The organism is Mucilaginibacter lacusdianchii (genome assembly GCF_009770985.1).
Taxonomy (GTDB): Bacteria; Bacteroidota; Bacteroidia; order Sphingobacteriales; family Sphingobacteriaceae; genus Mucilaginibacter; species Mucilaginibacter lacusdianchii.
In genome coordinates, this window is sequence record NZ_WSRW01000003.1 from 1,152,915 (window position 1) to 1,196,933 (window position 44,019).

General features: G+C 40.3%; 24 protein-coding genes (1 of these 24 cut by a window edge). 2 read left to right on the forward strand and 22 right to left on the reverse strand.

The window, feature by feature from the left end; translation table 11 throughout:
- The 15 genes from GPM24_RS18505 to GPM24_RS18570 all read right to left on the reverse strand — a co-directional run.
- A protein-coding gene (locus GPM24_RS18505) for a SusC/RagA family TonB-linked outer membrane protein (protein ID WP_158828586.1) crosses the window boundary here: on the reverse strand, positions 1 to 177 show its 5' end (the start). 2,841 nt of this gene lie to the left of the window's left edge; the window shows 177 of its 3,018 coding nt (coding positions 1-177); its start codon is at positions 175 to 177; the stop codon falls past the left edge of the window.
- Positions 178 to 670: 493 nt separating this feature from the next.
- Entirely contained in the window at positions 671 to 1,906 is a 1,236-nt protein-coding gene (gene fucP / locus GPM24_RS18510; protein WP_158828587.1) for an L-fucose:H+ symporter permease, read from the reverse strand.
- Positions 1,907 to 1,954: 48 nt separating this feature from the next.
- Positions 1,955 to 3,037: a glycoside hydrolase family 76 protein gene (locus GPM24_RS18515; protein WP_158828588.1), complete on the reverse strand. Its 1,083-nt coding sequence runs from the start codon at positions 3,035 to 3,037 to the stop codon at positions 1,955 to 1,957.
- A 21-nt stretch (positions 3,038 to 3,058) separates the two neighbouring features.
- On the reverse strand, positions 3,059 to 5,005 hold the full coding sequence (locus GPM24_RS18520) for a glycoside hydrolase family 97 protein (RefSeq protein WP_158828589.1): 1,947 nt from the start codon (positions 5,003 to 5,005) through the stop codon (positions 3,059 to 3,061).
- A gap of 44 nt (positions 5,006 to 5,049) precedes the next feature.
- Complete coding sequence (locus GPM24_RS18525; RefSeq protein ID WP_158828590.1) at positions 5,050 to 6,468, reverse strand: glycoside hydrolase family 125 protein; 1,419 nt, start codon at positions 6,466 to 6,468, stop codon at positions 5,050 to 5,052.
- 70 nt (positions 6,469 to 6,538) lie between these two features.
- A complete protein-coding gene (locus tag GPM24_RS18530; protein ID WP_158828591.1) occupies positions 6,539 to 7,450 on the reverse strand; it encodes an ROK family protein in 912 nt (303 codons plus the stop codon).
- A gap of 108 nt (positions 7,451 to 7,558) precedes the next feature.
- The gene (locus tag GPM24_RS18535) at positions 7,559 to 8,581 is read right to left on the reverse strand and encodes a LacI family DNA-binding transcriptional regulator (protein ID WP_158828592.1); all 1,023 of its coding nucleotides are present in this window, start codon (positions 8,579 to 8,581) and stop codon (positions 7,559 to 7,561) included.
- A 254-nt stretch (positions 8,582 to 8,835) separates the two neighbouring features.
- On the reverse strand, positions 8,836 to 11,010 hold the full coding sequence (locus GPM24_RS18540; RefSeq protein ID WP_158828593.1) for a hypothetical protein: 2,175 nt from the start codon (positions 11,008 to 11,010) through the stop codon (positions 8,836 to 8,838).
- 11 nt (positions 11,011 to 11,021) lie between these two features.
- Positions 11,022 to 12,176, reverse strand: coding sequence for a glycoside hydrolase family 76 protein (locus GPM24_RS18545; protein ID WP_199269788.1), 1,155 nt, complete (start codon positions 12,174 to 12,176; stop codon positions 11,022 to 11,024).
- A 97-nt stretch (positions 12,177 to 12,273) separates the two neighbouring features.
- Positions 12,274 to 14,091 (reverse strand): RagB/SusD family nutrient uptake outer membrane protein, encoded by a 1,818-nt coding sequence (locus GPM24_RS18550; RefSeq protein WP_158828594.1) that lies wholly within the window; start codon positions 14,089 to 14,091, stop codon positions 12,274 to 12,276.
- Positions 14,092 to 14,102: 11 nt separating this feature from the next.
- Positions 14,103 to 17,312 carry a SusC/RagA family TonB-linked outer membrane protein gene (locus GPM24_RS18555; RefSeq protein WP_158828595.1) on the reverse strand — a complete coding sequence of 1,070 codons (3,210 nt, stop codon included), beginning with the start codon at positions 17,310 to 17,312 and terminating at the stop codon, positions 14,103 to 14,105.
- Between the two features lie 131 nt (positions 17,313 to 17,443).
- On the reverse strand, positions 17,444 to 17,566 hold the full coding sequence (locus GPM24_RS22320; RefSeq protein ID WP_255459132.1) for a hypothetical protein: 123 nt from the start codon (positions 17,564 to 17,566) through the stop codon (positions 17,444 to 17,446).
- 306 nt (positions 17,567 to 17,872) lie between these two features.
- Positions 17,873 to 20,404: an AfsR/SARP family transcriptional regulator gene (locus tag GPM24_RS18560; RefSeq protein WP_158828596.1), complete on the reverse strand. Its 2,532-nt coding sequence runs from the start codon at positions 20,402 to 20,404 to the stop codon at positions 17,873 to 17,875.
- A gap of 178 nt (positions 20,405 to 20,582) precedes the next feature.
- Positions 20,583 to 22,667 carry a glycoside hydrolase domain-containing protein gene (locus GPM24_RS18565; protein WP_158828597.1) on the reverse strand — a complete coding sequence of 695 codons (2,085 nt, stop codon included), beginning with the start codon at positions 22,665 to 22,667 and terminating at the stop codon, positions 20,583 to 20,585.
- A 164-nt stretch (positions 22,668 to 22,831) separates the two neighbouring features.
- Complete coding sequence (locus tag GPM24_RS18570; protein ID WP_158828598.1) at positions 22,832 to 25,519, reverse strand: alpha-L-rhamnosidase; 2,688 nt, start codon at positions 25,517 to 25,519, stop codon at positions 22,832 to 22,834.
- Between the two features lie 358 nt (positions 25,520 to 25,877).
- On the opposite strand from GPM24_RS18570, the gene GPM24_RS18575 reads away from it, so the two are divergent.
- Positions 25,878 to 26,990 (forward strand): metallophosphoesterase family protein, encoded by a 1,113-nt coding sequence (locus GPM24_RS18575; RefSeq protein ID WP_158828599.1) that lies wholly within the window; start codon positions 25,878 to 25,880, stop codon positions 26,988 to 26,990.
- 181 nt (positions 26,991 to 27,171) lie between these two features.
- Here the strand turns inward: GPM24_RS18575 and GPM24_RS18580 are convergent, their stop codons facing one another.
- The 5 genes from GPM24_RS18580 to GPM24_RS18600 all read right to left on the reverse strand — a co-directional run bounded on the left by GPM24_RS18580 (position 27,172) and on the right by GPM24_RS18600 (position 37,472).
- On the reverse strand, positions 27,172 to 29,598 hold the full coding sequence (locus GPM24_RS18580; RefSeq protein WP_199269789.1) for a glutaminase family protein: 2,427 nt from the start codon (positions 29,596 to 29,598) through the stop codon (positions 27,172 to 27,174).
- A 106-nt stretch (positions 29,599 to 29,704) separates the two neighbouring features.
- Positions 29,705 to 31,561, reverse strand: coding sequence for a glycoside hydrolase family 2 protein (locus GPM24_RS18585; RefSeq protein ID WP_158828600.1), 1,857 nt, complete (start codon positions 31,559 to 31,561; stop codon positions 29,705 to 29,707).
- Between the two features lie 69 nt (positions 31,562 to 31,630).
- Positions 31,631 to 32,341, reverse strand: coding sequence for a DUF3823 domain-containing protein (locus GPM24_RS18590; protein WP_158828601.1), 711 nt, complete (start codon positions 32,339 to 32,341; stop codon positions 31,631 to 31,633).
- Positions 32,342 to 32,352: 11 nt separating this feature from the next.
- Positions 32,353 to 34,242, reverse strand: coding sequence for a RagB/SusD family nutrient uptake outer membrane protein (locus tag GPM24_RS18595; RefSeq protein ID WP_158828602.1), 1,890 nt, complete (start codon positions 34,240 to 34,242; stop codon positions 32,353 to 32,355).
- A gap of 23 nt (positions 34,243 to 34,265) precedes the next feature.
- On the reverse strand, positions 34,266 to 37,472 hold the full coding sequence (locus GPM24_RS18600) for a SusC/RagA family TonB-linked outer membrane protein (protein WP_233268897.1): 3,207 nt from the start codon (positions 37,470 to 37,472) through the stop codon (positions 34,266 to 34,268).
- A 176-nt stretch (positions 37,473 to 37,648) separates the two neighbouring features.
- Between GPM24_RS18600 and GPM24_RS18605 the strand changes: the two genes are divergently transcribed.
- Entirely contained in the window at positions 37,649 to 41,641 is a 3,993-nt protein-coding gene (locus tag GPM24_RS18605; protein WP_158828603.1) for a hybrid sensor histidine kinase/response regulator transcription factor, read from the forward strand.
- 151 nt (positions 41,642 to 41,792) lie between these two features.
- Here the strand turns inward: GPM24_RS18605 and GPM24_RS18610 are convergent, their stop codons facing one another.
- A complete protein-coding gene (locus tag GPM24_RS18610) occupies positions 41,793 to 42,470 on the reverse strand; it encodes a 3-keto-disaccharide hydrolase (protein WP_158828604.1) in 678 nt (225 codons plus the stop codon).
- Between the two features lie 442 nt (positions 42,471 to 42,912).
- The gene (locus tag GPM24_RS18615; protein ID WP_158828605.1) at positions 42,913 to 43,251 is read right to left on the reverse strand and encodes a potassium transporter KefB; all 339 of its coding nucleotides are present in this window, start codon (positions 43,249 to 43,251) and stop codon (positions 42,913 to 42,915) included.
- Positions 43,252 to 44,019 lie beyond the last annotated feature (768 nt).

The window sequence follows — 44,019 nt, forward strand, 5'->3', positions numbered from 1 at the left end:
TGTAGTTACGTTGATGGAATAACGTCCGTTTAGGTCTGTTGCGGCGCCTTGCTGAGTGTTTTTAACTCTTACGTTAACGCCCGGCAGTGGTTCGCCTTTTTCGTCAACTACCGTACCTGTTACACGGTTAGTTTGTGCAAATCCGTTTAGCACAGAGAAAATTAAAAAAGCGGCCATTATACATGGCATCTTTATTAACCTAAGCAATGTGAATTCGAATAAATTAATCTTACAAGTAGAAATTCTCATAATTCCATTTTATTGGTTTAAGGGTGTGTTAAGTTTCTGATGGATTAAAATTGAGAGGCAATGGCTATCCCGGCGTATAAATGGACATATTTAGACCATAAAACGCATAGAATGCACAAGCCCGCAGCTTGTGCCAGCTGAAGAAAGAAGGTTTCATATATTGGTTTTTAATTGGTTTTTACTAGCGGTTAGCCGACTAGTAATTTTTGTCAAATATATACTAACTAAAATGATTTAGCAAAACATGTTAAAAAATTTAGTTAGTATAACTTAGCACATTTACGTGTAAGCTTATAGCAGCCGAAGTTGGCTTGCTATATATGATACAAAGCAGGGCTGAATTTATTAATACATGGAAAATATGGTCACAAACACATTAGTTTAAAACTAAGCAAATGTGTTTGTAACCATTTAATAGCTGCTATTTGACTGATACTTTGTAAAATTTAACAGCAAACACAAATATAACTGCATAGCAAATGATAGGAAGATAGTAAGCTGTTGCTACGTCGTGATCGGCAATTCGTCCCATTAGAATTGGAAAAAACGCGCCACCTACTACTCCCATAGAAATAAATGAAGAAGCTTGTTGGGTTTGCTCTCCTAAATTTTTTATACCCAAACTAAAAATAGTGGGGAACATAATACTGAAGAAAAAGTTAATCATCAGCAACGCTATAAATGATGGCCATCCCCAGCTTTGTGCAACAATAACGCACATCAAAATGTTACCTAGTGCAAATGTTGCTAGTAATTTGTTAGGAGCAATATAGCGCATCATCGCAGTGCCCACAAAACGGCCAACAAGCATTATGCCCATAAAAAAGATGCCCATGTACCGGCTGGATTCTTGATCTGTCATTCCCATTTTTTCATGGCAAAAGTTCATAAAAAAAGCCCAGGTACCTGCCTGTGCAGCTACGTTAAACAATTGCGAAATGGCTGCCCAAACAAAATGACGGTGATGAAACAGTTTTTTTGATGGTGTTGGAACTACTTCCACGTCGAAACCTTGCGTGATAGGCGCATGTGGGTCCGTTAAGGCAGGAACTTTGACAAAAGAAAAACAGATGGCAACAGTAGTAACTACAGCACCCAAAACGATATATAAGATCTTAACAGAAGCTAATCCGTCCGTAGTACTTTCTCCGACATTGCCAAACACGAAGAAAGAACCAATTAGCGGGCCTAACATCGTTCCCAATGCGTTAAAACTTTGCGCGAAATTGATGCGCTGGTCACTTGTGTCTTGATGACCCAGGGATGCCACAAAAGGATGCGCCACTGTTTCGAGAGTTGATAAACCGCAACCAACAATAAATAAAGCCAGACGGAAAAAGCCGAAAGACTCACTATTAGCAGCCGGTACAAAAAGAAACGAACCTATGGCAAATAAAGTTAAACCAAGTAAAACGCCACTTTTGTAACCGAAGCGCTTCATGAATAAACCTGCAGGTATTCCCATAATGAAATAAGCTCCAAAAATAGAAAATTGCACCAGGCCCGATTGTGCTTTAGATACATGCAAAACCGCTTGAAAATGGCGGTTTAATACATCTGCCAATGAAATAGCAACGCCCCAAAACATAAACAGGGACGTAACGAATATTAAAGTAATTAAAAACTTCTTCTCGGTAAAAGCGACTTTAGGCGTCATGTGTATGATTGTAAAGAGGTTGTATAATGGTTAATTCGTAGTTATGGCTTACTTAATATTTTTCACTTGCTCAAGCACTGCATAAATTTCAATCATAGCGCCTTGGTCAATTAAACGTTTTTCGCTTTTAGTGCCCACCAAGTTATTCGCATCACGCTCCTTTTCCCAAATTGCATTGGCATCTTGTTCGAAGAAATCTATCCAAGCTCTGTTTTTATCTATTTTATATAATTCAACATACCCACGCAGCATCACAGCGTTAAACCAATACTCATTTGGTAAACGGCCGTTTCTAAAAAAATGGGCTCTGCCAGCTTTAGCTACACGCTGTGCTTCTTCCAAATACTTTTTGTTCTTGGTAATTTTATACAATAAGGCGGCAGACTGCAACATGGTACCTGTGTTATATGTATACGTTGCCTTTGCTAATTGCATAGAAGGTAATTTGATATTATCATAATATACACCACTTGGCGCTTGTAAATGGCTTTTAGTCCAATTATAAATTTCTATCGCGGTGTTTAAGTACCGCTTATCTTTAGTCGCTTTGTATAACTGTAACGCTACCAATACACCTGGTCCGTTAGAACAAGTATTTTTGGTAGTATTATCTTTTTCTCGCCAGTATATACCACCGCCACCAACGGTATCCAAACCGCCTACCATAAAACGATAAATCATCTTAGTGGTGTCTAAATAATGTTTCTCGTGCTTGCGATTATAGGCGTCCATAAAGGCGATAGCTATCCACTGGTTGTCATCATAGTATAAAGTTGTCGTCTTTTCTTTTACTACATAATCCTGGTAAGCGGGATATGGCGGAGTAGCCCTGTAATACTTTGCAATCGCTTTTTCAACTGGCAACATATATTTTTTTCCGGGTTCTATCACTTCCATTTCGTTAGCGCCTTGTATATAAGCACAAAGCGGCCAAAGGTAAGAGTGTGGATGTTCGTTTTTAGCCGGATCTGTCGTTTCAAAATACAAGTCAGATTTCGAATCTTTTAGATGTGCATTTATTGCGTTATTTAAATCATTTACATGACTCTTGTATGCAGAAGTTTGCGCCTTTGCCTGGCCAAAAGTAAGCACACCAACGCATGCAATAATTACCTTTTTGTAATGCTTCATATTTAATTTATGCTGAACTGGTTAATTTTTATGAATAATAGCAACCCAACCACCGCCGGTAGCCAAATTAATTTTCATTTTTGAGGCTTTGGTGACAGCAATAGCTTCCATCTTAAAATCCTTTGCGTTTTTATCTGCGTTGATACCATCCTTCCATACCTTCATAGTATAGTTGCCATCGCCCAAAAAAGAGAAATCAAGTGTCAGCTCACGGTTATTCCAATTAGTCATGGCTCCTATGTACCAATCATTGTTCGGTGCCTGGCGGGCCAACGTAACATACTCTCCAACCGCTCCGTTCAATGGAACAGTTTGTTGCCAAACAGTAGGTACTGCACTTAAAAACTGCATACACTCAGGCTCACGATAATAATGTGTAGGCATATCACAAAGCATTTGTAATGGGCTTTCATAAACCACATACATGGCCATTTGATTACAGCGAGTACCCAATGTCATAGGCTCGGCAGGTACGGCAGCGAAAGCATCTTTTTGCACATTAAGCATACCTCCTGGCGTAAAATCCATCGGGCCGGCTGCCATACGCGTGAAGGGCAAAGTTGTGGTATGAGGCGGATCAATGGCAGCAGCAAACTTACTGATTTCATTTCCCATCACCCCTTCCGACGTCATAACGTTAGGATAGGTTCTGCTCCAGCCAGTAGGTTTGTAAGCACCATGAAAATCAACCAGCAACTTGCGCTGGGCCGCTGCTTTAGCCACTTTTTCATAATAGTTGACCATGTCCTGGTCATCACGCTGCATAAAATCTACTTTGATGCCTTTTACCCCCCATTTGGCAAAAGCGTTTAACGCCATGTCCATCTGTTTATCAAGTACCAGCCAACTGGTCCAAAGCAATAAATCAACATTTTTGCTTTTTGCATATCTGGCCAATTCTTCTACATTAATGTCTTTGACTTGCTTCATCAAATCCCGGGTATCGCACCATCCCTCATCCAACAAAACGTATTCAATTCCATATTTCGACGCAAAATCGATATAGTACTTATATGTATCGTTGTTGATGCCCGACTTAAAATCAACACCGTATATATTATTATAATGCCACCAATCCCATTGCACTTTGCCGGGTTTAATCCAACTGTAGTCGCCAGTGGCCGGTTTGCCTAAAAGATACGGTAATTGATTAGTGAGTATGTCCTGATCAGTCTGGGCAACCATAAGTATACGCCAAGGGAATTCCTGAGCGCCATTTACACTGGCAATATAGGGTTCGCGACTTAATACTTTTTCGTCGCGGTCACTGTCAACTTTCTTTTCTTTTGGATAGTGCGGAAACGTTGCGCGTATTCCACCCTTACCATTACCTCTTACCCACATGCCTGCATAGTTAAATAAGCTAGATTCGGTGAGTAACACTTTAGTTTTGCTCACATCAAACAACACAGGCAAGCTGGCCAGTTTTTGGTCGGTTATCTGTTTTACCTGGTAATCCTTGTATTTACGTTCGTTGTGTGAGTAAAAACCGTCCTCTTCGGAATACCAGGATTTAGCACCATCCACAAAATTAACTACAGCCTGCTCATCTAATACATGATAGGTTTTAGAATTGTTGTTGATCCAACGCCAGGCAATACCATTGTTGTACACCCGCCACACCAGCGATAGAGAACCTGCAAAATCCAGCCTCAATTGCGAGTAATTATCAACAACATCCTTACTTTTTTGCCATACAACCGGATGTAGCGTAGCCAGATGTGTAGTGGTAGAAGCTTTTGATACTTTCCAATCTGAGCCTTGTTTAGCATCTGTTTGAAAGCTGACAGCCGACGATGAAACCAATGGTTTGCCGTTTTGTGATAGTTGATAATAGATACTATCTGCAACAGACAACTCTACCTTTATAGACTTATCTGGCGATGAAATCAGGTATTTTTTTTGAGCAACACCTGCTATCGACAAAAAAATTAAACCGCCCGTTAAAACTGCTTTGGTAAATCGCATTGACCTTGGTTGGAGATTAATTGGATTTTAAAGTATGAGTGAATTTAACTTAGCAATTGCGGTTTACTTTTATACGTTTTCCATAAAAACTCACCAAAAATGGTGTTAGTCCAAGCAAACCAACTTCTGGTAAATTTGGCTGGGTTATCTTTATGGAATGACTCGTGCATAAACCCTGTATCGCCATGTGTTTTTTGCAGTGTTTGTATGCAGTATCTTATCTCGTTATCATCATTGCTGGTTAATCCTCTGGCGATTATGCTCAGTGGCCAAACCATATCTTTACCAATATGTGGTCCGCCTATACCTTCAGCAGCAGTTCCTTTAAAAAAGAATGGGTTATCTTCTGATAGCAGAAGCTTACGTGTATTTTGATAAACCTGATCGTTAGCATCAATAGCACCGAGATACGGCATAGCTAGTAGACTTGGGATGTTGGCATCGTCCATTAAGTTGTAGCTTCCAAAGCCATTCACTTCATACGCATAAACATTTCCGTGCTTTGGATGATTTACAATAGCATGCTCTTTCAGAGCTTGTTGCACCTCATTGGCTAAAGCAGTTAATTCGTTGCTGGTGTTAGGATCTTTGGCTACAGCGCTCATCATTTCGGCTGCCTGTTTTAAACTAACTACCGCAAAGAAATTAGACGGAATCAGGAACGAATATAAAGTGGCGTCGTCGCTTGGACGGAACGCAGAACAGATTAACCCAACAGGTTTAACAGGATAGCCAAAGCCATTCATTGGCACACCATCGGTAGCCCAGGCCGTTTTGCGCTGGAACGAATATGGCCCATCGCCGTTTTTGCGTTGCTGCTCTTTAAATGTTTTTAGTATAGTTTTTACAGCCTGCTGCCAGTTTTGATCAAAGGGCCGGGTATCACCAGTGTCTTTCCAATAATGATAAGCCAGGCGGATAGGATAACATAATGAATCTATCTCCCACTTACGCTCATGCAAACCCGGTTTCATGGCAGTTATATCATGCTTCCACTCGCCTTCTTTAGTATCGTCGCCATAAAATGCATTAGCATAAGGATCTTTTAAAATGCACTTAACCTGACGGTTGATAACGCCGGCTATCAAATCGCCTAAGTGTTTATCTTGTTTTACAAAAGTAAGATATGGCCAAACCTGCGCTGTACTGTCTCTAAGCCACATGGCATCTATATCGCCGGTGATAACATAGGTATCTGGTCTACCATTTTGTTGGGTATAAGTAACAGTGGTATCCAGCGTGTTAGGAAAACAATTGTTAAACAACCAGCACAGTTCCTTATTTTTTACATTCTTGCTAAATTCAGCAATAGCTTTTTCTACAGCAGCACTGGTAAACTTGCGTTGACCAGGAGCTGTACGAACCACCTTAAATTCAGCCGGTAACGCAAAAGCCATTTTACTACTTAATATACTTCCGGCACCTAAAATACCGGTGTTTCTTAAAAAAATACGTCTTTTCAAAAGTTTGTAATTTAGATTTGTAATTGGTAACTAATTGTAACCAGCAATTAGTTATACTAAAAATAACATTTTAAGCAGATGCTTTACTACTTACTTGCTGTGATAGCAATTCTGCTTCGGGCCAGCTACATGCAGCGCCAATTAGTGCTGCATCCTCCCATAAAGTGCTTTGTTTTATAATTATATTTTTATTGGTAATGCAAGCTAAAGTCTGATTGCCGAATGCGTGCATTCCTTTTGCAATATTACCGCCTAATATAACAACATCGGCTTGCTCTTCAGCAGCAAAGTTATTTAAAAATGTACCCAGGTTATTGCCAAATTCATCAAGTAAACGCTCTTTCAATACCAAATCCGAATCATTAAGTAATTCTTCGACGTTTGTGAGCGTCCGGCCGGTCAATTCATTACACCGTTTTAAAAACCAACGGGTAGAAATGTAGTCTTCCGCAATACCATCGTGCATGGGAGTGATAGCCCTAAAAACATCTGTTGTGATGCCGTTTGCACTTTTAGCCGATCCTAAGCCCGTACCGAGCGTAACACCAATTACCTTTGAGCTGCTATGCATTTTACCAAATACAACCTCTCCGTGCAAAAATGCCTCTGCATCGTTTCTAAACATAATATTATCAGGTTCAATCCCAATCAAATCTGATAATGCCTCACGAACATTCATGCCATACAACGATTCGTACTTGTTCATGCCTTTAATTAAAGACACGCCTTCCGAATAATTGAACGGGCCAGGCATTGCTATACCTATTTTAGTCGAATCTTTTTTAGCGGGATCAACGAGTTTGATGATAGCCTTTGCCCATTGATTTAGAATATAATCGGCTTCACCATGTGAATCAACATGTAGCCTTACTTTGGTATCACTGTTTATGGAACAATAATGCGGCATTACGTGAGCCGCTGTTATATGCGAACCACCTATGTCTACACCAATAAATATATAGTCGGATAGATTTACACTCATGAAGTAATTATAATTGGTTTAGAACTGATTTAACGCAAATATCTAAAACGTTTTAGCAAATGCAAATTCTAAATTACTTTTTGTTCAGATTGTAGCAAACGGACGTTGCTATCGGGATTTAACCGGAGAGGAATTACGGACGATAAAGGTGGTAGGCAATTCAATCTTTTGCAGCTTTTTATCAGTACTTGATTTTTTAAGTCTTGCCAGTAAAAGATTAATAGCATGCTCTGCAATCTTTTCAGTTGGTTGCGATACTGTTGTTATCGATGGTGAATACAGTTCAAAGAGTTCATAATCGTCGAAACTTAAAACGCCAATATCATTAGGAATGCTTAGCCCCTTGCCTGATATTGCTTTTAAGCCGCTAACACATAAATAGTTGGTAGAAAAGAAAATAGCATCTATTTCTTTTTTGCGATCCAAAAATGCAGATATCTGATGCATAGCCTGCTCGCTGCTTTTGTAAGCAATCTCTTTAATGTATTGAGGGAGTTGGTGTTCGGTCATTGCTTTTTCATACCCTACCAACCTGTCCTGCATTTGCGGCTGCAATGAATCGATGGTTATAAAGGCTATATGCTTGTAGCCATTATTAATTAAGTGCATGGTAGCATCATATGCACTTTTTTCGTTTTGAATTATTACGCAATCTGTATCTACACCAGGCGTATATCTATCTATTAATACAACTGGCTTTCCGGCATCTATCAGAATTTTTACATCTTGATCTAGCCCTTCCGGCGGAACGATGATATAGCCATCTACATGCCTTTCGCTGTACATGGCTATTAATTCACGTGTTTTGTCGGTGTCGTTTTCTGTACTGCAATAAATTATTTTATACCCATTTTGATAGGCATTTGCTTCAATAGCACGGGCAATAGCTGAAAAAAAGGGATCGGAAATATCCTCTACCATTAAACCGATGATATTGGTCTTTCCGGTTCGCAAGCTACGGGCCAATGAACTTGGTTTGTAATTAACTTCCTGAACAAACTCCTGCACCCTTTTGACCAACTTTTCACTGATGCGCTTTTCCTGGGCTCTTCCATTTAAAATGAATGATACCGTGGTAATTGAAATACCTAACTGAGTAGCGATATCATTAATGGAAAGTTTCTTCTTCACTTGTAATTAATATGCAGGTTATTGCGCTAATGTAAAAACTTTAGCAAGCTTATTAGCTATGTAGACAACAAGATAAGTATTTATTACATTACACTTATCAATGTGCGTGTTTTTACAACGTTTAGCCATCAAAATAAAAAAATATTTAACTACTAAAATAATTTACCATCTATTTAATTTAATAGCCAAACGCTAGTATAGATAAAATGCTTCTTTTATAATAATTAGCTGTGGTTGAACATTACCTTATACCTTTACCAGTTTACATCAACGTGCACGCCTTCACTATAATTTTCAAAGCCTAGCAATAAGGTACCAGATGCAGCGTCCCATTCATTTTTAGTAATGCTTAACGGCGTTGAATTTATTTGAACAATGACTTTGTTTGGCTTAGCCGGTAACAAAATGCGCATCATGTTATTTGTTTTAGCCGGGCTTTTAGCTACAAAGCTATAATGTGTCTTAGTCGCCACCTCGTCGCTAACTCGGGCAGCAGCAGCTATTACCTGCGGCTTTTGTTTATCTTCAATCTTATTTACATCAAACAAGTAAGCTTGTGTACCAGGCCTAATTGATTTTTGTTGAACAACGGGAAGATTGGGATTAAATAAATCAATAAAAGTTCCATTTAAAGTGAGCGGCTGGCTATTGCTGTTTTCGTCAAGCACAGCAGCAACCACAAACGGGCCGCGCTCTAATATAAAATTGTTTTTTAATAGCAGCTTGCCTGCTTTGGCATCTTCTTCGTATGCCTGCTTAACATTTTTTAGAAAACCGGCATCACCTTGCGTTTGTAATACCAATTCCTTTGGATCTTGCCTTACAATATAAACGTTCCCTTTACCGCATTTGTACTTGGAAAAACCTGCTTGTTCTTTCAATCCTAATAAGCTGAACAAATGTTGTGACGGTGCGCTGTAGCTATTCCCTCCGGTATTCCACCATTCCTTTACCGTTTGGAATGGGTCAGTATCACGTCCGTAGTATAACAATACGCCACCGTTTTTAACCCATGTGGCCAGTTCTTTATGATAAGCGGCAGACAATGGCTTCATGTTGGCATAACTGGCAATTAATACCTTAATATCTTTAAGCGTATTTTTATTAGCCAGATTTTCCATGTGCACAGTTTCAACCGGAATACCGTTTTTTAATAAAGGTAAAGCCATCCCGTAAAAGTTAGAAAGCTGAGGATCTTCATAACCGGCATGATTAGGAAAGCGTTGAAACATCATCGAGTTAGATACCAGAACACCGATACCACGACTGCCGTTCAGTTTATTGCTTGATAAAGGCATTTGATTCAACGAATTGACCATTATCTGCATTTGTGTAGCATACGCCGGCGAGATAGGCTGTTTTTCAGCTTCGCCTTCTACTTTAAACTTGCCTTTATAGATACGATTAGGCCACGGCATTACCTCGTAGTGGTTTACCATGGGATATAGCAGCTGTGCGGTAAAGGTAGCTTGATAGTTAACCTTATAATCATCCCACGAGCGTGGCCAGTCTTCAATCGGGTCAGTTAAAAAATAAATCCTTCTGCCTGTAGGCGCTGTCATAGAAACCATCGAGCCGTATTCCAAAAATGCGTTCTCAAACACACGTTCTTTTTTCAACCCATTGTAATACACTGGTTCGCGCGATGTGCCAGTCCATACCTGAGCTATATAGCCATCCATGCCGTCCAAGTTGGCCAGGCTGGCCTCCGGACTTACAATTTGCCATGACGAATAATTGAGCAGAGAATGTGTAGGCACATAACATTTAACCGTACGATTAAGGCTCTGGCTATAGCTTTTTACGTAAGTGAAAATTTCTTTTAACGCATTGAAATACAAATGATATTTCAGTTTGGAAGACAAATAGGTTGCCTCAGGCGATTCGTGCTGTGGCATCCAGGCAAAGCCATAATACTTTTGCCATTCTTTCTTGAAAGCATTACCGTAGCCGGCACGGGCCCAAAATTCAGGTTCTTCTAAGTATATAGCCGTTACCCCTGCATCAATCGCTCTTTTTACATGCGTTTTCATGTAATTTAAAAAATTGGAAGACGGCACGATGTATGGCACGTTTTGGCCATGCCAAATGGTTTCGCCATTGCGCATTACCTGACCTTCGTCCAGGTGGTTCTTACCGTCCCACTCGCCCAAAAAATAATCTTTGTATTGGCCCCAGGCTATTCCGGTCATAAATTGCACTTCATAGCCTTCGTCGCGATAACTTTTAATGCGATCTTCAAAATGGCCGCCGTCGTCATTTACGCCATATACCATGGCAATGTCGGCTCTTACATCATAATCGGAACTCCATGGAGCAGACGCCTGGAACGATGTTTTCTGTTTGGATTTTACCTGTGCATTGGTATTATGCACACACAATGCAGACATACCAGATAGCAACAGGCAGAAGTATATTTTTTTTCTCATGGTGATATAAATTACTTGCTTGGCGCAAACAGTTGCATAAAAGCCACGGCACTGCTCGATTCATATGATTGCACCACACCAGTGGGGCAAGAAATCTTATAGTTCCGGTGCATAATATTACGTGTTTGATCCCGATTGCCCCAAGCGGTATTTGCATTATATACTGCCCATTTATCATAACCACCTTGCGGATCTACCTTAGCTAGGTCCACAAGATACTGTGCAAATATTGCTTTTAACACGCCTTGTTCGTTAAAATCGCCTTCTGCCGGTAAAATGCCGTTCGTGTCGCTCATGGTGCTTTTGGTGTACTGCGCTGCCAGCTTTGCATCATTCAGATAGCTTTGTTTGCCGGTAACTTTGTAAAGCAGCAAAGCCGCGCCAATACACGTTCCTTGATTGTAGGTATAATCCTCATATCCTGGATTGTTGTCACCTATTTTATGATCGGCTACTCTACCCTTGCCTATATCAAATAGATTATCGTGTGCCCAGGCGTATACTTCCTTCGCCTTCGTTAGGTAGGCTTCATCTTTTGTAATCTCGTACAACCGCATAGCGGCAATAACGGTTGGGTAATTGATGCAGGCATTTTTGCCGCTGTGTTTAAAATCCCAATACATACCACCTTTTACCTGATCATATGAGCCATCCCAGATATGCTGGAACCCAGCTTTTGCTTTAGTTAGATATATTTGATTATTGGTGATGCCGTATGCGCGGGTTAGCGCCATTACCCACCACATCATGTCATCATAAATGAACCAGGTGGTGTGATTCTCCCAATTGTAACCATCATAGCGTTGGTAACCGCCGTCGTAGATGTCGGTAATCATTTTATAATATGCCGGATCTTTAGTCCGTTCGTAAGCGTCCATCACAATATCCCAATAAATAGCCTGTGTCCAGATTGCGCCGATGCCTTTCTTTTCGGTAGTGCTGTAGTAAAGCTTGTCGGTAGTACTATAATAAACGGTGTTGAACGCATTGAATGCAGTTGTAGCGTCTGTTGCAGAAAATGATTTGCTCTCTGTAACTAACGGAGGTTTAGAAGGTGCTGTGATATCTGTAGTTTCTTTTTTACCGCACGAACTGATGTAGATTGTTGTTGCAAGCCCCCCTAATAAAAGGATTTTAGCTGCAGCACGGATATTCCAATTCATCATAACAATTTCCATATAGTAATGTAGTGAATTTTTTAATTAAATAAGATCAGGATAGAACTACCAGAAGCAATTCTATCCTGATGTATAAGCCGACTGACTACCAGCCTGGGTTTTGCACCATTAAGTTATCTGCATTTACGTCTTTTGACGGTATTGGAAACAAATAGTGTCTTTTTGTAAACACGCGCGTTTCAAACGGAATAACAGTAAAGAACTCAGGCGCATTTTTGGTAATGTTTAAGCCATAAATAGGTCCATTATCTGTTGTTTCTGCAATTTTCCAACGGCGGGTATCAAAGAACCGCACATTTTCAAATGCCAGTTCTGATCGGCGTTCTTTCCTGATTGCATCGCGCATAGCTTCTTTGGTCGCCGGCACAGGTAAAGCATTAGTACCAGTTCCATATTGTGGTATACCCGCACGCTCACGTATCTGGTTCAAGTATTTTAAAATATCAGGATCGCCTGGGTTCGATTCATTCAATGCTTCGGCATAATCTAAAAATAAATTGCCTACACGATATAGTATAACCGGACGGTTGCTCTCGCGCCAGTTACCTAAGCCCATTGCTTTACGCACTGCATAACCTGTTACCGTATAATCATTACCACCGGTTGCTTTACCAGAGTTACCATTGGCAGTGAATTCGGTAATAATGTTACCGAAACTGGTGTTAAGCCATACGCTGTTATGATAAGTGATATTTACATAGAAACGCGGTTCGCGGTTAACCCACTGGTTGAACGTGTTGGTGGCAATAGGACTGCCCGGCGCTTGGTAATCTGTAAAGCCGGCGGTTTGATAACCTGATGCCGGATCATCTATGCTACGGCCATTCGCCGTAAAAAATGCATCTACCTGGTTTTGGGTTGCACCTAAACCTGCCGAACCTCTTACTTCTGACGGTTTGCCGCTGTGATAAGGTGTCATTTCGTATTGACGGCCTTCAATTGAGGCATCTAGCCTTGACATAATGATTTCATTATTGAATTTGTCCAGGAAAATATCCCGGCAAGACAGATAAGGATCAAATACGCCTGACGAATTATTTTTTCTGAACAAGCTGTAAGTATTTGGCACAAATTGGTCTATATAAGCCTTATAAGCGTCAGCGGCTCTTTTCCACTTGGTGGCATCAAAGCTTTGGTTCACCAGTTGCTTGCCATCTTTATTTTTGAGATTGGCCAAATCGGCGTTACCATTATATAATGGACTGGCTGCCAATAAATAAGTTTGTAAACGATAGCTTAAGGCCATGCCTTTGTTTATGCGTCCGTAATTATTGTCGCCATTATTAGTTACGGGTAGATTATTAGCTGCATTCTGTAATTCTGACGCCACATAATCTACACACTCATCAAAACTGTTGCGTGGTAAACGAACGCTTTCTGACGGTGCATCAGGTTCAATCACATCTTCGCCAAGTATTACCACCGGCCCATATAAGCGCATTAAATAGAAATAGTAGATAGCCCGCAATGCTCTTGCTTCATTTTTGAACTTCACTTTTTCTTCGGGACTAATATCCTGATTCACTTTATCAATGTTTGCCATAAAGAAACTGGCAGAGCGAATGCCTCTGTAAAAGTTGTTCCAGTAATCGTTTACGAACCCAGAATTTGCATCCCAGCTTCCGATATTTAAATTGTTGGTTTGCGCAAAGCCCCATACATACTCAGCTTCATCAGAACCAGCCGTCCATAAACCGGCGCTTTTGCTTACATCCGGATTTCGCTGACCAAACTCGTCGGGAATAAGGCTATACACGTTATTTAAAAATCGCAAAGCAGTTGCACGGTTCGAGAAAGTTTCGTCGAGGGTTAACCTGTCGTCGGGCACTTGCTCCAGAAATTTTTTACAAGAAGTAGCTGATGTCAACATAGCCACTATTAAAATAGAAATATATTTTTTCATGATTTAAAATCTTAAAACTTAACATTCAGGCCTAAGGCCAACGTTGAGGTAAGCGGATATTTAGAGCCATTTGCCCTGCCATCTATATTGGTATTTAATTCAGGATCCCAAAGTTTCCACTTACTGAAAGTTACCAGGTTGTTGCCTATTAGGTATACCGCCAAATTGTTCATGTGAAGCTTTTTAGTAAAGCTTTTGGGTAAATTATAGCTTAATTGAGCACTTTTCAAGCGTAAAAAGCTTACATCTTTTACCCACCATGAACTCTCGAGTGTGTTATTGGTATTGTCAGCCTCGCCGTATGCCAGTCGCGGATAGAAAACATCCTGGCTTGGGTTGCTAGGTGTCCAGCGGTCGGTAGCAATACTGTAAGCGTTACTTAAGCCGCCGCCACCGTTGAACGGAAAAATGCCTGATCCGCCAAGCATAATATCGGCATTGGATATTCCTTGAAACAATGTACTTAAAGCAATGCCTTTATACGATGCACTGAAACCAAAACCATATACGGTGTTCGGAACATCTCCCCTGCCAATTTTAGTTCTGTCGTAACTGTTGATTAAACCGTCGCCGTTTAGATCTTTGTATTTGATGTCTCCCGGTTTAATGCTTTGTTTCGATCCCGGCGTAGCACTGGCATCAATTTCTGCCTGGCTGTCAAATAATTTTTCGGCAACGTATCCAAATCGGGCAAGCACATTGCTACCCACTTGGTTCATCCAAGGATAAGGCTGAGGCGGCAAGTCGTTTTCAATAAGTTTATCTTTATTGTAAGTAAATGTGCCTCGTAAACCAATATCTACCTGCCCTGCTTTAAAATTATATTCCAGTGTTGCATCAACACCACGATTGTCAACGACACCTAAGTTGCCATACGGCTGATTGACTAAGCCGACATAACCTGGTATAGACTGCCGTTGCAGGAAGATACCAGTACGGCGCTCTTTAAAAAAGTCGACGATTAGATAAAGGTTGTCTTTTAACGTTCTAATTTCAACGCCTAAGTCTTGCTTACGTGACTCGGCCCAGCGTATATCCACGCCGTAATCAGACACATTAATACCACCGTTGTTATTGTTGGTGTAATTTCGGTCTAACTGATAACCAGCAGCACCGTCGGACAGTAGCGTCAAATAAGCAAATCTGCGGCCCACCAAACTGGCGTTTGATATTTTACCGATGCCGGTTTTACCGTCAGAATATCTGAATTTCAAAAATGATATAATATTTTTAAATGGCTCCCAAAACTTTTCGTTTGAAGGAATCCAGCCTAAACCAAAAGCCGGGAACGCACCATAGCGGTTTTGAGGACTAAAAAGCTCTGAACCGTTGTAACCGTAGTTCAGTTCGGCAAAGTAACGATCATCATACGAATAAGTTGCACGAGCTGCTAAACCCACAAAACGTTCCGGAATTGAAGCCGTAAAATCACCGGCAAAAGGATTTGAATAATCTTGACTATATCCTAATATCAAACCACCTACACGGTGTTTTCCAAAAGCCCTATCGTAGTTTAAAGAACCTTCATTGTAAAATCTGCGGTTCCCCCCGCGGCTTGGTTCGTAGCTTAGATAATTACCACCGCTGGTAAAGGTTTGAATTAAATTTAGCGTTCCGTCTGGTTTATAAGGAGAATTTGTTCCAGGTACGTTTTGTATAAAATAGGTACTTTCTCTCTTTGACCGTCTGATGAAGTTTTCGTTGTAAGAGTCGAACGAAATCATGGCCGACGCGGTCAAACCCGGTGTAATCATTTTCAGGTCTTGCGTCAGGCGCAAGTTGGTATATATCTGATTTAAAAATTCGGTACGGTAACCTCTTCTGGTTAAATCTGCATAAGGGTTCCTGAATCCTCCGTTTGATGAACGGCCGGGAATGAAACCACCTGGGTAAATTTTTGGATATTCTACTGGAGAAACATCCAACGCCGACCTAAAAATATCTTGGGTATTTTCGCCAGGGTAATTACCTGTTGATGCGTATCCTTGTATACCCAATGCCAATGAAGTGGTATTGGTGAGTTTCAGATTCAAATTACTGGTGAAATTATAACGCTTGTAATCTAAAGATGAATTGTACTTAGTCAGATCATCAGTTTTTAAAAAGCCGGTTTCATTGTAATAAGCTAGTGATACATAATATTGTGCGTTATCAACGCCGCCACTAGCGTTCAAATTAGCCCTGCGCATACGGCTGTATTTGTTAAACAGCTCGTCCATCCAGTTCACATTAGGATACAACAGCGGATCAACACCTGATGCTGTATTGTTGATATATTCCTGGCTGTACTTTGCTGCCTGCCCTCTACCTGTCAACGCTTCGTTTGCCAGGTTCATGTAGTTTACGCCTTCGAGCATTTCGGGCCTGCGGGTAAATGTGCTTACGCCTTCGTTATAATCAAAAAATATGCTGGGCTTACCAACTTTGCCGGTTTTGGTTTTTACTACAACTACACCATTTGCACCCCTTACACCATAAACCGCTGTACCAGAAGCGTCTTTTAAAACGGTGAACGACTCGATATCCTCCGGATCGATATTGTTAATAGAACGTTCAACACCATCAACCAAAATTAGGGGAGAGCTAGAATTACCACCAAATGTGGCAATACCCCGAATCCAAATATCTGCGGTACTGCGTCCCGGTTCGCCGCTACGTTGCACGCCCACTACACCTGCTATACGACCTGCTAACGATTGTGTAATGCTGGCCACCGGTTGCTTCAACTCTCGAGGACTTACAGTTGATTGCGCACCAATTAACGACACCTTACGTTGCGTACCAAAACCTACCACGGCAACTTCTTCCAGTGAATTGCTGCTTGGCGTTAGTTGGATTGCAAGTGTTTTCTGGCTGCCTATGGTCACCTCTTTAGGTTCGTAACCAATAAAGCTAACAACCAGTACCGATGACTCTGACGGTGCATTTATGCTAAAGCTACCATTTACATCTGTAACGGTAACCGTAAGTGCGCCTTTCACTTTCACACTGGCTCCGGGTATCGGTAAGCCTTTTTCGTCTTTCACTATACCTCTGATAACGATATCAGCTGCGTTATTTTTCAACCGCTCGGTTACAGTTTTCTCCGTTAAAGGATTATGCATGCCGCTAGCCGAAGCTTGCAATGCTAAACTTACTGTTAGAGAAACGGTTCCCAACGTCAGGGCGTGTTTTCGCACATTAAGCTTAGGCTTAATTAGCTTAGTAAACTTTTTGTTCATAATAAATTGGTTTAGTTTTAATTGGTTTTACAAGCTTATACTGTAAACTTTGTAGAATTTGAGATGAGGTTTTGGTTATGTTTTAGACAAATTATTTTTAGTTGTTGGACGAGTAGGAACGTCTGTCGCCGTTACTCCAGTGCGTCGACAATAACAAACGAGGTGTCGCATTTAGGGAATGAAAACCTAAATTGCACCGTACGCTCGATTGGCGTTAATTCGGCGGTAACATCATTGGTAAACGTTTTTCTCACTTGTAATCAGGCAATATGGTTTAATGATAGTTGCAAAATCACCAACGAGCGATCAACGCACATTCAATATAGCATCGGAAACGATGAACGAATTTCACTTTCCAGCAAAGCATTTTATGCAGACCAGGCATTAAGAACTCATCGAAAATGAAGTACGGCTAATTGGTTTGTTGCAATATCAATACTTGTGAAATCGCAGAGCAATTGTAGCAGACTGCGCTTAAAAGAAGGGTTAAAAGAAGGGTTAATTGCACTTAAAAATGGTTAACCCGCTATAATTGGTAAGATAATAAGGAAAGATTTTACTTACTGCGATATCTCTTCAAAGCTTATTGGATACGGTTCTCCGAAAGATTTATTGTAGTCGGCACCAAACTGTTCATAAACCCGTTTGGCCTGTTCCTTTCCCTTAAGCTTTTTAATGGCCTTTAGCTCATACCTAAGTGCCTCATCATTAAAAGGAGCAACACGTAAAATGAGTTTGGCTATCTCCAGCAATTCTTTGGTTTGTTTTTGCACATACAGTTTCTCAAGCTGAGGAACCAGCACTTCAAGGAACTTTTCCTCATATGCCTCTTTATAGGCATCAAGCCATGAGTCGTTCGCTTGCGGCAACAGAGATCCTCTTGTAAGTAAATTGTAATGAGCGTTTTCCTCAATTCGTGCTTTAGAACCATCGGCCAGGTGCTCACCAATTACAAAAAAGTCACAAAAAAAGCGTTCATCTTTCACAAATAAATAAACGTCATTTACAAACTGTAATTGAACTCCTTCAAGCTCGCTTAAGATGTTTCTTAGGTTATTAAATGTTACTCCCCTCAAATTTTTAGTTTGAGCAAATTCCTTTTCGGGCCAGATAGTTGAAGAGATTTTTTTAGACGATATGCCCTTGCTATCACTCATCAAAATTAATAGAAACAACTGCTTAATTTTGGGGCTGAATAAGTATGTGATATCCCGTCCCTGCCGGTTATACACCATAAATTCGCCTAGTAAATAGACAGCATTAGTTGTTACTTCGGTGGTTGAGAACCCTGCTGTTAAACCTGGTTCCGATTCATTGTCGGCATCTTCTAATGCTTCTGCCTGCATGCGTCTTCCTATAATGAAGGTAATTACCAGGCCTGCGATAATTATAACCAGAACGCCACTTACATACCACCACGTCAAGCTTTGCTTTTTGACCGGATGAAGAGACTGATAATAAAGCTTGGAACTGACCGGCGGATTAGCCAGCGAATACAATTTAATGTGTGAATGCGCCGGATCGCTGAATTCCTGCACGGCGCAAAAAAACGCCTTGGATTTTTTATCATAAAACAAATTAATATCTGTCTCGATTTTCTCTGACGTAACAGATATTGGGGCACTTACAATTTCGTGCGAGCCATCCTTCACTGAAAACTTATACAAGCGCAACTGCGTTTTTGCTTGTTCATGAGGATAACATAAAGCATAAAAATATTTTCTATCGCCCGAGAGAATTAAATTGTTGGCAGGAACAAACGGTGCTTTACCACCCTTAAAACTCCATAGTTTTTTCACTATATGCGTTTTAAGATTGATGTTGTAAAGATCATAAAATTCTTTGCCTCCTATGATTTGATCGCCAGACTCGTTACCATATCCGCCAAATAACAGTATTTCGTCTGTCCGAATTCCGGGCCCACTTGCCGAGAAAAAACGCGGATTTATCTTATCTCCGTTAAAAGCCGTCGGTAGCCATTTGTCGGCCGTCTTATCATATTTATAAAATGAATTGTGATATTTGAACGCGCCGTACCCGCCAAATAAAAATATGGTATCGTGGGTGCTGTTGTAAAAAGTGTTATGATGGTGTCGTTGGGTAGGCAAAAGTGCATAACCAATGTTTGTCCACTTTTTAGTTTCTAAGTCTAAAGCTGCGATGCTCGGTTTGCCCAATGCTATTTCGTAGGCATCATACACATAGCACTTATTTTCTTTTTCATTGATAATGCTTTTGCCCAGCAGCATGGGTAAGTCAAGCATGTTTTTATATGCAAAAGTCGTCTGTCTGTTGTTGTGCGTTTGGTAAACCGTTAGGGAGTCTTTGCCATAAATAAATAGTTGCTGTCCGGCTTTATAAAAATTTAATCCGGCTACGTTGCTGAATGACTTTTGAAATGTTGGAGTCCAAAAATATGAGTCGTTAATTAGCCAAATTGGATTCTCCACTTTACCTACGGCATCTCCGTCTCCATCATGCACTACGTTTCCATTCCATTCATTCAGCGGAAAAATGTAGTCTGACTGGTTATTGTAAACATGCACGTTTTTAATAGCCATATCAGGAACCTCTGTATAATATTTATTTTTTCCAAAATATACATTTCCCGAAAGCTCTTTACCAAAATGAAAGCCGGTGGCCTTATAGCGCTTATGGTCTATACAAAGCGCTACCGTATTACCAACTAAATCGAAGTCTAATTGCACCCGTATCCATTTATGCCGGCTAACCTCACCGTTGCGTAGCGGAATGCTTAACTTGTTGCTAACTCTGTCTATATTGAGGTTTAGCGATGATGTATTTTTTGTGTTTAGATAGCTTAAGCTGTAAGAATTTTCTTGGTCTGTAACCAGCAATATATAACCCAGATGATTCTGATCCCACAACATCAAATCAAAATCAATGTGCAATTGCGATTGAAAAGTACGGGTTGTATCCGTAAAGACCCGGTAGGATGTCCGCTTAGAAATTAAGTTGTTGTTGGATGAAAATTTAAGCCCCTGTGCTTTAACTACTGAAACATCAGCACAAACAAACAGGAAAAACAGGATACGCAGTAAACAAACAAAAAATCTATTTCCCTTAGGCATTCACCATTAAAGTTTAAAGTCGGAGGTTGCAAATCAGTTATCCGCGAAAATAACTTTTTTCTAATTAACCCAAACTTAACTCTCGCGTGTATTTTTCTACGCATTCACTAAATGGCTTGTTGTAACGAAACCGGCCAAAGTTATTTGTGCAACTTTGGCCGATTTGAAGACTGTACTATTATTTATCTTGTTGAGAAGCCATATCGGTTACCCATTGATTATTAATGCCAAAACTGTTTTCCGGCTTGTCTGATGTTTCAAATACCAGTTTTCCGCCTCTCATTATTTCTTGGTGCGTTACCCAGTTTCTATTTAACGGCTTGCCGTTTAAGTATACCGCCTTTATATAACGCTTTCTATCCGAATAATTATTTGTGCTGATAATCAAAGGTTTTCCTCCCGGCCAGTTAAACTTTACTTCATCAAAAAAGGGAGCGTTTAAATAATATACCGGCCATCCTACACAAGCAGGCGATAAACCACATGCCGCAAAAACATACCAGGCAGACATAGCACCGGCATCATCATCCATGGTGCGTACATAGGTATCGGGCCTATTGCGATAGATCACATCAACAAATGGATCAATGCCTCGGCTGTTGTCATTAAAATAATATTGTACAACCGTATCTAATGCATACTTATGCATCAATGCCTGAGATTTCCAGGGTTGCGCAGTCATGTTGTACATCAACGGAACCTGGATGTCAGGCTCATTAGCATGGTTGTATAAATCGTTATCGAAGAAATAATCCAGTTGTTTTAAGTACGCTTCTTTTCCACCTATCAGTTCAACCAGTCCTTTAACATCAAATGGTACAAACCACCGGTACTGCCAGATGGTTCCCTGATATAAACCTCGTGCGGATACCTGATCAACATCACGTTTGGTGATGTCTTTAAAATCCTTTTCCCAGTACTCTTTATAACGCAACGCTTTATTACGGTACTTGCTGCTTAATTCAGCTTTTCCGGTGAGCGCTAGTATTTCAGACAAAGCCCAGGTATCGTAGCTTGATTCCAGTGCTTTATCAGGGTGCGAAAAATCAAGCCGGTCTACTTCAGCAATTAGTGAGTCGGTTATGCTTTTAAAATCTACCGGATATCCCTTTCTGTATGCGTCCAGCAACACCACAATGGCATGTTCGGTACGTACAGTATTTGAGGGTTCATGGCGGGTTGCATAATCTTTTTTGCCGTATGGATAAAGATTGGCTATCGAAGCAGTTATCTGCCTGTACCTTTCTGGATAAAGGATAGACAGTAACGGTAATTGCGTACGATAGTTGTCCCAAATAGCCCAGCCATTATACACTGTATCAGCCGTGTGCTTAAGCGAACCATCAATGGTCCGATAAGCGCCATCGCGCTCGGAAACAATGTAAGGCGACTGTACCGTGCGATAAAGCAAGGAGTAAAAAAGTTTTTGTCTTTCGGGATTGCCTTTTACAGTAACACGCCCGAGCAAATTATTCCATCCCTGAGCGCTTTGCGCCTTTCGCTCAGAAAACGAGGCGCCAGGTAATGCTGCTTTAGCATGCGCTATATCTACAGATGAAAATGCAATACGAACATCTGTGCTTTTCACATTTTCAAGTACACTAACATTTAATTTATGGTTAGGCAGTGATTTAATGGAAGCCGATTTATCAAATTCGATTACATAATAAACACGGTACACGCCAACATTGCAGGTAGTTTGCGATTCGACCCAACCACTTATGAAATTGTTTTGAACCTCATGCTCTTCGTTCACAAAACGGTTAGCCAGCGTATGGCTCAAATCAACCCAAAAACCTTTTTTAGCTGCGGGAAATATATAATGCTCAGATCCTGACTTATTCACTACAGCAAATTCAGCACTGATGCCATTGGTAAAAGAAACCTGATAGTATCCTGCCCTTGCTTTTTCAGTGCTTTTGGTTAATATCGAAGTTGCTGCACTGTCGCCGATAAAAGGTTTTATCAATATATTACCACCGCTGCCTTGGCAACCTACCCCTTCAAAACGGTTATGCGTAAAGCCCATATACGTTTTGGCCTTATGCTCATAACCCATATGCAGCTTTGGATACGTTTCGGGTCCGATACTCATCATGCTGAACGGATAAGAGGCTGCCGGAGACATTTGTCCATGATCGCCTGACGATCCTAAAAACACATTGACCATTTCGGCAGGCTGCTGTTGTGCCTTTGTGGTTTGGCGCTGCGCATAGGTGCAATTAAACATAAATAAAGCAAGCGCAGTAAAGTATAATTTCATAATAAAGCGATAAGCGGCGCAAGTTGTGAATTTTTAACAGATGTTGCCAGCCTTGCCATGTTAAATTTATGTTTTGTATTTAACCCATTTGTTAACCAGTGGAATACTAGGTTAATTTGTGGACTAAATACAAAATACCAACTTTTCACATCGCTTCCTAGGTCTTACTTTATTACAAAGCGGTAAGTTCCCGCAGCTACATTCGTCACACTCAACACTTTTTTACCATCTAAAAAGGCATTTTGACGTGGCAACAGCGGAAAAGTAATAGTGGCATTTGAATTCGCTGGAACGGTTGCCTCATAAATAACGGTTTTGCCGGAACGTTTCCATAACGACTTGATAGTTCCGTAAGGCCCTGCGTGGCTAGCCGAAAAATGATTTAAACCGCTTACAAAATTAGGTTGCAACAGAACATGCTTAAATCCGGGATATTGTTCATCTGGTTTAATACCCGCAAGCCCCCGGTAAAACCACCCTCCTACGTCGCCAAACATCATATGGTTGAGTGAGATGTCGCGCTCGGCTTTTATATTCCAATTTTCATATAGTGTTGTTGCCCCGTTTACAATCCACCATCCCCATGAAGGGTAAGTGGTTTGTGCAGCTAATTTATAAGCTGTTTCCGCCTGTCCATTGTCGCTTAGTGCATTTAAAATCGACCTGCATCCCAACACTCCTACGTCCAGGTGCATGCCATCGGCTGCTACGCGTTTGGCCAAGTTGGCCGCTACTTTGGGTTTCATCCCATCAGGAACAATACCCCATTGCAAAGCCACGCTAAGCTCAGTTTGTAATCCGCTGCCATATAAACCGGTTTGGGCATTAAAATATTTTTCGTTGATGGCTGTCTTGATTTTTTGAGCAAGTGCATTATAAAAATCAAAGTCATCCTGCTTGCCAAGCAACTTGGCAGCCTTGGCTAATATAGTGGCATCAACAAAGTAGTAAACGGATGAAGTGTATTCTAACGGCGAGGTGGACTTAACCGGCACCCAATCGCCACGACCAAACATAGTCAGGTTGGCTGGACTTATACTCTTCACATAATTTACATATGCTTTGATGTTATCATAATTATCAGCTAGCGGTTTGGTATCGCCATAAAACGTATACAATGTCCACGGGATAATGGCAATGGTACTGGTCCAGTCAGTTCCGTTAGCATCACCATACCCCCAGCCGCCTGTTGGAATAATATCCGGCAAAACACCGTTAGGCTGCTGCTCGTCACGATGATCGGCCATCCATTTTTCATAAATGGTAAAGCTGTCGTAATTATATAAACCCGTTTCTATGGCAAAATGACCGTCACCTGTCCAACCATTTTTTTCACGTTGCGGACAGTCGGTTGGATATCCGTATAAATTAGATAGATAAGAATTATTGGTAGCCCACCACAACCTGTCAATCAGCGGGTTAGATGAATTCATTTGCCCTACTTGCGACACATCGCTATGCATAAAATAACCGGTAAGGCTTTCTTTTGTTAATTTGATAGGCTTGTTACTAGTTACCTCTACATACTGAAAGCCTTTGTAATTGAACTTAGGCATAAATTCCAGCACGCCTTTGCCGTTCAGCGTAACGATATCCGTTCCGAAGGGTTCCGTATTATCTTTCGGACGATAGTAAACGTCGATATTTGACAGATCGACGTGACCATTTGAATATAATCTTTCACCATGTTTTAACCGAACTACGGTTCCGCTGTCGCCCGTAAGTTTGATGCTGCTTACCCCTGCTATGTTTCTACCTAAATCAAACAAGTAGGTGGTATCGTTAAGTTTGGTTACTGATTTAGCCGGTATCTTATCTATATTCCGGATAGGCTGCATAACCTGACTTACAATATTTTTTGACGGGGCAGCTCGTAACATCACACCATTCCACTTTTTGTCGTCAAAATCAATTGTATTCCATCCCGGTATTTCCAAACGGGAATCATAATGCTCACCGGTATAAATACTGTTTAAGGTTAAAGGTCCGGTGTGTGTTTTCCATTTATTATCTGACACGATGAGTTCTGTACTGCCGTCAGTATAGGTTATTCTCAAATCCATGCAAAACGCAGGCCGTGCCCGCCATGGTGCACGGTCAAAGTTCCATACCGCTATCGACTGATGGTTGTACCAGCCATTCCCTAGCAGCACGCCAATGGCATTGTTACCGGTTTGCAGCTGGCTGGTTACATCGTAACTTACGTACAAGTTGCGCCTGTCAAACCGGGTGTACATGGGGTCTAAGCGATGGTTACCTACCTTCTCTCCGTTTAAGTATAATTCGTATAAACCAGCGGCCGCAATGTATGCCCTAGCTGATTTAATTTTTTTAGTGGCGTTAAAAGTTTTTCTAAAGTATCCTGCTGCCTTAGTATTGATGCCATTGTAATCACTTATCCATGTACCATGCCAGTTATCCATCTTCATCATCCCCGTTTCAAAGCTATTTATTGAGCTTTGAGGTAATTTATTGCCGTCTTTGTCCCAAAGCGATACTGCCCAAAAGTATTTGGTAAAGGGCTGCAGTGGTTTGCCGTTGTAATTAATCAAGGATTGTGATGAATTTACTTTATTGGAGTTCCAGGCATTTCCATTGCTATTTTGTACCTCAACCGAATCTGTACCCACAATGACCTGATAAGCGGATTGAGCGGCACTTTGACGATTATCTTTCATTAGCCAAGATAAACGTGGACTTTCAGCATCAATACCTATGGGGCTTTCCATGTACTCACATTTTAGATTGACCGGGAGGCCTGCCTCGCGATTCGATTTTTTTTGTGAATAAGCTGAACTGTGACATACAGCAACTGCAGCCGATAAAATAACTGCGTAGCGAAAGGTTAACATTTTCGGGAATTGGTTTAAAAAAGATTGCACAGAATAACAGGTACTTGTTTGAGGGCTAAATGAATATTCAACAATAAGCTATAATATCATAAAACTTTGTCATCGCCTAAACTATTGATAAAGTGTTATTTCAGCAATTTATAATTATAATTTATTTTAATCAGCGTTTAATTACAAGAGGCTTTTGCTTGGTATAAACAAACAAACCAAGTACTGTGAAATACCTTTATACAAAAGAACCATTTCGTTAAATTGACTTTAGGTTACTCATAGTAATTATCGCTAAACTACGTCAAAGTGCATTTGCCTGTAACCTTAACATAGGTTTAACAGGCTATTGCTTAGATTTACATCACTTATGCAAAACAATCAAAGCCGTCCGGTCATGAAATTAAATCAGCCAGACGACAATTATAAATTTCGACCATTTCCAAAAGCATCTGGCAAATATCCATACAGGCTATCAGTTGAACCGTTTGCACCCGTTGATCAAGATGTTTTAAATTTTCATATGGTGGGCGATACAGGAAGTGTACGCAATCCAAATTTTCAGCACCAGGTAAGTTCGGCCATGGCTCGGCAATATTCGGAAGAACAGGCGATTGAAAACAAACCGGCTTTTCTTTACCATCTTGGAGATATTGTTTATAATTTTGGAGAAGCGGCGTCATATCCTACGCAATTTTTCGCCCCATATGAGCATTATCCCGGCGCTATATTTGCCATTGCGGGCAATCATGATAGCGATATAAATCCGGAAGCGGAAACACCTTATCAAAGCTTGGATGCTTTTAAAGCCGTTTTTTGTGATTCAGAAAGGCAGTTACTCAATTTTGGCAGCGGTACAAAGCGCCTGAGCATGGTGCAACCAAATATTTTTTGGACTTTGGAAACCAGCTTAGCCACTTTTATTGGCTTGCACAGTAATGTTCCAAAATACGGTGTAATACCTGATGAGCAACGAAACTGGTTTTTAGAAGAGTTGCGGTATGCAAATTCACTTCGGCCAGAAAAGGCAGTAATTGTTTGTATACACCATGCACCTTACTCTGCTGATACTAATCATGGTTCCAGCATCCCGATGATTTCGTTTTTGGAGAATGCGTTTGAAGAAACCAACGTCAGGCCTGATACCGTTTTTAGTGGACACGTACACAACTACCAGCGATTCCATAAGACTTATGCCGACGGAAAGGTTGTACCGTTTATCGTAGCCGGTGCCGGAGGCTTTGATGAACTGCATTCAATAGCCGAAATTGGCGACGAACGTTATTCAGACAATCACAGTGCGTTTGAAAATGTTGAACTTCAAAATTATTGCGATAATAAACATGGTTTTCTGAAAATCAGTTTAAATCGGCAACATCCTGGTGGCATAATTTTACGCGGCGAATATTACACTTTATCAAGTAATGAAGTTGGACAGTCGACTACAAGCCTAGCCGACAAATTTGAAATTATGATAAACTGATAGATAGATTTGCAATCGCTTCGTTCTTCATCAACTTAGTATATTAACCTTTAGCATTGCATGATATAACAATTTAAAAGCACAAAAAAATATCCTTCAAATACACCTTGTAACAAAGTGTATTTGAAGGATATTGATAATAAGTAACGAATTTTGCTTAAGTCTCGCTTATAAGCTTAGATTATTTATTTTGCATTTTATTTCTTAACACTTTCATAAAGTATCCACCAACTACGCTTCTTGCCTGGAAGCCAATCATTCTTCCATCAACAGTTTCGTGCCAGTCGGTAAGTGGAACGCGCGATGGAGTTTGAGTAGCAAACTGATAAACAGGGTTAACCAACGCATTGAAATCATTAGCGTTATCAGTCATGGCAGCCGTCCACAATATCCAATCAGATTTGGTATAGGTTTTACGGCTGTCCAGCGGCAAGCCAAATTCCTTTTGCTTGGTTAAATAGTATTTAATTTCAGTATCATACACTTTCTGGGGGAATAGATCTAAGTTCAAAACTTTATCCCACACCATATTGTACTTTTGGCTCCAGGTATCATTGCTTTTAAATACCAGTGCGTAATGATCGCCGGCATTGGCAATCTGCTCCCACTTTTGAGCCATGTCAGCAGCCATTGCACGGTACTTTTCAGCTGTCTCTTTTTCGCCCATCATGGCAGCCATCTGTGCGTAAGCGCCAATAGCTACAATAGCTTTTACCGATAAATTGGCATTATGAGCCAAGTGACCGGCAAAGTCATCAGTACACAACTGATTTTCAGGATCGAAGCCAGCTTGTCCTAAAAAGTTGGTCCATGTAGTTAAGGTTTTCCAATGTTTTTTGGCATAGGCAATGTCCTTATCGGCTTTTACAATGGCGGCGGTTAAAATAATCATGTTTCCGCATTCTTCAACCGGCATATCTTCTCCATAGGTTTGCCCGTTGGCAATTGGATAAGTACCCAAATCGTGCGCTGCAAAAGGTTTGGTCCATTTGCCGCTTTCGCTATAATAAAAGATGCCATTCAGCATGCCTTTCAAAAGCTCTGGGTTGTACAACAAGTACAACGGCGCCGACGGATATGTTACATCGACGGTATTAATTGAACCATTGCTGAAGTTTTCTTTAGATAAAAATAGCAGTTCACCGTCCGGGCTTTTCACCAGCTGATGAGCCGCCACACTTTGGCGATAAGCCAATACGCCCAACTGTGCATAGTTTTCGCCACCGGCAGCTTTAGCATCCTGGTAGATTTTATCATCGGTTGCCTTGCACTGTGCTAATACACTATTGTAATTTTTAACGGCCTGACTTAACAAACCATCCATATTTGCACCGGCAGAATTGCGCCACCATGGCTTAAGGTTGTTGGTAAAATATTGTACTGAATACAAATCGTCGTATCCAACAGCCACAAACCTGCTGACAGGTGCCTTACCTACCGTTCCTAATGAAACTACAGTGTTCAACATTAATTGCTTACCGGTTTTGTTTACAGCGGCGTTGGGCTTGTTATTATAAAAAGCCGCTTCGGCCTCAGAACTGGTTGTAATATATTGTTTAGCACCAGTTGCTGCAACATAAACATAGCCCCAGTCAATTCGCAAATTATCACCTTTCTTTTGTAACACTGGTTGCTCTGTAGTACCAGCTTTCAATATACTTAAGCCGTTTTTGTTATACTTATCAGCTTGCACTTCCTGATATGGCCGATTAACAGCCACATTGGTTGATACGCCCTGATAAACATTCACCGTATGTGGCTTACCATCGTTAGCGGTAGCCTGATAAGTAATGTATGAAACTGGCGTAGTTAAGGTAGCCAGATTATTTAAAATAAGCGGGGATGTAAACGTTACTTTTAAGTTTACAGTGCCACACTTAAAGTTGTAAGTGGTTTGTGTAGCAGATATGTTTACGTTGGTTTGCTCCGCCAATTTGATATCAATGTCAGATTTATTTGTAACTTGATACTCCAAACCGGCATCCAGCCAACTGCCGCCGCCTGTATTTTTACAATGTACGGCCAACACGTTTTCACCAGTTGTTAAATAAGATTTAGCTTGCTCTGTTAGCTGGAACGGTTCGTAATCACCATTTGCGCCTTGTATGGTAGAAACCAAATGTCCATTCAAATAAACTTCAGCACCATCGTCATGAAAAACCCTTAGCATTAAATGGCCTTCGGGTATTTTACTTAGCGTAAATTTACGACGTGTGTAAAGGTCTTTGCCGATCCATTGCGTTCCTGCCTTAAAACGCTCGTCGCCAAAAGGCGCCGCGCCGGTTTTCCAGTTCGCATCATTAAAAGCAGTGTTTTGCCAGCCTTCCGCAGGTTGCTCATCCGCTAAATATTTACAGCTATAAGCTTGTTCTTCACTAATAGGTAATATGGCTTTATATTGTATCTCGGCCTGCCCCATAAAGCGATAAAACTGGTTATCTACTTTTACTACGCCCAACAGGGATTGCTCCTGCCCGGTCCAATGGTGGGTAACCGATTTATTAAGTGTATCGGTATTAGACCATATACTGAAGTAAGGATTGTGCGTAATTAGCGGATATGCCGGTGCTTTGCTTACCTGCGCTTGTGCGGAGGTAGCAACTGCCATCAATAATATTAGTGATCGAATAAATCTGTTTTGAACAGCGAAATAGACTCGGTAATTTCTGAGTACTTTCATCATTTAAGAGTAGGTATGTTATTTTATTGAATAGTTATTTCGAAGCCGATTTTGTTAATGCGGTTTCGTAGAGTTTGATGTTTTCTTTTCTTAATAGGTCTACCGGCATTTTAATTACCTTACGGTCATAGGTCATAAACCCGTTTACCTCTCCTTCCACATCAGTGGTTTGGGTATATACAGCAGCTGATAAACCACGTTTAATAAGCTCTTGCAATCTGTCGGTAAATGTGGTGTACCGTTTTAAGAGTGCGTTCTGATCTTTGAAATTTTGATAGCCCCAGTTGCGGTTGCTTTGCCAGATGTGACCTTCAACCGGCCAGCCTAAGCCACCAAATTCACCTAAAACTAATGCTACTGTTTTACCAAACAATTCAGGTCTTGGCATAGCAGGATGCGGGTAGTTATGCAGATCTACCATATGGCCAACCATAAAATAGTTACCGCCGCTGGCGCTGTTCACTAAGCGAGATGGGTCCTTTTTCATCGTCCATTCGGTAATCTCTTCGGTTTTGAATTGCCCCCAAGCTTCATTAAAAGGTGTCCAAACGACAATGCACGGGTAGTTGTACAGCGTGTTAATAATAGCGTTCCACTCTTTACGATAATAACCCTCTGACTCGGGTGTACGTTCTTTATCCGTCGCCGAATCGTAAACGCCAGGGTTGTTACCCCAACCGTTGCCTAAATCGCCACTTGGCATATCCTGCCATAGCAGCATGCCTACCTTATCGCAATGGGTATAGTAACGAGCCGGCTCTACCTTAATGTGCTTCCTAATCATATTAAAGCCCATCTTTTTCAGCTCGTCAATGTCAAAATTCATGGCTTCTTCTGTAGGCGGAGTGTACAGGCCATCAGGCCACCATCCTTGGTCAAGCGGGCCATACTGAAACAAAAACTCGTTATTAAGCATTAATTTTTGAATGCCTTTAGCATCAGGTGCAATTGAAATTTTGCGCATGGCAAAATAGCTTTCAATATTATCCACCGGTTTATTGTTGCGTACTAAAGTGATATGTAAGCCATATAGAAACGGATTAGACGGCGACCACAATTTTTGGCCAGGCAGTTTAATAACGGCCGAATCGCTAGCGTTGACTTGTGTCTGCGCAATACGAGTCTGCCCATCCATCACCTCAATGGTTATTTTATCGCCCGGACGGGTATTTTTTACGTCAGCAGCAATTTTAATAGTCTCACGATCGATGTCGGGGGTGTGCTTTGTAGATACTATATAAGTTTTAGGAACCGCTTCCAGCCAAACTGTTTGCCAAATGCCGGTTACTGGTGTATACCAGATACCTTCAGGTTTTTTCACTTGCTTGCCACGTGGTTGCGGGCCGTCATCTGTCGGATCCCACACCCTAACCTTAATTTCTTGTTTAGCTCCTTTAGCCAAATATGGGGTAATATCTAAAGTAAATGGATCAAAACCGCCTTCGTGCTTTCCGGCACTTTTACCATTTACAAAAATTTCAGATTGCCAATCCACAGCGCCAAAGTGCAACAATACGGTTTTAGATTTCATTGACGAAGGCAGCGTGATCGTATTTTTATACCACAGCAAACTATCCTTTCCAACCGGTCTGCCTACACCCGACAAAGCTGACTCTACAGCGTATGGAACCAATATTTTGCCGTCATATTTAGTCGGCTCGTTTTGCGCCTTTGGTATAATTGCGTATTGCCATAAGCCGTTTAAACTTTTCCAGTTATTGTTTCTGACCAATATGGGACGTGGGTATTCGGGCAGTGGTGATTGAGGATTAACCTTTTCGGCCCAAGGCGTGAGTATACGTTCACGAACAGGTTTCCACTGATTTTGTTGAGCGTGCAACTGCCCGCCACCTAACAGTAGCGTTAAATAAATAAGTAGCTTTTTTTGCATTATAATCAATATGGGTAAGTAGATAAAGCGATTTAAGTAAGGCCACCTTTTTGGGGTGGCCTTATGATTTTACAGTTGTAATTTTTGTACGGAGCTGAAAATCATGTCTTCAATACCTTCAATTTTTAAACCAATACGTGCAAATACGTAATTTTGCGTAGGCGTAATTGTTGGTACCGTTGTGGTCAAGGTTATGCTGTTTAAATCTGTGATAGCGCTTCCTGCCAAATCAGTAGTTGCAATGTTGTAATTTGGCCCTCCGGATACAAATTGCGTTTTGTTAACATATAAGGTTACACGCTCAATGTTGCGGGCATTAGCATCAGTAATAATTTTATTTATACCAAATGCAGCAGTTACAGCTTTGTTATTTACAGTCAGTTGAGGGTTTTTAATTAAATAATAAGGCGTTACAGTTAAATCTAGCGTCTGGTCGCCGGTAACGTTTACGTTTAAAGTATCCCTTCTGTTTGTGGATGTACTTTCGTTCCACCGGAATGGACCCTGACCGTTAGGTATGATAAGCTTATAATTACCACTAAACAACAGCATTGAGTAAGAGCCATCTTGGGCAAACGTACCTGTGATAGCGCCTGTTTTTCCAAAGCCGGGCTGATAGAGCTCTAGCGGGACCCGATCATACTCCACATTAACAGATTCGCCGTTATACACTAAACGACCTTTCAGCGTTATCTTCGGCGCATCGTAGGTGTCTTTTTTACAGGATGTGGCTACCCACATTAAGGCCATCAGAATTATATAAGGATATTTGAGTTTCATAATTTCGATTTTTATTGATTGGGTTGCTTAACAATTTTCGGATTGTTTGATAAAATGTCGTTATTAATCTGCGAATAATAATTACCAAACTGGAATCGGTTTGCTCCAGTTACTAAATTGGGTTTTACCTCCTTAAACAGCCATTTGCCGTTGTTAGGATTACCTGGATTGTAGTATTTATAAGGCCATAAACCCCAGGGCTGTGTATTTCTTTTAGTTGCAGATCCAATATTAGTCTTCAAATCAGCTAACGTCATTTGGTTGCCATCCCAAACTACGTGAGCAAGGCGCCATCTTTTCATATCAAACAAGGTATGCCCCTCAAACACAAGCTCCACCCGTCTTTCATGTACAATACGGTCAAAATTGATGTCCGTTAATGGATTAGTTAAACCGGCGCGAGATCTAACTTGATTGATATAACCAAGCGCTACTCCTGGCTGATTCAATTCAAATGCAGCTTCAGCAGCGTTAAGCAATACTTCGGCATAGCGGTAACGGATGAACGCTACATCGCTACGTCGGCCACGTCGGCCTGAACCTGTTGCCGGGTCTAAGTATTTGCGAATATAAAAGCCGCTTTGTGTTCTGAATTCTTTGCCATTGGCTGGGCCATCCCGACCTAAAACCTGCACACTTTGGTTTGTACCTGGAAGGGCCCTTAAGTCTGCCGCATCTGAACTGCTAAAGATACTGCCATCGGCCAACTGGTAACCAGCCCAAATATCCACAGGCTGACTTTTGAACAATCCGCCCGGTATTATTACGGTACCTTCTAAACGGGCATCTCTGCCTGCGAAAATATCCTGCTGGTTAGTATAAAAAATAGGGTTGCCGCTAGCGTCTGTGGTAGCAAGCGGAGCATAGGTATTATCCAGCTTTTCAAACGCTTCAACGATATTTAATGACGGGTTTAACCTGCCGGCATCACCGCCTTCTTCAGATTGAGAATAGGGCTGGTCATTTACTGTAAAAGAATGTGTTTTGGTAGTACCTGCTTTGAAATCCTCAACCCAGATGGATTCTTTATTTTTGCCACTTTTGTCGTAAAAAATTGATGCAAAGTTTTCGGATAAATTAGGTATTTCTTTATAAAGTTGATACCCACCAGCGCTGCCATTAATAATTTGTTGCGCAGCTGCAAGTGCTTTGGTATAATAGCCGTTTGCCATACTGGCAGGTATACCCACTTCATTGCCAGGAAGTGAAACCTGCGGCGTGTTAGTTCCATATTTAGCTATTGAGCCAGCGTATAAAGCCGCTCTTGCTTCCATAGCCAACGCAGCGCCTTTGGTTACCCTTGCCTTTTCGTCTGGGTTAGACGGTAAAAGATCTTTTATTGCTTCGGCTTCGCTAATTATGAAATCATAAACCTCAGACTCTTTTGCTCTTGGGTATTGCAAGCTAACCACATCTCCGGTAAATTCAAGGGGGGCGGTAATAAGCGGCACACCTCCCATTCTTTTCACCATTTCAAAATAATAGTTAGCGCGTAAAAAGCGGGCTTCTGCAATAAATCTTTTTTTATCATCTTCACTCAATTTGGTTGCTGCGGTAGCCCGTTGAATGAAAAGATTTAACTCGCGTATGTAAGCATAATCCCAGGTACCCCATTCGCCGAAACCCCATCCATTTCTCTGAACAAGGTATGCACTACCATTTTCCGATGGGAAAGCCTCACTAAAATCGGCAAAAGAAGCCCATCCATTATCCAGCCCCGAAAAATCGAGTTGACGATCATATAAGTTAGCTAAGGCCGATAAAACGAGAGTAGGGTCAGAAAACAAAGTTTCTGTAGGTATTATATTCTTTGGTTGCACATCTAGATAATCACTGTCCTTATTACAGGCGCCTGTGCCAAGCATTGCTGCAAGAATAAATGCTTTATATGTTTTTTTCATGAAAATTTGCTTTAATATATTTATTAAAATGTTAGGTTGACACCAAAACTAAGTACCCTGTTTTGAGGGAATTGCAGTCCGTTGTCATCAATAGTTTCCGGGTCAAGGCCATATTGTTTCATGTTATCGAACGAAAACATATTATACCCATTTACATAAAATCTGGCCCGCTTAATTTTTACCTTAGTTAAAAGGCTTGCAGGCAATGAATAACCTATTTCGAGCGTTCTGGCTCTTAAGTAAGTAATGTTATGAAGCCAATAAGTTGAGTTCCAGCCATAATCGGAGTGACCATTACCAGGATTGCGGCGGTTTGCAGGATATTTTCCGGGAATCCATTGGCTATTCACATCATAAGGGTCTGCATGGTGCCATCTGTCTTCAAAAATGGAATTTAAGTTACCGTCGTTCTGGAACGCCCATCTTGTTTCATAGTTTTGGAACCAGGTATATCCTGACGCACCTGAAAAGTCAGCTCTGAAATCAATGTTTTTGTAAGAAACGCCTAAGGTAAATCCGAAATTGATGTTAGGCTGCTGACCGTAGCCAAACCCTATCGGGCGTTGGTCATAGTCATCAATCTTACCGTCGCCATTTTGATCTTTATATATCAAATCGCCCGGAAGCAAGCTCGTGTTCCCTTTACCATCAATGTTTACCGGATAGGTATTAATTTGCTCCTGCGAGGTAAACTGACCAATAACTTCCTGTCCCCAGTCAATATTCCGGAAGCGGTTTTCGGCAGAGTTCCGGTATTTATCCCAAGAGTTGGTGTATTGAGGGTTATACCTGTCAATTGTTTTTGCGCGTGTATAAGCAATGTTACCACCAATATTAAATCTCACTTTTCCAATAGTATTATTGTAGTTTAATGAAAGCTCTTCACCATACTGCGCATCGCTCTCTAAATTTTCTTTAGGTAAGTCATAGCCAAGCTCTGAAGGAACCAAACGGTCAATTCTTATTTGGGGTAATCCTGTTCTTTTACGATAAAAGTAGTCTATTGTACCAGTTAGCTTACTGTTTAGTAAAGCGAAGTCAGCTCCAACATCAAAAAGCCTGCTTTTGGTCCATGATAATTGCGTAACAAGTCCTCCTTGGTCACGTGCACCTACAATATTATTTCCATTTAAAATTGCCGAACCCGAATTGTAATTATATCCAGGCACAAACTTAAATGCGGGAACAACAGGTGAATTCTGATCATAAGGGTCTCTGTAGTCGCCTAATACGCCGTAAGATGCCCTGAATTTAAAATCGTTTAAAACGGGATTAGCGCCAAGCAGGTTTTTCATAAATTTCTCTTCAGTTATACGCCAGCCTACAGAACCTCCCGGAAAGTAGCCAGCCCGTTGATCTGGTGCAAATAAATAAGATGCATCCCGGCGGCCCGATAATTCTAAATAATATTTGTTGGCATAATTGTAGTTGAAACGGGCAATGTAACCAACGCGTCTGTCTAAATTATCACTATCATCATATGTATCAACAGTAGGGAAATAAATAAGTGGCAAATTATTAGACGTTGGTATGGCATGCAGCCAGTTTCGTAAATTATGCTGTTCAAGCCTTTCAGCAACCAGCAAGCCACCAAAGGTGTGCTTACCAAATGTGTTGTTATAAATTAATTGTAATTGAGCGGTAGTATTGATGTTTTTGATTTGCTCACGCTCGCGCCATGGGTTATTACTGCCACCAGTTCTTAAATAAGTATCAGTAGCTGGTTGGTAGGTATAAGTATCATAAGTATACTCGTGGTTATTGGTCAGATTATCGGCATAATAATATGAATATACACCTTTAGCTACCAAACCTTTAATGCCCGGAATTTCGTATTCAGCGTTAAAATTAGTTTGTACTACGCGCCAGTCGCTACGATAAACACCGGAGGTCTTTTTATTTAAAAAAGCGTAGTTAGACTCGTTGTTTGATATTGTATTTAGATAATTAGGATTATCGTTAGCATAGGGGCGTTCTGTTGGCTTATTTCTTAACACGGCAAACCGGGCTAAAAAGTAGTCATCTCCACCGGGTACACCTGGGTTTTCACGGCTTTCGATCCGTCCGTTCATGTTTAAACTTATCCTAAGGCCGTTGGCTACTTTGGCACTTACATTTGATTGTATATTATTACGGCTAAATTCATACTCTTTACCCATCTGTGAGTTTTGGTAAAAATGAGTACCCGACACGTAATAATTAAATTTATCGCTGCCACCCGTAAAGTTTATATTAATGGTTGAAAGCGGTGCATTGGCATTACTATTCAGTACATAGTCTCTCCAGTCAAAACTTTGATATCCTCGCTCTGTACCAATCCGGTATTTTTCTAATTCCGCTGGTGAGATACTAGTAGTACCGAAACTGTTAACTTCCGCTTCGGCACGGTAGCGCATATAATCATAAGCGTTATTCACCACATTCGGAAAGCGGGTCCAGTTTTGCATCCCATAATTTGCATCCACGTTGATGCGGGTTTCGCCTGCTCCTTTTTTAGTGGTTACCACAATAACGCCATTAGCACCTAATACACCATAAATGGCCGCACTGGCATCTTTTAATACCGATATATTTTCAATATCGTTAGGAGCTAAGTTATTAAACTGGCCTTCGTCTTGTTGTATACCGTCAATTACATATAACGGGCGCCCCATATTACGAATCTGTATACTGGCACTTGCTCCCGGCCGACCTTCAGCTTGCCGAAAGGTTACACCCGGTAATTTACCTGCCAGTGTGGTACTTACCGTGGTTCCGGCGTGTACACGCTCAATATCCTTGCTCGTAACAGAAGAAATAGACCCGGTTACGGATTCCTTTTTTTGTGAACCAAAACCAGTAACTACTACTTCCTGCAACGCCGAATTGCTAGAACGCAATCTAACCCGGATAGCGGTTTGACCGTTCAGCGGAACATCCTGTGCATCATACCCTACGTAAGAGAACGTAAGTATACTGTTAGCGCTTGGAACAGTAATGGTAAATTTGCCATTTACGTCGGTTGTCGACCCACCCGGGGCGGCTCGTACCTTAACAGCAACACCAATAAGTGCCTGCCCTGTAGTATCGATTACGCTCCCACTTACCTTAATTTGAGCCGACGCTTCTTTAGCAAAAAGTAGAAAGGCAAAAAAAGATAGGATTACTAATGAAACTTTTGGACACCTTACGTTAGGTGGCCATTGCATACGGGAAGAGATCCCATACTTACGTGGTAAAGTTTTTCTCATAAATTATTAATTAATTGGTTGGTTATGATTTAAGACAAATTGGTACGTCTTAATACAGCGGTAAAGTAAATCGATTCAGCAGATTTTTGGTTAGTCAAATAGTATCAAAAGTTGGTTGAAAAGTATCATTTGTTTCTTTTAGGGTAAAAAATTACATTTGTTTCAAGCAAACCAATTTGAAACCGAACTCATTCACTTACCTAATAATTCTGGTTCTCCAGATTTATATCTGTAATGCGCAACCTTATTATTTTAAGCATTATCAGGTAGAAAATGGATTATCCAATAATACCGTTCATTGTATTTTACAGGACCGGCGGGGCTTTTTATGGATGGGTACTAAAGATGGCCTCAATTGCTTTGATGGATATACATTCAGGGTTTTTAGGCATAACCCTAAGGACAAAAATAGTATTGAAGATAATATAGTGCATACCCTGAGCCTCGATCAAAAAGGCGGTTTGTGGGTGGGTACAGATAAAGGACTTGATAAATATGATTTTGATAAGGAGACTTTTGTTCATATCAAAACAGCTACCGGCAAACAGGTAGCCAGCATTGCACACGATGCCCAGAATAACACTTGGTTTACCTTGGGCACGTCGTTAATGATGTTTGACAAGCGGGGCAAGCTTACTGATTATAGCCCCTATCAACATTTTGAAGCCACAAGTATTGCTTATGCTAACAACAGCATTTGGGTTTCTACAGCCGCTGGCACAATCGAACGGTTAAAGAGTAGACAGCCTTATTTCACCAGCTACAATTTATTTAGTCATTCAAAGTGGGTAGCATCTAACCATATTGAAACAATCTATAGTGCTGGCAACAAAAAAATACTGGTAGGAACTACTAATCAAGGGGCAAAAGAATTTAACTGTGTTGACGGCACTTATAAAGATTTGCTGACTTACAAAGAAGACCATACAGAAATTTATGTCAGGAACTTTCTAAAGGTGAGTAACCAGAAGGTATGGATTGCAACAGAATCAGGCATATATATTTATAATACACAAACCGGTAGCTTTACGCATCTCAAAAAAAGTTATAACGACCCATATTCTTTATCAGACAATGCCATTTATGCCCTTTATAAAGACAAAGAAGGCGGCGTTTGGGCCGGCACCTATTTTGGTGGGTTGAATTATTATTCGCAGCAGTATTCCATATTCAACAAGTTTTATCCGGGTTCGGATGATGAAAACTCTTTGAAAGGCAATGTGGTTCGTGAAATATGTAAAGATAGCCATGGCAATATGTGGCTTGGCACCGAAGATCATGGCTTAAATAAATTGAGTGCTGATAAACGTACCTGGACACACTACTGCCCTAACGGATCTAACGGGTTATCCAATACTAACATACATGGCTTGATGCCTAATGGAGACGAACTTTTTATCGGCACTTTTGAAAGAGGGCTGGATGTGCTGGATATTAACTCGGGAAAAGTAAAAAGGGTTTATTTGGCCGGAAAAGATAGCAATGAACTAAAGAGCAACTTTATAATGGGTTTCTGCAGAACCCGTTCTGGAGTTATATTAACGGGGACAACCAAGGGTTTGTATCAGTATCGAAATAGTAGTAAAGATTTTCACCTAATAAGTAAAATTCCGCAAGACGCTTTCATATATGCTATTCAGGAAGATTTTAGAGGTAACATATGGTTGGGTACAGTAAATGAAGGTTTATATTATTATAATCCAAAACAAGATATCGGCCGCAAGGTTAAGTTTAAATCGCATGCCAAAGTTCTTGAACGTGCTACAATAAATGGCTTATTTGAGGATAGTAACCATAAAATGTGGTTGGCTACCGAAGGTTTAGGTTTGTGGAATTACAACCCGGAGAGCGGCAGCTACAAATGCTACAACATTGAAAACGGCTTTCCCAGCAATCATATCTATAAAATACTGGAAGATACTAACAAAAACCTTTGGATAAGCACCAGCCATGGCTTGGTATGTCTCAATCTTTCAAAAAATTCAATAACGGTTTATACCAAGGCCAACGGTTTATTAAGTGATCAGTTTAATTATAACTCGGCATTCAAAGACACTGATGGCACCTTGTATTTTGGATGTGTTAAGGGTATGATCAGCTTCAATCCCGCGGCATTTAAGCAGGATGTAATAACTTACCCAGTCTATATCACAGGCCTTCAAATAAATAATAAAGATGTAACTGTAAAAGGAAGAGACTCATTATTAAATCAGTCCATTAACCATATTAAGCAAATAAAATTAAATCATAATCAATCTTCCTTTAGTATAGATTTTGCTGCTTTGAACTTTTCTTCACCGGAAATGACTCGTTACCAATACAAAATGAAAGGTTTGGATAACGGCTGGACAGAATTAAAGCGTAATCGAAAGGTTTATTTCACTCAACTATCACCCGGGCATTATACCTTCATGGTCAAAGCTGTCAATAGTAGCAATGAATGGGATTCTAAAGTCACTAAACTAGAAATATATATTGCACCTCCAATTTGGGAAAGTTTTGGTGCATACGTTCTGTATATTTTGATAGGTTTATTGGTAATTTACTATTTGTTTAAGAGATACCACCTTAAAATACGGCAAAAGCATGAGCGCTTTATTGAACTTCTGAATCATGATAAAGAGAAACAGATTTACACCGCCAAAATTGAATTTTTTACCAACATTGCTCATGAAATAAGAACGCCCCTTACTTTGATAAAGGGACCTATGGAAAATATAATTAAAGAATTAGAAGTGGTTCCAAACGTTCAGGACAACCTGAAGATGATGGAAAAGAATACCAACCGGTTATTGGAACTTACCAATCAGCTTCTAGACTTTCGGAAAACAGAATTGGATGGTTATCGCCTGAACTTTGTCAGAACTGATATTGGCCAGCTATTAGCCGACATTTTTTCGCAATTCAAATCATTGGCTGACAGTAAAAATATTGTCTTCACATTAAAGCAACCAGACGAGAATGTGTATGCCTATGTTGATGTAGATGCATTCATGAAGATTATAACCAACTTAATTGGCAACGCGGTTAAATACGGTTATTCGGTTGTAGAAATTGAATTGATGAAATACAAGGCTGAAGACAAAACGTTTACCATTGAATTTAAAAACGACGGCTACCTAATACCTTTTGAAATGCGTGAAAAGATTTTTGAGCCATTTTTTAGAATGAAGGTTGCTGAAAAGCACACGGGAACAGGAATAGGCTTGCCGCTATCACGTTCACTTACTGAATTACATAAAGGTATTTTAACACTGGGTGAACCTGTTGACAATTTGAACATCGTGCTACTTTCCCTTCCTATACATCAAGATTACGAATTTGATTTTACGGTCCCAGGCGTTAATACTGTGCAACCGGATGCAGACAGCCGAGATATTTTAGATACTTCTACAAAGCCCGTTATTCTTTTAGTAGACGACAACCCTGAAATACTGGAATTTATTTCGAGAGAATTAAGAGATAAATATGCAGTTGTTAAAGCTCGTAACGGGCAGGAGGCCATTAACCATATTGGTAGTAAAAATGTGCAGTTAATTGTAAGCGATGTGATGATGCCTGTGATGGACGGCTTTGAGCTATGCAAAAAAATCAAAACAAACTTGGCTTACAGTCATATCCCTATTGTTTTGCTTACTGCTAAATCTACGTTACAAAATAAAATTGAAGGGCTGGATATTGGAGCCGACGCTTATCTTGAAAAACCGTTTTCTCCTGATTATTTACTTGTACAGATCGCTAATTTGCTTAGTAATCGTGAGAAGATTAAAGAGCATTTTGCAAGCTCACCGGTCACATCTATTAAATCAATAGCCCACTCTAAGGCCGATGAAAAGTTTCTGGAAAAACTAAATGCTATTATTTGTGAAAATATTCAAAACACAGACCTAGATGTAGAATTGATTGCAAGCTTGATGAATATGAGCAGGCCCACATTATTCCGCAAAATAAAAGCTGTATCAAACCTTACTTTGAACGAATTGGTTAACATTACTCGTTTAAAAGCCGCTGCCAATTTGTTGGAAGAGGGAACCTACAAAATATATGAAATAGCAAACATGGTTGGATACAACTCACAATCGCAGTTGGGCAGAAATTTTCTTAAACACTTTGGAACTACCCCTACTGATTACCAGCAAAATAAACAAAAAGTTCGTGTCAACTTATAGCTGACCTGCTAAGTTTAATTGTTGGACCTAAAAGCTGTGTTTTTAGAAAGAAGTTGCTATGTAAAATCTAATTATAAAAGAAACGCAGACAATTCGTCTGCGTTTCTTTTATTAAGGTTATGGTTGTCTATGATTTGATCAGTAAAACATACTATAATTGCTTAATTTTGATATTTTTATAATCAACTACAGCACCGTGCGATTGCAGAGCTATGTGACCTTTTGGATATTTAGCAAAGTCTTTCCATGTTTTGAACTTACTGTTGTTCATCAGTTCAGTCCATTCTGCACTGCCTATTTGCACGTTTATTACTTCCTTGTTGTTAAGCCAGAAAGTAAGCTGCCCGTTATTTTTGCGAATTTTGGCTATGTTCCATTGTCCAGCCGGCTTAGCTGCGTCTGCTGGAGCAGCCTTCAAATCGTACAGGGAACCAGCAAGGTGATTTGCTTTCTTGTTATCTTCTGCCTTTTCATTATCCAGAACCTGCATTTCAATACCAGATAAATAAGTAGCACCCAAAGACGAATCTTCATGAACACCGAAAATAATACCGCTGTTGCCTCCTTCTGCTATTTTCCAATCTACAGAAAGTTCAAAGTTTTCATACTCGCCATCGGTTATCAAATCAGCCTGACCAGGAGCTTTTGGATCCAACTCCAAGGAACCATCAACTACTTTCCATGCACCTGCATCACTTTTTAGGTAAGCATGCCAGCCGTTTGTGGTTTTACCATCAAACAAGGGTTGCCAACCTTTTTTTACCTGTGCAAAGGAAGCATATTGCATCGCTGCACCAACAACAAGAGTACTTAGAATTATCTTTTTCATATGGATAATAGAATATTGGCAGCACATAAAAATGCTGCCTTTTTATAGGTTTAAAAATATTTTTTGAGTTGCTAATACAAATAAAGCTAAACGCGCATGTAAGTTAATAAAATATCACTATTCTACAACATGCCTTTCTTTTCTAACCTGTATCATATCTTTCAACAGCAATCTCTGCAAAGCCAATAACAAAAATGATATTCGGTAAATTTTTATATTTAGGTAATTAATTCTCGTTTACATACAAGTTGTCAGATTGGTGAACTATTATTATTCGCTCACCTATTAACATCTGTACTTTACTTCGGCTATCACAATTCTACAAATGGACACAGCTTTTTTGTTACTGATAGCTTAGCAAAAGGTGTATTTCAGCCAAAAATAGAAGCCACCATGTTAATGGCAGCTTTACACATACAAATACTATTTGCGAAACCAAATATTAGTCCCACATGGTCCCCGCAAGGCCTAACACCAGCGCCACCCACATACCTATACAGTATCCAGTAAAACTTAACAACCAAAACACACGTCCCGCCCATCCAGTTAACCGGCGCAGTGGCTCTGTAATATCGTAGCATAAGCCTGTCATAGCACCAAGAAACGGTGTAAGCAATAAAGGTTTAATTCTCCAATACTCCCCCCACACTGGCTTACCTTTTCCTGCACCAATTACAAAAAAACATATCATAACAAGTCCGATTCCTGCCCCAAATAACATACGCTTACATAAAGAAGAGGTAAATAAAGGCTTTTTTGTCAAATTCTTTATCTGTGTCATTGTATCATTTTAAAAGTTCTTTGAATTACAAAGTTATTAACTTACAATACATTTACAAGTTAAAAAGAACGTTTTGGGATGTGTTATACTATAGGGAATAGACATCACTTATAATCCTAATCCTCGATTAACTAGCAAATCCTTGTTAAGAATGTTGGTTATCTATCTTTGAGAGGAACGCCATGTCGTCTATAAAAATAATTTATATCGCTAGCCCTGATATCCACAATTTTCTACCCTAACAGACCACCTTTATACTTATAGTTTTTATCAATCAGAATCTTTTTACTTTGTTTAACATTGTGCTTTTCTTTTTTTTTAGATTAAAATGTAAGTTATGGTCGTTTTAGAAAAAATATCGGCTTGACTTTTTTTAAATACGCAATGTATAGGCCGGTGAAGATGAACAGCTTTGTCTATTCTCTGTAGCGGTCTGATACCGCATTTTTAAACATTTAAGTTATAATCTATTAGCTTTATTGATTATCTTAAAACATTTGCTTTTTGTTGCCTGAGCGTTGTTTTTCAAACATGAATAGAATCCTAATTAATATTTAAATTGATATTGTTTATTCCTTTTTGATCAGAGATGATATTATTTATGATTTAACAAGAATGTTAAGAATTTACTCTTCTAGTCCTTAATATTTGTTCTATCTGCAGTGTAAGATCAAGGTTAGCTTATAGTTATTAAGGATAGCAATGGAACCGACAGGAGTCGGCTATTACGGCATCGGCCATCCATCCCCAACTTTATAGAAACGCAAA

Excerpts from the sequence above, each read along its gene's own strand:
- GPM24_RS18560 (WP_158828596.1), bottom strand. The coding sequence starts at position 20,404 with ATGCCTAAGGGAAATAGATTTTTTGTTTGTTTACTGCGTATCCTGTTT.
- GPM24_RS18520 (WP_158828589.1), bottom strand. The coding sequence starts at position 5,005 with ATGCGATTTACCAAAGCAGTTTTAACGGGCGGTTTAATTTTTTTGTCG.
- GPM24_RS18565 (WP_158828597.1), bottom strand. The coding sequence starts at position 22,667 with ATGAAATTATACTTTACTGCGCTTGCTTTATTTATGTTTAATTGCACC.
- GPM24_RS18585 (WP_158828600.1), bottom strand. The coding sequence starts at position 31,561 with ATGCAAAAAAAGCTACTTATTTATTTAACGCTACTGTTAGGTGGCGGG.
- GPM24_RS18590 (WP_158828601.1), bottom strand. The coding sequence starts at position 32,341 with ATGAAACTCAAATATCCTTATATAATTCTGATGGCCTTAATGTGGGTA.
- GPM24_RS18540 (WP_158828593.1), bottom strand. The coding sequence starts at position 11,010 with ATGAGAAAAAAAATATACTTCTGCCTGTTGCTATCTGGTATGTCTGCA.
- GPM24_RS18575 (WP_158828599.1), top strand. The coding sequence starts at position 25,878 with ATGCAAAACAATCAAAGCCGTCCGGTCATGAAATTAAATCAGCCAGAC.
- GPM24_RS18555 (WP_158828595.1), bottom strand. The coding sequence starts at position 17,312 with ATGAACAAAAAGTTTACTAAGCTAATTAAGCCTAAGCTTAATGTGCGA.
- GPM24_RS18595 (WP_158828602.1), bottom strand. The coding sequence starts at position 34,242 with ATGAAAAAAACATATAAAGCATTTATTCTTGCAGCAATGCTTGGCACA.
- fucP (WP_158828587.1), bottom strand. The coding sequence starts at position 1,906 with ATGACGCCTAAAGTCGCTTTTACCGAGAAGAAGTTTTTAATTACTTTA.
- GPM24_RS18570 (WP_158828598.1), bottom strand. The coding sequence starts at position 25,519 with ATGTTAACCTTTCGCTACGCAGTTATTTTATCGGCTGCAGTTGCTGTA.
- GPM24_RS18610 (WP_158828604.1), bottom strand. The coding sequence starts at position 42,470 with ATGAAAAAGATAATTCTAAGTACTCTTGTTGTTGGTGCAGCGATGCAA.
- GPM24_RS18550 (WP_158828594.1), bottom strand. The coding sequence starts at position 14,091 with ATGAAAAAATATATTTCTATTTTAATAGTGGCTATGTTGACATCAGCT.
- GPM24_RS18530 (WP_158828591.1), bottom strand. The coding sequence starts at position 7,450 with ATGAGTGTAAATCTATCCGACTATATATTTATTGGTGTAGACATAGGT.
- GPM24_RS18600 (WP_233268897.1), bottom strand. The coding sequence starts at position 37,472 with ATGAGAAAAACTTTACCACGTAAGTATGGGATCTCTTCCCGTATGCAA.
- GPM24_RS18580 (WP_199269789.1), bottom strand. The coding sequence starts at position 29,598 with ATGGCAGTTGCTACCTCCGCACAAGCGCAGGTAAGCAAAGCACCGGCA.
- GPM24_RS18615 (WP_158828605.1), bottom strand. The coding sequence starts at position 43,251 with ATGACACAGATAAAGAATTTGACAAAAAAGCCTTTATTTACCTCTTCT.
- GPM24_RS18515 (WP_158828588.1), bottom strand. The coding sequence starts at position 3,037 with ATGAAGCATTACAAAAAGGTAATTATTGCATGCGTTGGTGTGCTTACT.
- GPM24_RS18545 (WP_199269788.1), bottom strand. The coding sequence starts at position 12,176 with ATGATGAATTGGAATATCCGTGCTGCAGCTAAAATCCTTTTATTAGGG.